At 35.1% G+C, this 57,671-nt stretch carries 52 protein-coding genes, 4 tRNA genes and 1 pseudogene; 9 read left to right on the forward strand and 48 right to left on the reverse strand.

Translation table 11 applies throughout. The features are described from left to right. Positions 1 to 121: 121 nt before the first annotated feature. Positions 122 to 1,561 carry a glycosyltransferase family 39 protein gene (locus ACQKNR_RS25530; protein WP_427321753.1) on the reverse strand — a complete coding sequence of 480 codons (1,440 nt, stop codon included), beginning with the start codon at positions 1,559 to 1,561 and terminating at the stop codon, positions 122 to 124. Between the two features lie 379 nt (positions 1,562 to 1,940). Between ACQKNR_RS25530 and ACQKNR_RS25535 the strand changes: the two genes are divergently transcribed. Both ACQKNR_RS25535 and ACQKNR_RS25540 read left to right on the forward strand, forming a co-directional pair. Further along, a complete protein-coding gene (locus tag ACQKNR_RS25535) occupies positions 1,941 to 2,324 on the forward strand; it encodes a GtrA family protein (RefSeq protein ID WP_427321755.1) in 384 nt (127 codons plus the stop codon). Positions 2,325 to 2,360: 36 nt separating this feature from the next. Beyond that, a complete protein-coding gene (locus ACQKNR_RS25540) occupies positions 2,361 to 3,332 on the forward strand; it encodes a glycosyltransferase family 2 protein (RefSeq protein ID WP_427321757.1) in 972 nt (323 codons plus the stop codon). A gap of 30 nt (positions 3,333 to 3,362) precedes the next feature. Here ACQKNR_RS25540 and ACQKNR_RS25545 read toward each other — a convergent pair whose 3' ends face one another. Further along, entirely contained in the window at positions 3,363 to 4,235 is an 873-nt protein-coding gene (locus ACQKNR_RS25545; RefSeq protein ID WP_427321759.1) for a TetR/AcrR family transcriptional regulator, read from the reverse strand. 190 nt (positions 4,236 to 4,425) lie between these two features. On the opposite strand from ACQKNR_RS25545, the gene ACQKNR_RS25550 reads away from it, so the two are divergent. Continuing rightward, positions 4,426 to 7,542, forward strand: coding sequence for an efflux RND transporter permease subunit (locus tag ACQKNR_RS25550; RefSeq protein WP_427321761.1), 3,117 nt, complete (start codon positions 4,426 to 4,428; stop codon positions 7,540 to 7,542). A 28-nt stretch (positions 7,543 to 7,570) separates the two neighbouring features. Here ACQKNR_RS25550 and msrB read toward each other — a convergent pair whose 3' ends face one another. The 7 genes and pseudogenes from msrB to lytS all read right to left on the reverse strand — a co-directional run bounded on the left by msrB (position 7,571) and on the right by lytS (position 13,870). Beyond that, entirely contained in the window at positions 7,571 to 8,023 is a 453-nt protein-coding gene (gene msrB, locus ACQKNR_RS25555; RefSeq protein WP_427321851.1) for a peptide-methionine (R)-S-oxide reductase MsrB, read from the reverse strand. Positions 8,024 to 8,068: 45 nt separating this feature from the next. Next, positions 8,069 to 8,536: pseudogene (gene msrA, locus ACQKNR_RS25560) on the reverse strand (peptide-methionine (S)-S-oxide reductase MsrA); the annotation flags it as partial. A gap of 201 nt (positions 8,537 to 8,737) precedes the next feature. Next, a complete protein-coding gene (locus ACQKNR_RS25565; RefSeq protein WP_427321763.1) occupies positions 8,738 to 9,772 on the reverse strand; it encodes an AI-2E family transporter in 1,035 nt (344 codons plus the stop codon). 317 nt (positions 9,773 to 10,089) lie between these two features. After that, positions 10,090 to 10,782 (reverse strand): antiholin-like protein LrgB, encoded by a 693-nt coding sequence (gene lrgB, locus ACQKNR_RS25570; RefSeq protein WP_000168869.1) that lies wholly within the window; start codon positions 10,780 to 10,782, stop codon positions 10,090 to 10,092. Positions 10,783 to 10,818: 36 nt separating this feature from the next. Beyond that, a complete protein-coding gene (gene lrgA / locus ACQKNR_RS25575) occupies positions 10,819 to 11,250 on the reverse strand; it encodes an antiholin-like murein hydrolase modulator LrgA (protein ID WP_427321765.1) in 432 nt (143 codons plus the stop codon). Between the two features lie 132 nt (positions 11,251 to 11,382). Beyond that, complete coding sequence (locus ACQKNR_RS25580) at positions 11,383 to 12,123, reverse strand: LytR/AlgR family response regulator transcription factor (protein WP_427321767.1); 741 nt, start codon at positions 12,121 to 12,123, stop codon at positions 11,383 to 11,385. Beyond that, the gene (gene lytS / locus ACQKNR_RS25585) at positions 12,101 to 13,870 is read right to left on the reverse strand and encodes a two-component system sensor histidine kinase LytS (RefSeq protein WP_427321769.1); all 1,770 of its coding nucleotides are present in this window, start codon (positions 13,868 to 13,870) and stop codon (positions 12,101 to 12,103) included. Before lytS ends, ACQKNR_RS25580 begins: the two co-directional genes overlap by 23 nt. 327 nt (positions 13,871 to 14,197) lie before the next feature. Here lytS and ACQKNR_RS25590 point away from each other — a divergent pair, with 327 nt between their 5' ends. Beyond that, a complete protein-coding gene (locus ACQKNR_RS25590) occupies positions 14,198 to 15,496 on the forward strand; it encodes an MFS transporter (RefSeq protein WP_427321771.1) in 1,299 nt (432 codons plus the stop codon). 38 nt (positions 15,497 to 15,534) lie between these two features. On the opposite strand, the gene ACQKNR_RS25595 is transcribed toward ACQKNR_RS25590, so the two are convergent. Then, positions 15,535 to 16,605: a nitric oxide synthase oxygenase gene (locus ACQKNR_RS25595; RefSeq protein ID WP_427321773.1), complete on the reverse strand. Its 1,071-nt coding sequence runs from the start codon at positions 16,603 to 16,605 to the stop codon at positions 15,535 to 15,537. Between the two features lie 216 nt (positions 16,606 to 16,821). Between ACQKNR_RS25595 and sodA the strand changes: the two genes are divergently transcribed. Beyond that, the gene (sodA, locus tag ACQKNR_RS25600; protein WP_427321775.1) at positions 16,822 to 17,448 is read left to right on the forward strand and encodes a superoxide dismutase [Mn]; all 627 of its coding nucleotides are present in this window, start codon (positions 16,822 to 16,824) and stop codon (positions 17,446 to 17,448) included. A gap of 88 nt (positions 17,449 to 17,536) precedes the next feature. Here sodA and ACQKNR_RS25605 read toward each other — a convergent pair whose 3' ends face one another. After that, on the reverse strand, positions 17,537 to 18,481 hold the full coding sequence (locus ACQKNR_RS25605) for an NAD-dependent epimerase/dehydratase family protein (protein ID WP_427321777.1): 945 nt from the start codon (positions 18,479 to 18,481) through the stop codon (positions 17,537 to 17,539). A 42-nt stretch (positions 18,482 to 18,523) separates the two neighbouring features. Beyond that, on the reverse strand, positions 18,524 to 19,114 hold the full coding sequence (locus ACQKNR_RS25610) for an AmiS/UreI family transporter (RefSeq protein ID WP_427321779.1): 591 nt from the start codon (positions 19,112 to 19,114) through the stop codon (positions 18,524 to 18,526). 370 nt (positions 19,115 to 19,484) lie between these two features. On the opposite strand from ACQKNR_RS25610, the gene ACQKNR_RS25615 reads away from it, so the two are divergent. Continuing rightward, positions 19,485 to 19,886: a hypothetical protein gene (locus tag ACQKNR_RS25615; protein ID WP_427321781.1), complete on the forward strand. Its 402-nt coding sequence runs from the start codon at positions 19,485 to 19,487 to the stop codon at positions 19,884 to 19,886. A 200-nt stretch (positions 19,887 to 20,086) separates the two neighbouring features. Here the strand turns inward: ACQKNR_RS25615 and galE are convergent, their stop codons facing one another. Further along, positions 20,087 to 21,103: a UDP-glucose 4-epimerase GalE gene (galE, locus tag ACQKNR_RS25620; RefSeq protein WP_427321783.1), complete on the reverse strand. Its 1,017-nt coding sequence runs from the start codon at positions 21,101 to 21,103 to the stop codon at positions 20,087 to 20,089. A gap of 231 nt (positions 21,104 to 21,334) precedes the next feature. Then, positions 21,335 to 21,982, reverse strand: a complete 648-nt coding sequence (trhA, locus tag ACQKNR_RS25625) for a PAQR family membrane homeostasis protein TrhA (RefSeq protein ID WP_427321785.1) — start codon at positions 21,980 to 21,982, stop codon at positions 21,335 to 21,337. Between the two features lie 164 nt (positions 21,983 to 22,146). Between trhA and ACQKNR_RS25630 the strand changes: the two genes are divergently transcribed. Beyond that, entirely contained in the window at positions 22,147 to 22,707 is a 561-nt protein-coding gene (locus tag ACQKNR_RS25630) for a DUF1836 domain-containing protein (protein WP_427321787.1), read from the forward strand. A gap of 40 nt (positions 22,708 to 22,747) precedes the next feature. On the opposite strand, the gene ACQKNR_RS25635 is transcribed toward ACQKNR_RS25630, so the two are convergent. Continuing rightward, positions 22,748 to 24,193 (reverse strand): DEAD/DEAH box helicase, encoded by a 1,446-nt coding sequence (locus ACQKNR_RS25635; RefSeq protein ID WP_427321789.1) that lies wholly within the window; start codon positions 24,191 to 24,193, stop codon positions 22,748 to 22,750. A gap of 237 nt (positions 24,194 to 24,430) precedes the next feature. Further along, positions 24,431 to 25,462: an acyltransferase gene (locus ACQKNR_RS25640; RefSeq protein ID WP_427321791.1), complete on the reverse strand. Its 1,032-nt coding sequence runs from the start codon at positions 25,460 to 25,462 to the stop codon at positions 24,431 to 24,433. A gap of 240 nt (positions 25,463 to 25,702) precedes the next feature. Between ACQKNR_RS25640 and guaC the strand changes: the two genes are divergently transcribed. Further along, positions 25,703 to 26,686 (forward strand): GMP reductase, encoded by a 984-nt coding sequence (gene guaC / locus ACQKNR_RS25645; RefSeq protein ID WP_000432443.1) that lies wholly within the window; start codon positions 25,703 to 25,705, stop codon positions 26,684 to 26,686. Between the two features lie 44 nt (positions 26,687 to 26,730). On the opposite strand, the gene ACQKNR_RS25650 is transcribed toward guaC, so the two are convergent. The 26 genes from ACQKNR_RS25650 to ACQKNR_RS25775 all read right to left on the reverse strand — a co-directional run bounded on the left by ACQKNR_RS25650 (position 26,731) and on the right by ACQKNR_RS25775 (position 49,954). After that, the gene (locus ACQKNR_RS25650) at positions 26,731 to 27,609 is read right to left on the reverse strand and encodes a radical SAM/SPASM domain-containing protein (protein ID WP_427321793.1); all 879 of its coding nucleotides are present in this window, start codon (positions 27,607 to 27,609) and stop codon (positions 26,731 to 26,733) included. Positions 27,610 to 27,769: 160 nt separating this feature from the next. Next, entirely contained in the window at positions 27,770 to 29,242 is a 1,473-nt protein-coding gene (locus ACQKNR_RS25655) for a WD40/YVTN/BNR-like repeat-containing protein (RefSeq protein ID WP_427321795.1), read from the reverse strand. A gap of 262 nt (positions 29,243 to 29,504) precedes the next feature. Further along, positions 29,505 to 31,523 carry a GAF domain-containing sensor histidine kinase gene (locus tag ACQKNR_RS25660; protein ID WP_427321797.1) on the reverse strand — a complete coding sequence of 673 codons (2,019 nt, stop codon included), beginning with the start codon at positions 31,521 to 31,523 and terminating at the stop codon, positions 29,505 to 29,507. A gap of 129 nt (positions 31,524 to 31,652) precedes the next feature. After that, a complete protein-coding gene (gene rlmH, locus ACQKNR_RS25665; RefSeq protein ID WP_001027003.1) occupies positions 31,653 to 32,132 on the reverse strand; it encodes a 23S rRNA (pseudouridine(1915)-N(3))-methyltransferase RlmH in 480 nt (159 codons plus the stop codon). 59 nt (positions 32,133 to 32,191) lie between these two features. Beyond that, positions 32,192 to 32,377 (reverse strand): CxxH/CxxC protein, encoded by a 186-nt coding sequence (locus ACQKNR_RS25670; RefSeq protein ID WP_001052827.1) that lies wholly within the window; start codon positions 32,375 to 32,377, stop codon positions 32,192 to 32,194. A 53-nt stretch (positions 32,378 to 32,430) separates the two neighbouring features. After that, positions 32,431 to 33,618 (reverse strand): S1C family serine protease, encoded by a 1,188-nt coding sequence (locus tag ACQKNR_RS25675; RefSeq protein ID WP_427321799.1) that lies wholly within the window; start codon positions 33,616 to 33,618, stop codon positions 32,431 to 32,433. Positions 33,619 to 33,681: 63 nt separating this feature from the next. After that, positions 33,682 to 34,476, reverse strand: coding sequence for an MBL fold metallo-hydrolase (locus tag ACQKNR_RS25680; RefSeq protein ID WP_427321801.1), 795 nt, complete (start codon positions 34,474 to 34,476; stop codon positions 33,682 to 33,684). After that, complete coding sequence (locus tag ACQKNR_RS25685; protein ID WP_427321803.1) at positions 34,460 to 35,296, reverse strand: two-component system regulatory protein YycI; 837 nt, start codon at positions 35,294 to 35,296, stop codon at positions 34,460 to 34,462. Before ACQKNR_RS25685 ends, ACQKNR_RS25680 begins: the two co-directional genes overlap by 17 nt. Then, positions 35,277 to 36,608 (reverse strand): YycH family regulatory protein, encoded by a 1,332-nt coding sequence (locus tag ACQKNR_RS25690; RefSeq protein ID WP_427321805.1) that lies wholly within the window; start codon positions 36,606 to 36,608, stop codon positions 35,277 to 35,279. Before ACQKNR_RS25690 ends, ACQKNR_RS25685 begins: the two co-directional genes overlap by 20 nt. After that, entirely contained in the window at positions 36,605 to 38,449 is a 1,845-nt protein-coding gene (gene walK, locus ACQKNR_RS25695) for a cell wall metabolism sensor histidine kinase WalK (protein WP_427321807.1), read from the reverse strand. The genes ACQKNR_RS25690 and walK overlap by 4 nt, the downstream gene beginning before the upstream one ends. A 3-nt stretch (positions 38,450 to 38,452) precedes the next feature. Continuing rightward, the gene (gene walR / locus ACQKNR_RS25700; RefSeq protein WP_242554910.1) at positions 38,453 to 39,160 is read right to left on the reverse strand and encodes a cell wall metabolism DNA-binding response regulator WalR; all 708 of its coding nucleotides are present in this window, start codon (positions 39,158 to 39,160) and stop codon (positions 38,453 to 38,455) included. Between the two features lie 282 nt (positions 39,161 to 39,442). After that, positions 39,443 to 39,515: transfer RNA gene (locus tag ACQKNR_RS25705), tRNA-Phe, on the reverse strand. 41 nt (positions 39,516 to 39,556) lie between these two features. Beyond that, positions 39,557 to 39,632: transfer RNA gene (locus ACQKNR_RS25710), tRNA-Asp, on the reverse strand. Positions 39,633 to 39,653: 21 nt separating this feature from the next. Continuing rightward, a tRNA-Glu gene (locus tag ACQKNR_RS25715) sits at positions 39,654 to 39,725 on the reverse strand. Positions 39,726 to 39,738: 13 nt separating this feature from the next. After that, a tRNA-Lys gene (locus tag ACQKNR_RS25720) sits at positions 39,739 to 39,814 on the reverse strand. Positions 39,815 to 39,955: 141 nt separating this feature from the next. Beyond that, complete coding sequence (locus ACQKNR_RS25725) at positions 39,956 to 41,245, reverse strand: adenylosuccinate synthase (protein WP_000100224.1); 1,290 nt, start codon at positions 41,243 to 41,245, stop codon at positions 39,956 to 39,958. Positions 41,246 to 41,461: 216 nt separating this feature from the next. Then, entirely contained in the window at positions 41,462 to 42,823 is a 1,362-nt protein-coding gene (dnaB, locus tag ACQKNR_RS25730; RefSeq protein WP_193413896.1) for a replicative DNA helicase, read from the reverse strand. Positions 42,824 to 42,850: 27 nt separating this feature from the next. Continuing rightward, positions 42,851 to 43,297: a 50S ribosomal protein L9 gene (gene rplI / locus ACQKNR_RS25735; protein ID WP_427321810.1), complete on the reverse strand. Its 447-nt coding sequence runs from the start codon at positions 43,295 to 43,297 to the stop codon at positions 42,851 to 42,853. Further along, positions 43,294 to 45,267: a DHH family phosphoesterase gene (locus tag ACQKNR_RS25740; protein ID WP_427321812.1), complete on the reverse strand. Its 1,974-nt coding sequence runs from the start codon at positions 45,265 to 45,267 to the stop codon at positions 43,294 to 43,296. The genes rplI and ACQKNR_RS25740 overlap by 4 nt, the downstream gene beginning before the upstream one ends. Before the next feature lie 78 nt (positions 45,268 to 45,345). Further along, positions 45,346 to 46,281: a YybS family protein gene (locus ACQKNR_RS25745; RefSeq protein ID WP_427321814.1), complete on the reverse strand. Its 936-nt coding sequence runs from the start codon at positions 46,279 to 46,281 to the stop codon at positions 45,346 to 45,348. 80 nt (positions 46,282 to 46,361) lie between these two features. After that, entirely contained in the window at positions 46,362 to 46,595 is a 234-nt protein-coding gene (gene rpsR / locus ACQKNR_RS25750) for a 30S ribosomal protein S18 (protein ID WP_000918873.1), read from the reverse strand. Positions 46,596 to 46,640: 45 nt separating this feature from the next. Beyond that, entirely contained in the window at positions 46,641 to 47,153 is a 513-nt protein-coding gene (gene ssb, locus ACQKNR_RS25755; protein ID WP_000981966.1) for a single-stranded DNA-binding protein, read from the reverse strand. 27 nt (positions 47,154 to 47,180) lie between these two features. Further along, positions 47,181 to 47,471, reverse strand: a complete 291-nt coding sequence (gene rpsF, locus ACQKNR_RS25760; RefSeq protein WP_001233781.1) for a 30S ribosomal protein S6 — start codon at positions 47,469 to 47,471, stop codon at positions 47,181 to 47,183. Positions 47,472 to 47,662: 191 nt separating this feature from the next. Further along, positions 47,663 to 48,763 carry a redox-regulated ATPase YchF gene (gene ychF, locus ACQKNR_RS25765; RefSeq protein WP_427321817.1) on the reverse strand — a complete coding sequence of 367 codons (1,101 nt, stop codon included), beginning with the start codon at positions 48,761 to 48,763 and terminating at the stop codon, positions 47,663 to 47,665. 115 nt (positions 48,764 to 48,878) lie between these two features. Continuing rightward, complete coding sequence (locus ACQKNR_RS25770; protein WP_000436053.1) at positions 48,879 to 49,076, reverse strand: DUF951 domain-containing protein; 198 nt, start codon at positions 49,074 to 49,076, stop codon at positions 48,879 to 48,881. Positions 49,077 to 49,096: 20 nt separating this feature from the next. After that, positions 49,097 to 49,954, reverse strand: coding sequence for a mechanosensitive ion channel family protein (locus tag ACQKNR_RS25775; RefSeq protein ID WP_427321819.1), 858 nt, complete (start codon positions 49,952 to 49,954; stop codon positions 49,097 to 49,099). Positions 49,955 to 50,213: 259 nt separating this feature from the next. Between ACQKNR_RS25775 and yyaC the strand changes: the two genes are divergently transcribed. Then, positions 50,214 to 50,810, forward strand: coding sequence for a spore protease YyaC (gene yyaC / locus ACQKNR_RS25780; protein WP_427321821.1), 597 nt, complete (start codon positions 50,214 to 50,216; stop codon positions 50,808 to 50,810). A gap of 20 nt (positions 50,811 to 50,830) precedes the next feature. Here the strand turns inward: yyaC and spo0J are convergent, their stop codons facing one another. The 6 genes from spo0J to mnmE form a co-directional block, all read right to left on the reverse strand. Further along, positions 50,831 to 51,682: a stage 0 sporulation protein Spo0J gene (spo0J, locus tag ACQKNR_RS25785; protein ID WP_427321823.1), complete on the reverse strand. Its 852-nt coding sequence runs from the start codon at positions 51,680 to 51,682 to the stop codon at positions 50,831 to 50,833. Beyond that, positions 51,675 to 52,436, reverse strand: a complete 762-nt coding sequence (soj, locus tag ACQKNR_RS25790) for a sporulation initiation inhibitor protein Soj (RefSeq protein ID WP_000516117.1) — start codon at positions 52,434 to 52,436, stop codon at positions 51,675 to 51,677. Before soj ends, spo0J begins: the two co-directional genes overlap by 8 nt. 189 nt (positions 52,437 to 52,625) lie before the next feature. Then, the gene (gene noc, locus ACQKNR_RS25795) at positions 52,626 to 53,498 is read right to left on the reverse strand and encodes a nucleoid occlusion protein (protein WP_427321826.1); all 873 of its coding nucleotides are present in this window, start codon (positions 53,496 to 53,498) and stop codon (positions 52,626 to 52,628) included. Between the two features lie 105 nt (positions 53,499 to 53,603). Continuing rightward, positions 53,604 to 54,323: a 16S rRNA (guanine(527)-N(7))-methyltransferase RsmG gene (rsmG, locus tag ACQKNR_RS25800; RefSeq protein WP_427321828.1), complete on the reverse strand. Its 720-nt coding sequence runs from the start codon at positions 54,321 to 54,323 to the stop codon at positions 53,604 to 53,606. A gap of 21 nt (positions 54,324 to 54,344) precedes the next feature. Then, positions 54,345 to 56,234: a tRNA uridine-5-carboxymethylaminomethyl(34) synthesis enzyme MnmG gene (gene mnmG / locus ACQKNR_RS25805; protein ID WP_427321830.1), complete on the reverse strand. Its 1,890-nt coding sequence runs from the start codon at positions 56,232 to 56,234 to the stop codon at positions 54,345 to 54,347. A 46-nt stretch (positions 56,235 to 56,280) separates the two neighbouring features. Beyond that, entirely contained in the window at positions 56,281 to 57,657 is a 1,377-nt protein-coding gene (mnmE, locus tag ACQKNR_RS25810) for a tRNA uridine-5-carboxymethylaminomethyl(34) synthesis GTPase MnmE (protein WP_427321832.1), read from the reverse strand. Between the last annotated feature and the right edge of the window lie 14 nt (positions 57,658 to 57,671).

The raw sequence follows: 57,671 nt of genomic DNA on the forward strand, positions 1-57,671 counted from the left end.
CTCTCTATTATAAATTAAAAAGGCGAGGTATTCGACGATTGAATCGTCGAATACCTCGCTAAGTGGAATCAGATGGAGTTTTTCAGTGCCCTCGTGCAACACCGAACTCATGCCTTTTTATTTATATCTTTTTTTTATTGTAAATATGATGAATACCAAAAGCAGCTAAAAAGATCATAGGTAGTGTAGCCGAATAATGATACCTCGGTGCTACTTCTACTATCATTTGTGCCATTGTTAGCCCAATCGTGTATAAGCAAATAATGAAAAGTGAAGATTTATTTTTATTTTTCATAGCTACTAACGCCCCGAACAGTGAAGTAGCTAGTAAAAAGTAATAGAAAACATTAGAAATTATAGTATATCTTACTTTATGATCCATAATTGGATCTGCATATTTAACAGCTTGATCATCATTCCCTAAAAAGATAATAAATTTATCATACATTAGTTTCCCGAAATCTATATCATCGTTTTTTATTCTCTTTTTCGCTTCTTCAAGCATTTGCTTTTGAACGTCCTGAGCACTCCATCCTGGTTGACCACTATAATGATATAGTAATTCTGAATCTCCTGGATTCCATGTCCCTGAAGATCCCTTATTAAATCCTACATGAATATTGTATCCCGGCACTGTTGCTATCTCTTCACCTAAACGTAATGTTATATAATGATTTATCGCCGAAGACATCATTAAGTATCCAATAATGATAACCCCTACATATGCCACCTTATTAATAAGTACCTTCTTATTCCCTATATGCTTTGTATCTATAATAAACATCCATATTGCTAGGGCTATAATTGGCACTGCTGCAATTGGTCTTGCCATATTTATTAATACAAGTAATGCAGCTAATAGAATTGAATACATAAGAACCTTTGCAATCGTTATATTTTCAAGTTTATCATAAACAATTATCATAATTGCCCAAGCTAATAACAGTATTGTACAATACAACGGTTCTGAAAGTGCAAACATGTTATACATCGTTTGTGATGGCAAGAGAATCCATAAAACACTTGCTGTTATCGCTGTTCTCACTCCACCAATTCTTCTAGCTATAAAATATATTAATCCCATCGATATTGTAGTTAAAATAACATTAATAATTGGCGGAACCATAAAGTTTGCTCCAAATATTTTTAGGAAGATACTTAAGAATGAAGCATAACCAAAAATATGTGGAAATAATGCAACATATCTATCATGAATAACAAAGTTGTCACCTAATGCTTTTGCCGTATTAAAAAAGGCTTCATAATCACCAATTGGATGAATCTTATATGTAAGAATCCACGCCGTTTTCACTGCTACACAAATAATTAAAAGTGCAACAAAGCACATTTTTTCATTTAGCCTTTCAAGATATAGCGATCCACTTCTAAGTATAAAGTTTCCAATTGTACATAAAAATAAAAATCCAACTAGTATCATTACATAATTATATTTTTGAGTATCTGAAAAATAATCAAAAATTAATATTGCAGCGAAAAAACTATAAATGCCGTATACAGCACGTGTTGATAAGGTTGAAAAACCTTCGGAAAAACGTTTCAAAAAAACTCACTCCTTACAGTATTTATACGAAAAAAAACATTATATTTTCTAAAAATATAATGCTATAGTGTCTATTCACATTATCCTATACTTTAAAATTATTGACACAAATTCAAAAATATATATGAAGTACACTACATGCTACTATACATTAATATTACCACTATTTCCATATTTGATTTCTGATTACTTATTGTATAAATTTCAAATTAAAACCCTTTAATTATTGAAAAATTCATTCTAAATCCTAAAATAACATTCGCTCAAAACATATAACATCTTAGTATAAACTATGCTATAATTGATAGTTGTTATGTAGGAATAACCTTTCTACATTTCCTGTTTTATTTATATATTTTATAAAGTTGAGGATACTATTATGGAGAAACTCTTAAAGTTCGGTTTAGTAGGAATCTTTAATACACTCATTACAATTATTAGCTTTTGGATATTGTTAAAGTTCGGGATGAACTATCTTGTTGCGAATACCATTGCCTATTTAATTGGTGTTGCCAATAGCTACTATTGGAATAAAAATTGGGTGTTTAAACCTAATAATAAAAGCACGTCAATGTTCTTTAAATTTCTAACTGTAAATTTAATTGTATTGGCTTTTAATACATTAAGTTTGTTTATATTGGTAGATAAACTTACCTTTAATGCATCTATTGCACAAATCTTCGCAATTGGCGTCGGAATGGTTATAAATTTTGTTCTTAATAAAATTTGGACATTCAACCAAACTGAAGAGGCTACTAATTAAACTTAAACAACTTATTAAAACTACGGAGGATACAACATGCAAAAATTAATTTCGGTTGTAGTTCCTATGTACTTCGAGGAAGAAGTAGCACAGGAATGTTATAACCGTTTAAAGTCCGTTATGCTTCAAAATGATATTAATTACGAGTTTGTCTTTGTAAACGACGGTAGCACAGACCGTACAATGGAAATCTTATCTGAGATTGCAGCAAATGATTACCGTACAAAAATTGTTAATTTTGCACGCAACTTTGGACACCAAGTAGCTGTTACAGCTGGTATTGCTGCTGCAAAAGGTGACGCTATTGTAATTATAGATGCAGACTTACAAGACCCACCAGAAGTTATTCCTGAACTTATTGCAAAATGGGAAGAAGGATATGAAGTTGTTTATGCAAAACGTAAACAACGTAAAGGTGAAACTTGGTTTAAACTCCTAACAGCTAAATATTTCTATAAATTCTTAAACTATATGTCTGATATCGATATCCCAAAAGATACTGGTGATTTCCGAATCATCGATCGCAAAGTAGCTGATGTTTTCAATCAAATGACAGAGAGAAATCGCTTCATTCGTGGTATGATGTCTTGGGTTGGTTTCCGCCAAACATATGTTGAATATGAACGTGATGAGCGCTTTGCTGGCGAAACAAAATATCCATTAAAGAAAATGATTAAATTTGCATCAGATGGCATTATTGCATTTTCTACAAAACCGTTACGCATCGTTATGTCTTTAGGCTTATTATCAGTTCTCATTTCCATCATTGTCTTTCTATATACAATTACTGTGAAAATCATCGGTAATGGTACTCAAACAGGTTGGGCATCCATTATGGTTGCTATTACATTCTTTAGCGGTATTCAGTTACTTGGTCTCGGAATCGTTGGTCAGTATATCGCTCGTATTTATGACGAAAGTAAAAACCGTCCGATTTATATCGTGAAAGAAACAATCAATATGGAACAAGAAGAAGCTGCACAGAAAAAAGAAAAAGTGAATGCATAATAAAAAAGGTAACAATGAAAACTATCATTGTTACCTTTTTATATTGTAATACCCCATAATCCGCAAGCGGAATTCTTTTAAATTTGGATATACCTCTAAATTAGACAACATCCCCTGAATGACCGGAATCCTTGGATTTGGCAATCTCATTTCTGCTTCCAAAACATCTAGCGTAACAAGCAATTCATCATCTTCTAATTGATCAGCTAATGTACGTTTAAACACAATGATTTCTTTCAAAAAATGCTCTTTCACCTGTTCCTTAATAAGCTCTGATTTACAAAGAAACTCTCCAAGCCTTTCTTCATGTAAAACAGGTTCTTCCAAAGATTCTATGAGCCCATCTACTAAATGATCTACCCTGTTTAAAATAAAAGTCGATACATAGGACAAATCAATTTCCGGTGCTTGTAAAATAATTAATTCTAAATATCTACGGCATATCCCTTCCACCATAATCACTAAATCTAATAAATATGGAATGACTTTTTCACCATAAATAGACAATAAACTATCCCGATAAAATGCGTGAGATTCTAGTTTCATCCGCATCATAAATTCTTCCACTTCTTTATTAAATGGAATCGCATTTTCCCTTGCATGCATAATAATAAATTCCTTATGTTTCTGTATATCAGTAAACTGACAATATAATTGTTTTGCAAATTTTTCACGTGGTAATAATGATTCTTTATCGATATCCATCATTTTCTTTTGAATTTTGTCATAGTAATATCGAAGTGTCGCTAATAACAACTCATCTTTCGATTTGAAATATAAGTAAAAAGCCCCTTTTGATATACCGCAGGCCGTGACGATTTCTTGTACTGATGTTGCATTTACACCCTTGGTCGCAAATAACTTCATAGCCATCTCTATAATTAAGCGCTCTTTTTCTTTCATATCTTCTCTCCTAAATTTAATCTCGCATCTTATAATAAATATATCTCGCTATTTACGGACAGTAAATTCCCCAACGATTAAAGTTTCACTTTATTATACCATCCCTTTTCATTGACGACTGACCGACCAGTCAGTTATATTATGTATTAGACTGACCAGTTGGTCAATATAATAAAAAGGGAGCACAAACATGAACAAAATCATTAATTTCTCGTTAAAAAATAAGTTCGCAGTTTGGCTACTAACCATTATTGTTACCATTGCAGGGATTTATTCTGGGCTCAATATGAAGCTGGAAACAATTCCTGATATTACAACACCGATTGTAACAGTAACTACGGTTTATCCTGGTGCTACACCAGAAGAAGTAGCTGACAAAATTTCAAAACCGATGGAAGAGCAACTGCAAAATTTAAGCGGTGTAAACGTTGTTAGTTCATCATCTTTTCAAAACGCATCTTCTATTCAGGTAGAATACGATTTTGATAAAAATATGGAAAAAGCTGAAACTGAAATTAAAGAAGCTCTAGCAAATGTGAAACTTCCTGAAGGTGTAAAAGATCCGAAAGTTTCTCGAGTAAACTTCAATGCTTTTCCAGTTATTTCATTAAGTGTGGCGAGTAAAAATGAATCTTTAGCTACCTTAACTGAAAATGTAGAGAAAAATGTTATTCCAGGATTAAAAGGACTTGATGGGGTCGCATCTGTTCAAATTTCGGGTCAACAAGTAGATGAGGTACAACTTGTCTTCAAGAAAGATAAGATGAAAGAATTAGGACTAAGTGAAGATACAGTAAAAAATATAATTAAAGGTTCGGACGTATCTTTACCACTTGGCTTATATACATTTAAAGACACGGAAAAGTCAGTTGTTGTAGATGGTAATATTACAACAATTAAAGCGTTAAAAGAATTAAAAATTCCAGCTATCCCTTCATCACCAAACGGTCAAGGTAGTCAAAACGCTGGCGCTGGTGCACAAACTCCGCAAATGAATCCAGCTGCTATGAATGGAATTCCAACCGTTACATTGGAAGAAATTGCTGATATTAAAGAAGTTGGGAAAGCAGACTCTATTTCTCGAACAAATGGGAAAGAAGCAATTGGAATTCAAATTGTGAAAGCTGCTGATGCAAACACAGTTGATGTTGTAAATGCAGTCAAAGATAAAGTAAAAGACCTTGAGAAAAAATATAAAGACTTAGAGATCATTTCAACATTCGACCAAGGTGCACCGATTGAGAAATCAGTTGAAACAATGCTTAGCAAAGCAATTTTCGGGGCTATCTTTGCGATTGTTATTATTATGTTGTTCCTACGAAATATCCGAACAACGTTAATCTCTGTCGTTTCTATACCACTTTCTTTATTAATTGCTGTTTTAGTCATAAAGCAAATGGATATTACGCTTAACATTATGACACTTGGAGCAATGACAGTCGCTATCGGACGCGTTGTCGATGACTCCATTGTTGTTATTGAAAATATTTACCGACGTATGTCGTTATCAGAAGAGAAACTACGCGGGAAAGATTTAATTCGTGAAGCTACGAAAGAAATGTTTATCCCGATCATGTCTTCTACCATTGTAACAATTGCTGTATTCTTACCACTTGGACTTGTAAAAGGTATGATTGGTGAAATGTTCTTACCATTCGCCTTAACGATTGTCTTTGCTTTATTAGCATCATTACTAGTGGCAATTACAATCGTACCAATGCTAGCTCACTCCTTATTTAAGAAAGAGAGCATGAGAGAAAAAGAAGTACATCATGAAGAAAAACCAAGTAAATTAGCAAACGGCTATAAACGTATACTTGAATGGGCTTTAAACCATAAAATCATTACATCAAGTATCGCTGTCCTTTTATTAGTTGGTAGTCTTGCACTTGTACCAGCTATCGGTGTAAGTTTCTTACCATCTGAAGAAGAAAAAATGATTATCACAACATACAATCCTGAACCAGGTCAAACGTTAGAAGACGTTGAAAAAATTGCTACGAAAGCTGAAAAGCATTTCCAAGATAACAAAAATGTCAAAACAATTCAGTTCTCATTAGGGGGAGAAAACCCAATGAGCCCTGGTAAAACAAATCAAGCGATGTTCTTCGTTCAATACGATAACGACACGAAAAACTTTGAAAAAGAAAAAGAACAAGTCGTGAAAGACCTACAGAAAATGTCTGGAAAAGGCGAATGGAAAAGCCAAGACTTCGGAACAAGTGGCGGTAGTAATGAAATTAAACTATACGTTTACGGAGATAGCTCGGAAGACATTAAGCCTGTCGTAAAAGACATTCAAAATATCATGAAGAAAAATAAAGACTTAAAAGACGTAGACTCTAGTATTGCAAAAACATATGCAGAGTACACTTTAGTCGCAGATCAGGAAAAATTAAGCAAAATGGGGCTAACGGCCGCTCAAATTGGAATGGGACTTTCTAATCAACATGATCGCCCTGTTCTCACAACAATTAAAAAAGACGGTAAAGATATCAATGTATATGTAGAAGCTGAAAAACAAAATTATGAAACAATCGATGACTTAACAAATCGTAAAATTACAACACCACTTGGTAATGAGGTAGCTGTGAAAGATGTTATGACTGTAAAAGAAGGTGAAACATCAAATACAGTAACACACCGAGATGGCCGTGTTTATGCGGAAGTTAGTGCAAAATTAAAATCTGATGATGTTTCAAAAGCATCAGCTGCCGTTCAAAAAGAAGTAGATAAAATGGATCTTCCTTCTGGTGTAGATGTTTCTATGGGCGGTGTTACAAAAGATATTCAAGAATCATTCAAGCAACTTGGCTTAGCGATGTTAGCTGCGATTGCCATTGTATACTTCGTTCTTGTCGTTACATTTGGCGGTGCCCTTGCACCATTCGCAATTTTATTCTCGCTACCATTCACAATTATTGGGGCTCTTGTTGCCTTATTAATCTCTGGCGAAACATTAAGTGTATCTGCAATGATTGGTGCGCTTATGTTAATCGGTATCGTTGTAACAAACGCAATCGTGCTTATCGACCGCGTTATTCATAAAGAAAATGAAGGTGTATCAACACGTGAAGCTTTATTAGAAGCTGGTGCAACACGACTACGTCCTATTTTAATGACTGCAATTGCAACAATTGGGGCTCTTATCCCGCTTGCATTGGGATTTGAAGGTAGCGGCTTAATTTCTAAAGGGCTTGGTGTAACCGTAATTGGTGGATTAACGAGTTCAACGTTATTAACACTTCTTATTGTTCCAATCGTTTATGAAGCATTAAGCAAATTTAAAAAGAAAAAAGCAAAATAACCAAAAAATAACCTCGCTAACTGCGAGGTTATTTTTTATCTCCAAACAAGATTAGGAAATCACCATATCCTTCTTTCTCTAACTCCCCTTTTGGGATAAATCGAAGAGCTGCTGAATTTATACAATAACGAAGGCCATTTGGCCCTGGTCCATCAGGAAATACATGTCCAAGGTGTGAATCTCCTTCTTTACTTCTCACTTCTGTACGGGTCATATTATGACTAACATCCATCTTTTCTTTCACACTTGCTGACATAACCGGTTTCGTGAAACTCGGCCATCCACATCCACTATCAAATTTATCTAAAGAAGTAAATAACGGTTCACCTGAAACGATGTCTACATAAAGACCTTCCTCTTTATGATTCCAGTATTCATTTTGAAAAGGTGGTTCAGTTCCATTTTCCTGTGTTACATAAAACTGCATCTCGTTTAGCTTTTCTTTTAAATGGGCGTTATCCTTCGGCCAATGTTGTTTAATAAAAGCATCACGCCCTGAGCCTTTACGATATAACTCATAGCGGAATGTATTTTTCTTATGATATCCTTGATGATATTCTTCAGCTGGATAGAACGTAGCAGCTGGCAATATTTTTGTCGCAATTGGCTTGAAAAAGCGCCCGCTCTTCGCAAGTTCTTCTTTTGAAGCCTCTGCCTTTTTATGTTGTTCTTCATTATGATAAAAAATCACCGTTTCATAAGACTGTCCACGGTCGTGAAATTGCCCGCCGACGTCAGTTGGATCAATTTGTCTCCAATATATATGAAGCAACTCTTCATACGGCATTTTGTTTGTATCAAATGTAATTTGTACCGCTTCATAATGTCCAGTTGTTTCTGAACAAACTTCTTTATAGGTTGGATTCTCTTTATGGCCACCCGTATAGCCAGAAACAACCTTTATAATCCCTTCCATCTCTTCAAATGGCGAAACCATACACCAGAAGCACCCTCCAGCAAATGTAGCCAATTCTATCTTTTCATTTACAGCCATTATTTCACCCCTATTCTATATTCTCCTTACAGTATGGCATAAGAAACATAATGTTATAAAAGAAAAAGCACCGAACATCGATGCTTTTTCTTTACTTCACTTTATCCCGCATTAACGGGCAGTAAAACTCTCACCTCAAAATTTAGCTAGGGCAAAGAAGTTAGGTGGGAGATGACCCCCCCCACTAATTATAGTTTCACTTTATTTTTTTCCAACTTCCTTCTCCATTTCATCACTTGTTACATCTAAAACGTCTAATAAGAAAATGAAGATTGGAATACCAATGATAAGTCCCCATACACCTAAGAAGTGCTCTGAGAAAATTAATACCATAAACGTATAGAAAATTGGTAAATTTGTTTTTTGCGACATAAACTTCGGATTCAATACGTAACTTTCAAGTGCATGAATAACTGTTACGATAATTAAAATATAAACAACGTACATAATACCGCCGATGTTGTAAGCAATCATACAAAGCGGAAATAGCGAAATGATAACCCCAGCTACTGGAATTAAACCAAGTAAGAAGATCATTAACGCTAAACCTAATAATTGTGGAAATCCTAATATCCATAATGCAATAACAGATAAAACACAGTTAACAACTGCAATTAAAAATTGTGCTTCAATTACTTTTCCAAATGAACGTGCAAATTTCTTTCCGAAGTACTCAATTTCAGTATAGAAAATTGCAAGCCTGCTTTCTTTAAACTTTGCAGTAAAAGCAAAGATACGAGCTTTTTCCAATAAGAAAAATAAACTTAAAATTAAAGAAAGTAAAACTTGAAGGCCAAATTTCCCAACATTCGTAATAGATTTATACAAAATGTCTACGCCTTGTCCTACATATTTCGAAAGTTCCATATGATTGACAGCATTAACTACATACTTAATTAATTCACTATCCGGTGGGTTTCTCAAAAATACGTTAAATTGATAAATCAATTGTGAAATTTGTATCGTTAATACTGGTAAATATTTAAATAGCGTAATTGCAATTCCACCAATTAACATTACATATAGAAATGCTATAATAATTTTTCGATTAATGGGCATAAAATGATCTAATTTGCGAGAAATAAACTTCTGGAATCGATCCATTAAATACGTAAGAATAAACGTAATTAATATTAAATTCAACATACTTTGCAACCCATATAACACGAGAGCAAGTATTACTAATACGAGTAACCTCTGAAATCCTTTGCTTTGAAACAGGTTTTTTATTTGCATAATCGACGAGTACTCTCTCCTGTCCTATAAAGTAAAACGTTAATAAGTAGATTTTTCTCTATTTTCTACCTATAATTCATCCAATTCATATGAAGATAAGCTATCATATGATTTCTCAAACCATATAGTAGCTTACTTCTTATTTTACAATACAATGACCTAATTCAAAACGTATTCTACATAGTATTAATGAAGATTTAAGGAAACTTGTATTTTACTAAATTAGGTCTTACCATTACTGTAACATAAAAAGCAAGCTATCAGTAGAAATCTGTTCTACAAATAGCTTGCTTTTCTTATTTTTTAAGTAAGTTTTACTATCCAATGAATGGCATGAACATCGGTATGACAACTACTGTTACAACGCCCACTACTGTTACAGCAATACTTGCCATCGCTGCTTCTACTTCACCCATTTCAATTCCTACTGCAACTCCTAATGCATGACCTGCTGTTCCAAGTGCTAGACCTTTTGCAATTGGATGTTTCACTCTAAATGTTTTTAAGAATAACGCTCCTAATGCGTAAACGATAACTGCGTTAAAAATAACTGCAAACGATGTAATTGCTGGAATACCGCCAATACTTTCAGAGATTGGTAATGCAATTGCTGTTGTTGCTGCCTGTGGTAACATCGAATTCATTACTGCTGTATCTAGACCAATTGCCTTTGCAACAATAAACACAACAATTACTGAACAAATAGATCCAACCACGATAGCCGATAAAATTTGCCACCAATATTTTTTTAACTTATCAACCTGTTTATATAATGGAATTGCAAACGCGATTGTGGCTGGTTCTAAGAAGAAACTAATCATTTTTCCACCAGTATTATATTCTTCAAAAGTAAAGTTACCTACTTTTAGAAAGACAATCCCTAATACCATAGCTACAAATAACGGTGTAAATAGGAAGAATCCTTTTGAATGCTTGAATAATAATGTTCCGATTCCGTATGCGATTAGTGAAACGACGATTCCGAAATATGGAGTCATTGTGCTTGCCATTTTCATTACCCCCTAACAATATATACGCTAAAATGGTTACGCAACTTTTCCGTGCTTGCGTCCTTTATTTACTACTTTCAATCCTTTTGTATCTTTTGTTTCTTTGTCATCTTTTCCTAAAATGAATTGTGCAAATAATCCTGTTACAGCGAGTAAAATAACTGTTGCGACAACAATTACAGTTAGTATCTGTACAAAATATTGTCCCATTACACCAAGAGAATTAATAACTGAAATACCTGATGGGACAAAAAGGAATCCGATAATACCTGTTAAAGCTGTTCCGAGTGATTCAACTTGCTCTAATTTAATAACTTTTAAGCATAATAGACTAAATAAAATGACTAATCCGATTACCGATGAAGGCATCGGAATTGGTAAATGTGTTGCAATAATATTAGAAATTAACATAATGGCTGAGAATATGAATGCTTGTGATAAGAAACTATATACTTTTTTCGTACTCATTTTGGCCACCTCTTTCGATTTGGTACCTTTATTGTATAAGATGTAAACGCTTTAGTAAGCGTTTACATAACAGAACGTCAAATATGCAGAATCGGTTGCAAAAATAAGAGGATGAAATACAAAAGCTGCTTCTTAAATACGAAGCAGCTTTTTAAGTTCTTTTGCATATGTACGACTAACAGGGACTTTAGACCCTTCTTTCATAATTAAATTATAAGTAGAATTGAACCACGGCTGTACTTCTGTAATATGATTAATATTTGCAATAAAACTACGATGAACACGCATAAAACTTGCTGGTGGTAACTTCTTTTCCAACATTACAAGTGTATCGTGTGTTACATATGTTTCTCTCATTGTTTTTACTGTTACTTTCCCATCTACCAGTCCTACATATATAATATCTTCAATATTTATAAGTACGATTGATTCCTCAATTGGCAATGCTAATTTATGCATCTCTGCCGTTACATCTCCACCCTTTACTTCTTGCTTCGTTTCTATTTTCGCTTGTTTTTGTTTTTTATATTTCTTCAATGTCTGTACAATGCGTTCTTCATCGAATGGTTTTAAAATGTAATCTAGCGCATCTACTTCAAATGCTTGCAATGCATATTGATCATAAGCAGTTGCAAATACAATCGCAGGGGGATTTTTCATCTTTTTTAATATATTTGCGATTTCAAATCCATTATCATCAGATAATTGAATATCTAGAAATACAATATCTGGTCTATTGTTCATTAGTTCTTCTAATGCGTCTTCCACACAATCCGCCTCACCAATTATCTCGACTTCTTTCGTTCTTTCTAATAGATACTTCAGTTCATCACGTGCTAACATCTCATCATCAACTACTAATATTTTTAACAACCCGCTCTTCCTCCCCTACTTTTTTTGGAATTATGAAGGTAACCCCCGTCCCCTTGTTTAATTCACTTTCAATGTGAAGCATCGTCTCTTTCCCAAATAAACCGATTAGGCGTTCATTAATATTATATAAAGCTGTTCCAGTCCCTTTCTTTGACGAAACTACCATTTTTCCTAATTGTTCTAGACGTTCTTTCTCAATTCCTTGTCCGTTGTCTTTCACTTCAAAATGCACCATTCCTTCTCGTTCAAACACATGCACTTCCACTTGGCATACTGGTTGCTTCTTCGGAAAGGCATGTCGTAATGCATTTTCAACCAATAGTTGAAGAACAAACGGCGGGACTAAAGTCGTCTTTAACTCTTCCTCAATGTACATCTTTACTTCATACTTATTTGGAAATCTCGCCTGTTCTAATGATAAGTATGCATGTACATGGTTTAATTCTTGTTCTAGTGGAATCAATAGCTGACGTGCTCCTTGCAAATTACAACGGAAATAAACGCTAAGCTGTAATAATAACTTCCTTGCTTTTTCTACATCTGTTCGACATAAGGCTGACACTGTATTAATTGCATTAAATAGAAAATGTGGATTAATCTGTGCTTGTAGTGCCTTTATTTCTGCATCCTGTAACAACTTACTTTGTAACTCTGCTTCACCTAATTCAAGCTGCGTAGAGAATATTTTTGCTAACCCTTCTGCTAACTCTTCTTCCACACGGCTTAATTGATTAGGATTTTTGAAATATAACTTTAATGTCCCTATCGTATTTCCATGTGACGTTAGTGGAATAACAATAGCCGCTTGCAAAGGACAACCTTCATGTTGGCAATTAATAACCTCACGTGATTTTGCTTTCATTATTTTCCCTGTATGTAAAACTTCTTTCGATAAACCAGTTATTAAGCTATGTGAAGGAATATGGTGATCAGATGCTAATCCAACGTGCGCTAATATTTTCTCTGTATCTGTTAAAGATACCGCATCTGTTCCTGTAAAATGGTGAATAATTTGTGCCACATGCTTACAGGATTCCTCTGTTAAACCTTGTCGAAAATAAGGTAGCGTTTTATCAGCAATGCGTAATACTTTATGAGTCTGCAGTGCTTTTGCATTCTCTTCCTGTCGCAAAATAGCTTGTATCATAGAAAGTAAAATAAAACTTCCAAAACTATTTACAAGGATCATCGGTATCGCAATTGTTTTCACAACGCTAACACCATTTTCTATAATTAATAAAATCATAAGCATCTCTAAAGATACGATAAAAATACTCAAAACTGCTGAAAATTTAGGAGTAATCGTACGATTATATTTTTTAAAAATGTATCCGATGTAACCCGTTATAATCCCCGCTAAAATAGAAGAGATGGCGCAGCTTAACGCTGTCGTACCACCGAGCATAAAACGGTGAACACCAGCGATAATCCCTACTCCAATCCCAACGATAGGCCCACCAAGCAACCCACTAATTCCAACCCCCATAATACGTGTATTCGCAATTGTACTTGATGAAGAAACGCCTTGTAGCCAATTTTCATTCATAATCGTATTTCCTGCAATTTCAATCCCCGTGTAATTGCTTACAATTGTAAATACTGAAAAAATACAAATAAGCTTAAACTTATCTACATATCCGTCCTGCCTATGAAGAAGGCGCCTGAACGTCTTAATATGAGAGAGTAAAAATCCTAAAATAACAATAAGTCCGACACGTTCAATCATCATAAGTACTAAATTTAGCATCTGTGATTCATTCCTTTTTAGTTCGTTAGTTTTATTATGGGAAAATAATGAAGTGGCCGTCAAGAAGAATACAATAGTTTTTGAAATATTTCACACGTAAAATTCTCTTCCTTATTTGACAATGCGATAGAAGAGTACTAAAAATAAAGTAATATAATACAGTCCTTTAACCCAACCCCGTGAGGTTGAGAAGGAAGTCGGAATATAATATACGTATATTCTTTTTTGGGGATACGTATGCTTTTCTGGCCTTCTCATCATATCAGGTGAGAAGGCCTTTTGTTATTCTTCCATAGCGACTGTAGAAGAAAATAAGGAGGAGTAATAATGAACATCACTACTGATGTACAATCAACAACAGAGGAGACGAAAGAGAAAAGATATAAAACCTTGTTTGGTTCTGCACTAGGATACGCCGCAGAAGGTTTAGATATGTTGCTCTTATCGTTCGTACTCGTCTATATTTTAAAAGAGTTCCATCTAAGCCCTGTTGAAGGTGGAAACTTAACATTAGCTACTACAATCGGGATGCTACTGGGTTCTTATTTATTTGGATTTATTGCTGATTTATTTGGCCGTATTCGTACAATGTCCTTCACAATCTTACTATTTTCACTAGCAACAGCACTCATTTATTTCGCAACAGACTACTGGCAATTATTAATTCTTCGCTTTTTAGTTGGAATGGGAGTTGGTGGTGAATTCGGAATTGGAATGGCCATCGTAACTGAAACGTGGTCAAAAGAAATGCGTGCTAAGGCAACATCGGTTGTTGCACTTGGTTGGCAATTCGGCGTTCTCGTTGCTTCACTCCTTCCAGCATTTATTGTTCCACATTTTGGCTGGAGAGCGGTTTTCTTATTTGGACTAATTCCCGCTTTATTAGCTGTTTATGTCCGCAAAAGTTTAAGTGAACCAAAAATATGGGAACAAAAACAACGCTACAAAAAGGAATTGTTACAAAAGGAAGCTGAAGATAATTTAACGACTACTGAAGCAGAACAACTAAAACATATGAAAAAGTTCCCACTTCGAAAGTTGTTTGCAAATAAAAAAATAACAATCACAACAATTGGTCTTATTATTATGTCATTTATCCAGAACTTCGGATATTACGGAATTTTTACATGGATGCCAACTATTTTAGCGAATAAATATAACTATACATTAGCAAAAGCAAGCGGTTGGATGTTCATTTCTACTATTGGTATGCTAATTGGAATTGCAATCTTCGGTATTCTAGCCGATAAAATTGGTCGTCGTAAAACTTTTGCAATCTATTATATCGGTGGTACTATATACTGTCTCATTTACTTCTTCTTGTTCACAGATTCAACATTATTACTATGGGGAAGCGCATTGCTTGGATTTTTTGCCAATGGAATGATGGGGGGATTTGGGGCAATTTTAGCGGAAAACTATCCTGCTGAAGCTCGCTCTACGGCAGAAAACTTCATTTTCGGTACAGGACGTGGATTAGCTGGATTTGGCCCTGTTATTATTGGATTACTCGCCGCAGGTGGTAACTTAATGGGGGCACTATCTCTCATCTTCATTATCTATCCAATCGGTTTAGCTACAATGCTATTATGTGTTCCAGAAACAAAAGGAAAAGTACTTGAATAAGAAAAAAGCATTGGACCACTACGGTTCAATGCTTTTCTTTATTTATGGAAGAAATTCGGTGTAAGAATATCATTTGGATAAGGTTTATGATAAATATGAGTGGTAGCTGGCGATAACGGTGGAATGAGCCATACCCAGTTCCCTGTTACAACCCGTCCACAAGCAGCTTCCTGCTTCTCAAACTGTTGAAATTGTTGTGCAGCAGTATGGTGATCTACAATACTAACTCCTTGTTTTTTAAAGGAATGTAAAACAGCCACATTTAATTCGACTAATGCTTTATCTTTCCATAACGTACCGTTTCTCGATGTATCTAAATTCATCATTTCTGCAACTGCTGGGAGTAAATTATAACGATCTTGATCCGCTAAGTTGCGAGCCCCAATCTCCGTTCCCATATACCATCCATTGAACGGGGCGGCAGTATAAGAAATGCCACCAATCTCTAAGCGCATATCTGAAATCATCGGTACCCCATACCATTTCACTCCTAAAGATGAAATTGGGTACTCTGGATGTTCAATTGGTACCTCTTTCACTTCTTTTTTAGGGATTTCTTTATATACAGGCTCTTTTCCATCAATAGAAAATACAAGTGGTAATACATCAAAATGTGTACCTTCCCCTTGCCAGCCAAGCTCCTGACATAAATCAGTAAATGCAGCAGAGTTGGAGTCACCGATCATTCCCATTTCCGTTTTATATCCTGCATATCGAATTAATTGATGATTATAAATCCGAATATTATCCTTTTCACCTTTATATTGCTTAAAAATCGTAATTGTCGGTTTAACTTTTCCTTCATTCGTTGCATATTTAATATGATGAATTAATGCATTATATACACCTGCCTCATCATTTACTTCACGTGCATCCAATATGTGCATTTTATTCCAAAATAATCTTCCGATACATCTATTACTATTACGCCATGCCATTCTTGATCCATGAACAAGTTCTTCAAATGTATGCTCATATGTTCCTGTCTTCTCTATCTCAAATTGAATTTCTTTTATACGCTCTTCTATTAATTGCTCTTTATTAAGCTCTTTATAGCAAATGGTAATAAAATTACTTGCTTCCTCTATTAATTGTTTCGTTTTACTCATAAACAATCTCCTTCTATCTCAACAAGACACTACTACTTTACAGTATAAGCAAAAAGGATAATTGTCACAAACGAAAATGAAAGTGTTACTTTTATTGTAATATTTTTCAGAAAATTAACGAACTTACTATTGACTTCTATGAAAAATAGATGTATTTTTGAGTCAGGTAAATTATTTTTACCTAGACCAACTTTTAAAGAGAAAGGAGGGAATGTTATGTCTTCATTTCAATTGCCAAAGCTTTCATATGACTATGATGAGCTAGAGCCATATATTGATAGCAATACGCTCTCCATTCATCACGGAAAGCACCATGCGACGTACGTAAACAATTTAAATGCTACTTTAGAAAACTGTACTGAATTACATAATAAATCTTTAGAAGAGTTACTATGTAATTTAGATGAGTTACCAAAAGAAATTGTTACAGCTGTCAGGAATAACGGTGGTGGTCATTATTGTCATAGTCTTTTTTGGGAAGTGATGAGCCCACGAGGTGGCGGCGAGCCTAATGGGGACGTTGCAAAAGTAATTGATTATTATTTCAATACCTTTGACAATTTAAAGGATCAACTGTCTAAGGCAGCTATTAGTCGTTTTGGAAGTGGATATGGGTGGCTTGTTCTTGATGGTGAAGAACTTATTATTATGAGTACACCAAATCAGGATACACCTTTGCAAGAAGGAAAAATTCCATTACTCGTCATTGATGTATGGGAACATGCCTATTATTTAAAGTATCAAAATCGGCGCCCAGAATTTGTTACCAACTGGTGGCATACAGTAAATTGGGACCGGGTAAACGAGAAGTATTTACAAGCAATTCAATCACAAAAACATTAGTCGTGCGTATAAGGTAAATTTGGTAATGTAAAATCAGTATTGTCGAAATCCTCCAGAATCCCCCGGATTGCCACCGGGGGATTTATGATTACTTCATTGTATTTATGTAATGACATAAAACTTTTTCCGTTTCTTGTTTCAACTCTCGGAATGGAAATCCTAATTCACGGGCCTTTCCATTATGTAACGTACAATTTGTCACCTCATTATAAGGAGCTATATTGTCTCCTTCTTCTTGAATAAGCGCTTTTATCCCTGTGTTTTCTTCTATGAAACGAATAACTTCTACGGTAGAAACTACCCCGTTACTACAAGCATTAATTGGCCCTTCTATGTTTTCCATCCCGCACCAAGCTAAAAACTCTCCTGCTTCTTTTTCATGTATAAATGACAATTCTCCATCTATATGCTCCACAACGATAGCCTCTTGTTTCGCAATATGTTCAACGTAAAAATATAATCTTTTTGTATAATCATTTTCTCCAATAACAACCGGAAAACGCACTGCAACGACTGGGAATGTTGCATGTTGAAATAACACTGCTTCTGCTAATTTCTTTCCCTCACTATAAGTGAAATCTTTCCTATCTCCGTACGTAATTGCATATTCATATGGAGTAAAGTTCTCTTCTAACAAGCCTAGTGCCGGCTCGTAGACAGCCATTGAAGATGTCATAATGTATTTTTTCACCCTACCATGTAATACTTTACATATGATTTCCGCAGCATTTGGGCTATAGCATAAATTATCGTATACAATATCATAACTTTTACCTTCTAGACGCTCTTCTAGTAACTTCTCGTCTTCCCTATCTACGATAAGCCTTTTTACTGCACTTCCAAAAGAATCCTCAGTAAATCCCCTCGTTGCAATCGTTACCTCCTGCCCATCTTGCAAAAGCGATTCTACTAAATGTTTACCAAAAAATCTTGTTCCCCCTAGCACTAACACTTTTTTCAACTTCATCATCCCCGTTTTTATAAATTGTAAAATACTACCTCTATTATTATAAACGCTAAAATAAAAAAACATGGGATCAGTTTAACGATTCCATGTTTTCCTACATACGATACACTAACGTACTCGGTATTTAAAGATACAATAACAGAAATATAAAATAGAAATTACCGATACATAAACCCATAGTTCATATACTATTCCGTCCCCCCATACTCCCATAAAATAAAAGAGTGATGGCAATGTCAACGTTACCCATGATTGTACAAAGGCAATTCTACCAAGGTATTGATTAACATTCTTTTTTTGCGTATTTAATACAAAGAATAAATACCAAAGTAATGCCCACATAAACCATGTTAACGCATTAACAACATCATGGAATTGAACAAATGAAACAACCATATAGAATAACGCAATAATCGCCACCCATATACAAAACCATCCTAGGCCGCTACTATCCATGCCCTTAATAAAAGTAACTCCTACATATAAATATGTTAATCCAAATAAAAAAGTAGCTGCATATGAGTACACTGTCCAGTTACTTTGATCAGAAATCATAATCAAATAGAATGGAATGATAATTTGTAATGCACCCACAAATAAATTAAACACACCTGCACTTTTCATCTCTGCTTTGCCTAATATAACAAGGCTATTTAAAAATAAAGCTGCACCTGAAAGTAATAATCCTACATAACCCATATATATTCGTGTGAAAATCTTTGCCTTTCACACCTTTAACCTCCCCACACTATAAAGTGATACCTATATTATTTTTTTTCCTATTTAAAACTACATACATAATTTTCATCTGAATAAGTCAGACTTCCTACCTTAAAAAAGAACAAGATTAAAACGCTTCCAATAATAAATAATCCTATCAAAACACGAAATAGGATTCCTTGATTATAAACGGACTCTAACAATGATACAAGTGTTGGAATACTTTTCAATACAATGTTTTTAATTTCTGTAAAAAATTAGTAGAATTATGTATTTTCCCCATCTCATTCTATCAATTATCTGCATAGAATATCTTACACTCATATTAATTTAGAAAGGTTTGATATTTATGCCTCTTCATTATCCAAGTCATTCTGTTTTTCACTCCACAGGTGTATTAACAAGAGAGCCTGCAACTGTTTCGGCAGTAGTAAATATTGTAAATTTAAATGCATATTACGCACACTATGTAACTATAGAGGTTTGGGATTGGTCTAACTATTCTAATCCTGTAAAATTACCTGTACTAATTGGTGAAAACACAGATGTAGCATTCCCATATCTTTTACAAGGCAACCACTTAGCAGTTTTTTATGCTAATTTAGATGACTCTATTGATTTGTATGAAATTCGTATTTCTTATCCTAGCCACTCCAATATTATTGCAAATTGTTTCGGACGAAGCCTCTCTCCATCCGCAAGTCAAGAAGGTAATACAATGTATCATAAACAACTTGTTCGAATTCATTAAGCTATCTTTCCTAAATCACTAATTTATACAAGCCATCAATAGACCAAATTCCTATTGAAATGCTATGGTCAGTAATACTCCATTTCATTTTCTTTTCCTAAACAAAAACTATTACTGACCTTGGGCGCCTTTATTATACATAAGTGCAATAAAAATAAAGTATCCTACAAAGTAATAAGAAGGATACTTTACTAACTATCTTAAATCATCTGATAGCCATTTTTATTATTTACCTGCCATCTCCAAGAATCTACGCACATCTCTTCTAATCCATATTCTGCTTCCCATCCTAATTCCCGCCTCACCTTAGATACATCAGCAAAACATATGGCTACATCACCAGGACGACGCCCTATAATTTTATAAGGTATTTTCTTACCCGAAACCTTCTCAAAAGCTTTAACTATCTCCAATACACTATACCCCTTCCCTGTACCAAGGTTATATGCATCAATCCCTGTAGTCTCAAGTACTTTCTCAAGTGCCTTTACATGTCCTTTTGCAAGGTCAACAACATGAATATAATCCCGGACACCCGTTCCGTCTATTGTCGGATAGTCATTTCCGAATATATTTAATTCCTTTAACTTTCCTACCGCCACTTGTGTTACATATGGCATTAAATTATTCGGAATCCCATTTGGATCTTCTCCAATACGCCCACTTTGATGCGCCCCAAACGGATTGAAATAGCGAAGTAATGCAATGCTCCATTCACTATCGGCTTTTGCTATATCACGCATAATTTGCTCAATCATTAATTTTGTTTGCCCATATGGATTCGTTGCACTTAACGGAAAGTCTTCCGTAATTGGTGACGTTGCTGGAATTCCATATACAGTTGCAGATGAACTAAAAATAAATTTTTTAACATTATGTTTTTGCATTACATCACATAGTATGACTGTACTCATTATATTATTATAATAATATGTAAGCGGTATTGTAATCGATTCCCCAACTGCTTTACAACCTGCAAAATGAATAACTGCCTCAATGTTATTTTCCAAAAAAATCTCATCCATTTTTTCACGATTTAAAACACTTTCTTTATAAAAATCAAATTTTTTCCCTGTTATTTCTTTTACTCGGTTTAAAGATTCGATTGAACTATTTGAAAGATTATCTACGACTATAATTTTATAATTATTATTTAATAATTCTATACACGTATGACTACCAATATATCCTGCTCCACCCGTTATAAGTATCGCCATATATATAAGTCCCCCACTTATCATCAATTATAAAATTTTATAATCACAATACACATTTATCCTATCATATTTTAAGGTGGAAAATTCTAAATATTTTCAATTTTTATTTTTATTCATATAAAAAAGCTACATAACCTTTGAGTTATGTAGCTTTTCAACGTACATATTTGTCTATATCATTTTTTATTACTCAAGAATTTTAATAAAAAGCTATTCGGATGTTCCAGTTTGTTAAATTACATAACAATATACGCTTAAAAAATGGGCAAGGCTTCCCAATAACACAAAAACATGAAAAATTTCATGATGTCCCATATATTTAAACTCTAACCATTTTGGTTTCGCACCGTAAATGAATCCACCAATTGTATAAAAGATACCCCCGAGCACTAAGAATACGATACCCCCTGTGCTTAAACTCTTAGCTAGCGGTGCAAAGAATAAAACAATTAACCATCCCATCGTAATATAAATGGCTGTTGATAACCACCTCGGACAATTAAACCAAAACATTTTAAAAACAATACCACAAATCGCAGTAGCATAAACTAAGCAAAATAATAACAAGCCATTTGCAGAATGTAATGTAATTAAACAAAATGGTGCATATGTACCTGCAATTAATATAAAAATCATAGAATGATCGAGTTTCCTAAAGAAATAAATAACACGTTCACTGGCGACAACACTATGATATACAGCTGATGCTGTATAAAGAACCAACATTCCAATACCAAACAAAATAACAGCTGTAATTGCAGCGAAAGATGGCATCTTAATCGAAACTTTCACCAGCATAGCTAATAAAGCAATAAATGATAACACAGCCCCTCCTAAGTGGGTAAATGCATTAACCGGCTCTCTTACATAAGCATTCATATAAACACCCCTCATATAATTACATGTAGTTTTAATAACTACATGTAATTATATACACATTACTCCTAGAGGTCAACATTTACAATTCATTTGTTTCGTAATACCATATTTAAAGATATACCAAACATTCAGTTCCACTAAGTTATAAAAGTGAGGGGTTCTACGTGGAAAATATAAATAAATTACTTGAATCATTACATTTAGAAAAAAATATTAAACTTGAGGATATTCCCAATGTCGACTTATATGTAGACCAAGTTGTCCAACTATTTGAGAATACTTATGCGGATACAACGAGAGCCGCTGATGAAAAAGTATTAACAAAAACAATGATTAACAATTACGCAAAAGGAAAATTATTCATCCCTATTAAAAATAAAAAATACTCAAAAGAGCATATAATTTTAATTAGCTTAATTTATCAATTAAAAGGGGCCCTTTCTATTAACGACATAAAAAGCTCCTTAGAAAATGTAAATCATTCCTTATTAAACGATGAAACATTCGAATTAGATACACTATATAAAGATTATCTTGCTCTTACTAAAATCAATGTTGAGAGCTTTACACAAGACGTAAATAATCGTGTTTCAGAAATAAGCGACGTCTCTTCCTTAGAAGATTCAAACTTAGAGAAGTTTTTATTACTAACATCCTTCGTGACGATGAGTAATATGTATAGACGCTTAGCAGAAAAGTTAGTGGACGATTTAAAAGAATCTTAAATAAAAAACTATCCACCTGTTACAGTGGATAGTTTTTTATTTACTTAATTGCCTCATGAACTTTTAATTGTTTCCCTTTAATTGTTGTAGTTTTCATGGCCTTTAAAACAATTGGTCCTTTTCCATTTAATATTTCAACGTAAGAAACATTATCCTGTATCGTAATAATTCCTATATCTTCTGCTGTAACGCCTTTAATTTTAGCAATTGTGCCGACAAAATCTACCGCTCTAATTTTCTTTTTCTTCCCGCCATTAAAGTACAGCTTCATAATCCCTTTGTTTAAGTCTGCGCTTTTATCTTTCTTTATAATTGGTTTAGCATGTATTTTCTCTTCAAATACTGCTTTTCCTTTCATAACTTCCTCTTTTGAAGGCACATGTCCCTTTGAAATTTCAAATCCGATATACTCCTCAATTTCTTCTAAAAATCTATTCTCATATTGTGTTATAAATGTAATAGCTTTTCCACTATTCCCAGCTCGGCCAGTTCTCCCCGTACGGTGTACATAACTTTCTTTTTCTAGTGGGATATCGTAATTAATAACATGTGTAATATTATCAATATCAATGCCTCTTGCAGCTACATCTGTTGCTACTAAGTAACGGAATTTTCCTTTTCTAAAATCATCCATAACTTCGAAACGATCTTCTTGTACCATACCACCATGGATTTTATCACAAGGATAGTTAACGCGTTTTAACTGTCTATATACATTATCTACGTTTTCTTGTGTACGGCAAAAAATAATACAACTATCTGGATTCTCAATCGTTGTTACGTCTTTAAGAAGTGAGAGCTTCTCCTCTTCTCCCACCTCAAAAAGGGTATGTTCAATTTTTTCTGTTGTAATCCCAGCAGCCTTAATTTCAATATGAGTCGGCGAATCCATATATGTACGAGATAACTTTTCAACATCTTCTGGAAGTGTGGCTGAAAATAGCATTGTCATTCGTTTTGTAGGTAATTCATCAATAATTGCCTCTACTTGATCGATAAAGCCCATATTTAGCATTTCATCTGCTTCATCAATCACTAAATATCTCAATCGCTCTAAAGAAAGTGTACCTTTTTCAATATGATCTAGTACACGGCCAGGAGTCCCCACTACAACATGCGTCTTTTGCTTTAACTCTAATTTTTGACGCGCAAATGGAGATTTGCCATAAACTGCAGCAGCCTTAATTCTTTTGAAGCGACCTATATTCGTAATATCTTCTTTTACTTGTACAGCAAGTTCTCTCGTTGGTGTTAAAACTAATGCTTGTGGTTTATTCTCCCCCCACTCTACCATTTCACAAAGTGGTATACCAAATGAAGCCGTTTTTCCACTTCCAGTCTGTGATTTCACGACAAGATCCTTCTTTTTCAATGCAATTGGAATAACCTCTCCTTGCACTTCTGTTGGATTTTCATATCCTAAACCAGTAAGTGCTCTCACAATTTCCTTACTTAATGCATAATCAGCAAAACTTTTTTTACTCATGTACTAACCTCATTTTATTCTATATTTAATAATTATATTTTTTATTCCCCTACATTTAATTATACCAAGATGATATATCAAACTAATATTTATAATTCACTAAGATATCAACTCAACCTAAGTATAACTCTTTTTATGTTATTTTTTAAAATAACATACTAAAGGGCAGTCTTAATAATAAGCCTGCCCACCTACATAACGAAAAATATTTATATATATGTTTTAGATAAAATATCTTTACGGAACTAATTTTTTTACAACCGGTATTCTTTGCAACACTAAAGTGATTACCATACTAAGGACAATTGTAATTGTTACATTAATAGGTATTGCCAATATTGCATGTGCATGTTCATTTACCTTTGGAAATACTCTGTACAGATAGTTATTTAATAAGAAATAGTGAAGGATATAAATACCAAGGCTCGCTTGATTTATACCGCGTAATACAAATGGTAATTTTCTTTCTGAATTTTGAAAAGAATATTTAAAAAATATAAACAAGCCCATTGCCATAAGTACAACACCTGGAGAAAAGTATCCATACCAAAACTGATCCAATTGTCCGTTTGCCTGAACAGTATAATAATATGTAACAAAGAATGTAATAATAAATCCTACAATTCCTCCAATATAAGCGATACTCCTCCACTTTTTCACAATATCATAATTGGATAAATAATAACCAAGTAGAAAATATCCTACATAATTTGTAACGTAAAATAATTCAATATTAAAGTTTATAGGATAATAATATTTTGCTAAATTGACCACAACAGATGCATATAGCCACAACATTAAAAAATACTCAATCTCCCTCTTTTGAGCATTCTTCACAAAAATTTTCAGTAAAGGTGTAATCAAATATATCCCTACAATCATGTACATAAACCATAAATGTCCACCGATACTATCTGTTAGGAAATACTTTATCCCTTGCTTTATAGAACGAGGGAAATATCCTGCATAAGCTCCGTATAAGTAAAATAAAGCACTCCACGCTACAAAAGGTATAATTACCTTACTTGCACGTTTCTGTAAAAATTCTACAACAGAAATATCCTTGGATCCCTTTAATAATAAAGCTCCACTAATCATCACAAAGATTGGAACACTAGCACGTGAAATTGATTCAAAAAGGTTACCAGCCATCCAACGCGATACGTTATTTGCATCCAACGTGGAAACATAACTAGCAGAAACGTGAATTGTAACGACGGCAATTGTCGCTAATACACGTAACCAATCCATATATACCAAACGCCTCATCAAAATCTCTCCTAAATTAATATATTTAACCATTTTTTCTATACATAATTTTACATTAAACTTTAATCCGTTAACAGATATTTTTATTATATAAATTCTTAGCAAAAATAGCTGAAATTTATTTTTTCAAGTATAAACATCAAAACCTTTGACTTATTAATAAAAATAATGTAAATTATCAATTGGACGAACATTTTAAAGTAAAACGAATAAAATATTCGTATTTTAGGGGTGTAAATGATGGAAAACGTATTTGACTATGAAGATATTCAATTAATTCCTGCAAAATGTATTGTAAATAGCCGATCTGAATGTGATACAACTGTCACTTTAGGAAAACATAAATTTAAATTACCTGTCGTACCTGCAAATATGCAAACGATTATTGATGAAAGAATTGCAACTTATTTAGCTGAAAATAATTACTTCTATATCATGCATCGTTTCCAACCAGAGAAACGAATCTCATTTATTAGAGATATGCAATCACGTGGATTAATCGCTTCTATCAGCGTTGGTGTAAAAGAAGACGAGTATGAATTTGTACAACAATTAGCTGCTGAGCAACTTACACCTGAATACATCACGATTGATATCGCGCACGGTCATTCTAATGCAGTAATCAACATGATTCAGCACATTAAAAAACATTTACCAGAAAGCTTTGTTATCGCTGGAAACGTTGGAACTCCAGAAGCGGTGAGAGAATTAGAAAACGCTGGCGCTGACGCAACAAAAGTTGGTATTGGACCTGGTAAAGTTTGTATTACTAAAATTAAAACAGGCTTTGGAACTGGCGGTTGGCAACTAGCTGCACTTCGCTGGTGTGCAAAAGCTGCAAGTAAGCCTATCATTGCTGACGGCGGTATCCGTACGCACGGTGATGTAGCTAAATCTATTCGATTTGGGGCGACTATGGTGATGATCGGTTCTCTATTCGCTGGTCATGAAGAGTCTCCAGGGGAAACAATCGAAAAAGATGGGAAACTTTACAAAGAATATTTCGGTTCAGCTTCTGAATTCCAAAAAGGTGAGAAGAAAAACGTTGAAGGTAAGAAAATGTTCGTAGAGCATAAAGGTTCTTTAGAAGATACATTAATCGAAATGGAACAGGATCTTCAATCGTCTATCTCTTACGCTGGTGGAACAAAATTAGATGCTATTCGTACTGTAGATTATGTTGTCGTGAAAAACTCTATTTTCAACGGTGACAAAGTATATTAATTTTTAAACAGAAGAAGGACAAGCATTTTTATGCTTGTCCTTCTTTATTTTCCAAACCTTTTGCGGTATCCGCATTTTCTGCATAACTCTTCAACCGCAACTCTTTTCGAAAATCCATCCACAATATTTTGCGCTCTTTCACCTTCAATAATGTTAGAAAATGAGTCATTATTAATATTTCCGAGATTAATAATGCCTTCACCATCTAAACAACAAGGTATAACCGTTCCGTTTGCTAAAATACCAGCTTGATTACGGAGGCCATGACAGAAGCCTTTTCCATCATCCTCTTCTTCATGTAATGCTGGCCACTGGAATTCATAATCTTGATTAATAAAGACACGTTCCGCAATTTTTATGCCTTTTCCTGGTGTAAGCTTCTCTTCAATTTGATAAGGTAGGTCAAATTCATTTTCAATTATGGATAATAACTCTCTATTTTTCTGGATTTCAACATTTGTTTTATTATCCTGAGTTAAATTCCATAACCTTAGTGAAACGATTAAGTCCGATTGACTCGTCGCCTCTCTAATGAAAGAAAGTATACTTCTTACATATCCTTCTTTATCTTCTGAACCTGGGTGCCCATCAAAACTATGAAGTGAAAAATTTATTTGTCTTAACGCAGGTTTATTTAACAGTCTATGCCTTCTCTTATTAATTAACGTTCCGTTCGTTGTAATATTCACTTTAAACCCTTTTTCATGGCTTAGATCCAGCAATTGATCTATCTTTGGATGAAGCAAAGGCTCACCCTTCACGTGCAAATAAATGTAGTCTGTGTGAGGTTTAATTTGGTCTAATCTTTTAGAAAAATCCTCCACAGAAATGAACTGCTTCTGCCTTTCCGTCGGCGGACAAAAGCTGCACGCAAGATTACATACGCTCGTAATCTCCAAGTAAAACTTCTTAAACTTTTTCACCTTTAATTCCTCACTTCTCTGACTACTTATAATTTTTTCCTCTTCATATTACAGCACACTTTTTTAGAAATAGAAACATACTTATTTTAGAAAATCTAAATGCCACCTTTTAATGCCCAAAAGACCATCGGTGATTTTTATCCAATGGTCTTTCTCACTATTAATTACCTTTAACCTCTTTTACATACTCCCATGTTTCACCTTGATTTTTGGATTGATAAAGTATACTACTATTACCATTGTAGTCTCCATCTGCTCCTTGCCCTACTAGCATATTAAAAACTCCATCCTTCTCATAAGGCATATTAGGAAAATCAAAAGGATTTATTGATTTTCCACTTTCTAGCTTCACTTCATGATTTGTATAGCTCACCTTTTTAAAAGTTATACCCCCATCATCTGTACGGTATAGTCCCCCTTCAGTACCAGAGGGTCTGGTTGCCCTTAAAAATCCGAGCTTCTCATTAAAAAAGATGATTCCTGATGCACTACCAACCGCTTCATTGAACGGGTCTTCATTTATAACTCCCCATGTTTCCCCACCATCAATGGTCTTGCTTAGTGAATAAAAGGTACTCCCTAATGCTTTATCTGTAACATTTAGTTTATAACCCACTTCTTTTGAAAAATAAAATTGCTCATTATTATTAGTTACATCCTTCTTTTTCTTTTTAGAGCTACTTTCCTTACTCCAATTTGGGTCACCTAGTAAATTATATCTAGCAGGTACTATCTCTTTCTCTTTTCCAGGGATAAATATAGATACCGTATATCCAATTATTTCGGATTTTGCTTCTTCTAACTTCTCTAATTTCCCATCTTTATTAATATTAATAATGCCTTCTCTATTGTAACCCCAATTTCTTTTCCCATAATAAACCAGTCCATACTGATTTTCATTCCACTTACTAACAGTTTGTTTAACTGGAATAGCTTGAACCGTTTTAATTAAAGGTTTTACTAATTTATCTTCATTATAATCAGCGTTAACATGCCCATTTAGTCTTACAAAAATATCTTTTGATTTATTTTTATTATAAGATATTAAGTAGCTTTCCTCTTTTCCAGCAGCATTTTTTCCATAAAGAAAGGTATCAAATGATGTAATTGTTCCATCTGAGTTAAATTTCAAAGTAAAATCATCCGACATATATAACTTCTTTGGCAAAGTATATTTCTTATTTATATCTTCAAAAATACCCTCTACACCATACTTATATATATTATCACGTTCAAGTTCAACTGATCTTTCGTTTTTTACACTTTCTATAAACCACGCTAGTTTACCACCATAATTCGTTGCACTTTTATAAATTTTTATCCCATAAAAAAATGTTATAAAGATAATGGTGATAACGGAAATATATTTCCATCCCTTTACATTTAATAATTTGGACGATTCACGTTCCCTATTTTCTATAACTTTAATTGTAGTAAATATAATGATAAGTATTAAAAATGCTATACATAATAACAAAATATAAATATTATTATTCATTCTCCCGTACATACATAACAAAGCTAACTCATAACAAAAAATCCAGTATCCGATTATTACTAATGGATTTTTTAGTAATGATATCAATATTTTTTTCATATCTCCCTTAAATATGTGAAGCCCCCCTAAGTACATCTAATACTTCTTTTCTCCTCTATTGAGTATACTTGATTTTACCAAACACTTGCATATCCCTATATTTATTGTACATTTTCATTACGTAGCGGTTACATCTAAAATCATAAAGTACGGATAAAAAAGCACTCTATCCTGTAAAGATAAGTGCTTTTTTCTTGATCATATTTTTTATTCAATATGTTAATACACAAAGCAGTATTAACTTTCGATTGTTATCCACTATTTGTGATACGGTTCACCGTAACTAATCTAAATGAGGTTATTTTTCATTATTTTCATAATTAAATTTAACAAAAAAGGTAGTACCTTCCGATCCTGTTTGAATTTCTATTTTTGCATTATGACGGGCTGCAATGGCATAACATATACCTAACCCCAATCCAGTTCCATTATCTTTAGTCGTGTAAAATGGAGTACCCAGTTTCTCTAATACTTCAGGCCTGATACCTTTTCCTTGATCCCGCACTGCAAGCACCACACAATGTTGACCTTCCTTGTAGGTGCTAATAGTTAGAACTTTCCCTGTGCTCATCGCTTCTAAGCCATTACGGTATAGGTTTATTAATAATTGCCGTATCTCATTACGATTTAAAAGTAATTCCGGAATGTCATTTGTATCGACTTGAATATATTTATTTTGATTATACGTATCAATCTTTATTAAAGGAATAATATCGTGGATAATTGAATTTAAATCTAACATCTGCAAATCCGATTTCCTTGTATTACCCATTGAGAGAAATTCAGTAATAATAGAATTGGCACGGTCAAGTTCTTCAATCATTAAATTCAAGTACTTATTATGTTTCTCATAGGTGTTCTCTTCTTTTAATAACTGCAAAAATCCTCGTACTGCTGTCATTGGATTTCTAATCTCATGGCTGATACCTGCTGCCATTTGCCCTATTAAATCTATGTTGGATAACCTTTTCAATTCCTGTTCATATTGCTTTTTTTCTGTTATGTTTTTAAAAATACAACAAATACCATCATCATACGGGTATGCAATAACTTCGTGCCAATATTCATCAGAGGTAGAAAAAAATTCGAAATGAACTGTAGTTCGCTCTGACATTGCACGATGAAATTCCTTATACATAACTGTGTCGACGCTACTCGGGAAAACCTCCCATGTATTCTTGCCTAATACATCTTTTGCTGTTTTTCTTTGTGGAAAATATTGATGCTTATTTACGTACGTAAATTCCCATTTATTATTCAAAGTAAAGAATCCATCCGTAATACTTTCAATCACACTTATAACTTTTTCATTAGCAGCAGCTAGTTCTCTCGTTCGCTCTTCCACCATGCTTTCAAGTTGATCCATATATAACAAGTTTGAAAACGTAGGAGCTGTGGCATCAACGATAGATTTTGCCAGTTGAATTTGGGAATTATCGTAATTGTGAGCTTTTCCCTCTTTGCCAACGACGATTATCCCTAATACTTCTCCCATTGAAACCAATGGAATCACCAGTAGACCCTTACTATCTATATTTTTTGTTTGAGTAACCTCTTGGATCTTGGCTTCATAGCTTCTCTCCATCCAATCCGCTTCTGTCCAATCACAGTCCTTGCTTAACTTCGTTGTTTTAATCGTTGTTTTGTCTAGCGGGTCTAAAAGGTGGGCAGCCATGTTTTTACTCTCTAAAATCTGTCCTAAGTAAAAAAAACATTTATCAAAACTCTCCTGTATCGAGGAACACATTGATAAATCACGGGTAACATTTAGTAACAGCTGCTTCTCAGCAATAAGGTTTTCCTTTTGTGTTAAATTATTTGCGTTTTGAATTGCGACCGCAGCCATATTTACATAAGCTTCAACACTTTGAATTTCTGAATCTGTTAAGTTCATTGGAGTTCCATAATCAAATAAAAAAACCAGACCAAATAACTCTTGCCCAAATGAGATAGGCAGGACTAATAAGGACTTAATTTTGAACGCATCAACTGGTCTCGGATCCGGCCGATGATCCTTTGAGGTATCAGGGATATAGATGGTTTTTTGGGTTTCAATAACTTCTTTTGCCAGTAAGTCTATTTCAGGATCAATTACCTGAGTATCGAGCGTTACGCCATTTATGGTCTCTGGTTTTCCTGCAAACCCTCTAAATGTTCCATCTTCCTGGGGTAAATAAATTCCAACAGCGTCGCATTGAACAATCTCCTCTGATATCGCCATTGTTACACGCTGCAAGACTTCACGTAGTTCTAATTTTGTATTTATTATTTTTGTTATATTCGCGAGCCTAGAATATCTCGCCTGATCACTTAACATTCACATAGCCTCCAATTATAGGCATAATAAAATAAACATGATAATATCAGTGAAAATCAAGACCGACCTGCCATTTTCAATTTTCTCCTGTATTCTTTTCTTACCCTTGTTTTACATAGAATACCTCACTTACTTATGATACGGTTCACCGCGATTAATCCGAAACGCTCTATACACTTGCTCAAGCAATACTAATCGCATTAATTGATGTGGTAATGTCATCTTTGAGAACGAAAGGGACTCATTCGAGCGCTTCATTACTTCCGAACTTAGTCCAAGTGATCCACCAATTACAAATGCAACTTTACTCTTTCCATATGTAGCAAGACGATCTAGACTTACCGCAAATTCTTCTGATGATTTTTGTTTTCCTTCTATAGCTAACGCGATGACATGCGTATCATCAGAAATTTTATCCAGTATACGTATGCCTTCTTTTTCTTTTACAATTAACATTTCTGCTTCACTTAAATTTTCTGGTGCCTTTTCATCTGGCAATTCAATTACTTCTACTTTTGCGTATGCAGATAATCGTTTTAAGTATTCTGCTATACCTTGTTTTAAATATTTTTCTTTTAATTTTCCAATTGAAATAATCGAGATATTCACACGTATTCCCCACCTTACAAACATGTTATCCACATAACTTATCCACATATCCACAAATGTTACCCACATATTGTGTGGGAATCTGTGTTCGATACAACATATGTCGCCTCGTTTTGACAAAATTCACATGTTTTTTTCTCTTTTTCAGAGTTATCCACATTGTTGATAACTGGTGCAACCTCACACTCATCCACAATAATATCTAACGCTAATTCAACATGTTCTAAACAACACGGTAAATTCATATTCTTCACCTCACTTTTCTACAATAGAAAACAGGAGGTAGGCCCTCCTGTTTTTAATACTTTTGAATGCCTAATTTCACCGTCGTTGTTGCTCGTTTTGTACCACGATAAAACGTAAGAGTCATTTTATCATTAACTTTCTTATCATATAAAGCCGTACGGAATCCAATAATATCGTGAATCGGTTTTCCATCCACCGCCACAATAACATCATGTTCTCGTAAACCAGCATCTGCACCTGGCGAAGGACTTTTCACATCTAAAATGCAAACTCCGTCTGTTACATTACCTGGTAAATGTAATGTTTTGGACCAATAATAATTTGGAATCTCATTTAATGATCTAAGTTCAGCTCCAACATAAGGTCTTCTCACTTTTCCGTACTTCTCAAGTTCATTCATAACCGGAACGGCTCTAGTCACCGGAATAGCTAGTCCGATTCCTTCTACTTCTTTTGCAGCAATTTTCATTGAGTTAATACCAATTAATTGTCCTGCTGCATTTACAAGCGCACCACCACTATTACCCGGATTAATCGCTGCATCTGTTTGCAATACTTCTACTTGCCAATCATAATGTCCATCTTGATCCAGATCTACAGGGACAATACGTTCATTGGCCGAAATAATACCTTGTGTGACAGTCCCAGAAAATTGCAATCCAAGTGGGTTTCCAATCGCAATGACTGGTTCCCCTCTACGGACGGTATTAGAATCGCCAATTTCAATCACTTTCTTCACATGCTTCGCATCTATTTCTATTACTGCTAAGTCAGTGACTACATCAGTTCCTAATACTTTACCTGGAACTTTCTTACCATCACTTAAGCTCACCTCAATACGATTCGCCCCAGCAACAACGTGGTTATTTGTTACAATATAAGCATGTCCATCTGTTCTCTTATAAATTACACCCGAGCCTGTACCAGCTTCCGAATCAGCCTCTGAAAAGTCGTCTCGCTGAATATTAATAACCCCAACAACAGCATCTGAAGCGCGATCAACAGCGTCTACAAAGCTAATCTGTTTAACAGGAACACTTCCACTTTGACCTTCAGCCATATTTTTTTCACTTGCTTCAGCTTGAGGAAGCGTACCTGCATGATTTGAAAATAGAGGGGCTCCAAATGCAAATAATGAAGCCCCTACAATTGTTCCTGTTATGCTGGAAATAATAATACCTTTATGCTTCTTTTTTCCTGCACGTTTCATACGATTTTTTTCTTCATCAATAAAGGACATATTTGTTCACCCATCTTCCTGAAAACAACTATATTCACCTTTATTGTTTACTAAAATGAAGAATTATACGTATTGAATTTTCGTAGGTACTTTTGGGTCTGTATCGTGAATTTCAAAGGATTCTCCTACTCCAAATCCTTTTTCTTCCAATACTTGTGATACTGACATACGTGCTAATTCTTTCATATTATTATCTAAACTTAAATGCGCTAAATAAATATGCTTTGTCTCATCTGTAATTACATCCGCCATCGCTAATGCAGCATCCTCATTACAAACGTGGCCAACGTCGCTTAAAATACGTCGTTTAATGCTCCATGGGTAACGCCCCATACGAAGCATTTCCACATCATGATTACTTTCAAATACAAAAGCATTTGCTCCCTTAATAACACCTTTCATACGGTCACTTACGTATCCTGTATCTGTAATAAGGGCTAACTTTCTATTATTGTTGTGAAAAGCATAAAACATCGGCTCGGCCGCATCATGAGAAACTCCAAATGACTCGACCTCAATGTCACCAAATGTTTTCACATCTCCAACTGAGAAAATGAACTTTTGCTCAGTTGGGATATTGCCTATTAAATGTTCCATTGCATTCCATGTCTTCTCGTTTGCATAAACAGGCAGTTCATATTTTCGTGCTAATACACCTAATCCTTTAATATGGTCACTATGCTCATGTGTTACAAGAATACCTGATACGTCATTTATATTCAGTTCAGCTTGTTTAAATAAAGCCTCTGTAGCTTTACCACTTAAACCAGCATCAACGAGCAGTTTTTTTTCATCCGTTCCTACATATAGCATATTCCCTGTACTTCCACTCGCAAGTACACTAAAGTGCAGACTCATTCTTTCTCACTCCATTATATTCTTCCGGCATCTGGCTTTCTCCTAATTCCATAACTTGTCCTTCGATTGCATTCACAAAAAAGTCCTTTTTCTGTTCTGTCTTTAAGTTCCACGTCGGAGCAAGCACTTGTATATTAGAAGAAGATTCAGCAAGAGTTGCATATCCAATCTGCGCCTCTTTCACGTGCGTATTTTCTGCAATTTTATTTTTTAAATATATATTTTCTAAAGCTGTTTGAGCAGTGATAATTTCTTGTTCTTTCGTTTTTTCACTTTCGCCCATTTCCTTCAGATCTGTTAACATTGTTTGTGTATACGAAACAAGCTCATTCTTTTCATTTAAATCTACAACAATCATTGCATGATTGTTGTAGAAAATCGGTTTATCTTTATACTTTTGAAAGAAATAAATTTTAGAGTCTTTCATTGCTCCAAATTCGTATTTTTGCCCATCAAGGACGTAGTTTTTTAAGAAATCATTATATTTATCCTTAGATAATGATTTTGCATTTAAAAATGGCTCTTTCAACTTACCTTCTATCTTATCTTCTTGTTGCAGATGCGCTGTTTGATTTTTTAAAGATTGCACATCTTCTTCTTTAAAGTTTTTATTTTTCGCCATAATAAATGACTCTTTTTTCGACTCTTTAGGAAAACTCCCCATAGTAATTTTAGACTCTTTTAATTGTTGATCAATTTTTGTTTCTGTCACAAGTTCCAACTGATTGCTATCTTGCTTTTGAATGAACTGGAAGATAAGAAAGAGGTCTAAAACAAAAAAGGTCACAATAAATATTGTTTTAATTCGATCCCAATCCATTTAGTCCCCCCTCACTCCATTCATATATTTTTTGCTTACCCTCTTCATCACATTTTACATACCATATTGGCTGTAAAATAACGATTTTCCCTCCGTTCGAGGAAGATTCCAATGACATTTTATAACCAATGCCAACATCCTGAATTGAATTTTTGTTAATTTCCGGGTTATTCTCTAATGATGTCATCACTGTATGGCCTGATGCAAGAGAAGTGGGCGTACTAGGTAAAGGGATAGTGAAATTAAAAAGAGGTCTTTCATACTGCATGACTTCACCTGCACCCCATGCTTGTTTTAATTCAGCCATTCCCTCTGCATTAAATACAGGTACACCGCCCTCATATAAACGGAATGAAGTTTTACCCTTATTAATATAATCAAGACGATAAGAATTTAGGTTACCACTGTGCCCACTTACAAAGTCAAAGCTTTTTTTCAAAAGCATCGCATTATCTGTAACTTTATCACTATATACTGCGGAATTTTTATATTTCAACATTAAATTCGACTTATCAATTTCCATAGATCGAATACCATCTGTAAATGTTTCCTTTGATTTCTCAGTAATAGGACTTAAATAACGCGGATCACTGAATAAAGCATTTTTAAATGGCTCCACTTCTAATCCAAATGCAAGATACTCCACCTGACTTAACTCTGTAATCCCATCTGGTAAAAACAGCTTTTTCGTATCATTTATTTGATATTCAAAATATGGTTTTGTTAATGTAATAAATTGATTTTGGGCATTTATAATATCTTTTACATCCGCACCGCTCAATGTCGCTTGGTATATTTTACGAGAATTATCATAGGAAACAAAATTAATTTTGATTTCTTGATCCTTACTTCGGGAAGGATCAATTATAATACGATTAAAACTTCTGTTATAATCTAGATTTTTATCTTTTATATTGAACATATCTTTAATTGTATCAAGTGGTATATTTGCAGGAAAAACAAATTCAATTTTTTCTTCTCCGTGTACATAAGAAAGAAAATCCCCTTTAGGAACTGTGCCTGTTATTTCCCTAAAATCATGTAATTCTCCATTTTCAAGAATTTTATAAAGTGAGTTCACATTGTTCGTGTTCTCACTTACGTAATGATTTTTTTCTTTATGAACAATAACAGAGGATGGGCGAACAACCCCTGAAATCTTTATCGGATTTATCTCTTCATTACCTTGAACAAATTTTGTATTTTGCACAGAAGTGGAATCAGGAACATATGTCCATAAATTAAAAGTTAAAAATAGACTAATAACAACTAAATTAATTAGAACTATCGTTTTAAAGTTTTCCATACTCATTCCCAATCGTCCTCTTCATCTGGTGCCATTGGCAGTGTGAAATAAATCGTTGTTCCTTTTCCTTCCTCACTCTTCGCCCAAATAGAACCACCATGTGCCTCAATCATTTCTTTTGCAATAGCTAACCCAAGACCTGTACCACCCATCTGTCTTGAACGAGCTTTATCCACACGATAAAAGCGTTCGAAGATTTTATCTACGTTTTCTTTCGGAATACCCATACCTTGGTCACTTACACTAATCTCTAATAAATCCCCGCGATCACGTAAGCGATATGTTACTGTTCCACCTTCTGGCGAATACTTTAATGCATTAGAAATAATGTTATATAAAACTTGTGTAATTTTGTCCGCATCCATATCAATAAATCGAGATTTCTTAGAGAAGGATCGTTTGAAACTTACATTTTGTTCTTTAGACATTTCAAAACGATCAATAATGTTATTAAAGAAATCAGTAAAATCGACCCATTCTTTCATTAAACGATGTTCTGTACTATCAAGTTTAGATAGTTGCAACAACGCATTTACAAGTCTAATCATTCTTTCTGTTTCTTCTTGTGTCACCGTTAAAAATTGCGGTGCAATATTCGGATCTTGCCATGCACCATCCGTAAGTGCTTCTAAGTAACTGCGCATCGTTGTTAACGGCGTTCTTAATTCATGGGATACGTTCGCCACAAACTCACGTCGTTCTCGTTCTATACGCTCCTGCTCCGTTACATCATATAATACTGCAATTAAACCATTTGCCTTCCCTGTTTCTTTTTGAATTACAGAGAAACTAGCACGTAAAATATATGGTTCATTTCTCGTACTAAAATCTAATAAAACGGAATCAGGCTCTTCATATAAATGATCCAGTGTAAATTCTTCTTGTATCCCCAATACTTCTAAAACAGATTGATCAAGCGCCGTTTCACGCGACACATTTAGCATTTTTTCCGCAGGATCGTTTAATAAGATAATATCCCCTTTTCGGTCAGTAGCAATTACTCCATCTGTCATATGTGATAAAACAGATGATAATTTACGTCTTTCACTTTCTGTTGAAGAACGAGCTTGTTGTAATTTTTTTGATAAATTATTGAAAGATAATGCTAATTGCCCAATTTCATCATGGCTATGGACTTTTACTTTCCTCGAATAATTTCCTTTTGCCATTTCAATTGCTTGTCTCCGCATATCTGAAATTGGCCTTGTAATTGTTTGAGCCAATAAAATTCCAAGTACAGCTGTTACTAACAAGGCAATTACTGTCCCAGTAGCAAAAATTTGATTTATATCCTTCATTTGTTTATACACATCTTCCATAGATGCAACAATGCGAATGACACCCAGTACCTCTCCAGCTTTATCACTTTGAATAGGAGTAATCATCACTTGAACTCGATGGCCGGTGTTTCCATCTTTCTCAGTTTTTGATTCTGGTTTATTTTGCACAATTACTCGTTGGACAGCTATATCTGTTGACGTTCTTCCTACCTTATTTTGCTTAGATGTGTCTGATATTGCCATTAATTTTCTATTAGAATCAAAGACACTTACTTCTTGAATATCTTTCTTACTACGATCTGATACAAACTTTTGAATTGAATTTTTTATGGCATCATCTAATGATTCCGGATCCGTTTTTGCACGACTTTTTGTAAATTCTTGCTTTAAATTATACGATAGTAAATTCGTTTGTTGCGTCAAAGAATCTTTAAAGCCTTGTACAAGGCTTTTTTCTAATTCCCTTACGAAATATACACCGATAACTTGCATCGCTATTAATATTAATAGCATATATATGAGCACAAATTTTAAATGAATAGATTGAAAAAAACCGACTTTCTTCATATACTATTCCTGCTCTGGGTCACGCAAGTAATACCCAACCCCACGTCTAGTTACAATTAAAGTAGGGTGACTTGGATTATCTTCAATTTTTTCACGCAAACGTCGTACTGTTACGTCCACTGTACGCACATCTCCAAAATAGTCATAACCCCAAACAGTTTGTAATAAATGTTCACGCGTCATAACTTGTCCTAAATGTTTTGCTAAATAATGTAGTAATTCAAATTCACGATGTGTAAGCTCGATATTTTCCTCACGCTTCGTTACACTATAGGCATTTGGATTAATCACAATTGGTCCAATAACCATTTCCGTATTTTCTTCTTTTTCTGCAGTACCACCTTGTTGATGACGGCGTAAATTCGCCTTCACACGAGCAAGTAATTCCCTCGTACTAAACGGCTTCGTTACATAATCATCTGCTCCAAGCTCAAGCCCTAATACTTTATCAATTTCAGAGTCCTTTGCTGTAAGCATAATAATCGGCATTTCCGAGCTTTTACGTATTTCACGACAAACCTCTAATCCATCTTTACCCGGTAACATAATATCTAATAAAACCATATCCGGTTGTTCTTCATTTGCTTTCTCAATTGCTTCATCACCATCGTGCGCCATTACAATTTCAAAACCTTCTTTTTCTAAGTTAAATTTCAAAATATCTGCAATCGGCTTTTCGTCATCAACTACTAAAATTTTCTTTCCCATCATCGTCTATTTCCTCCTTATAAAAATATGGTCAATAATCCCTAAACATATTGATGTTTACATAGTATGCCCCTATATGACCGCATCCTTTGTTTAAGTACTTTCTCCTCTATTCTCACAGACTCATGTATGATCCACTTTTACACGGAATCCTATACGAACTATAGAAAAACCTCTAGCTTCAACTGCTAGAGGCTCCTCATTCTATTTTAAAATAACTACTCAATTTTGTAAAATTACACAAATAAAAAGGATATTAAGTGGGCCCACTTAATATCCTGAGAGTGGCTCGGGACGGAATCGAACCGCCGACACGAGGATTTTCAGTCCTCTGCTCTACCGACTGAGCTACCGAGCCAAAACTATATATAAAACCACTAATGGTGGTATAAACAAAAGTGGCGGTCCCGACCGGGGTCGAACCGGCGATCTCCTGCGTGACAGGCAGGCATGTTAACCACTACACCACGGGACCAAAAATAAGCATAAAAAAACATGACCCGTACGGGATTCGAACCCGTGTTACCGCCGTGAAAGGGCGGTGTCTTAACCACTTGACCAACGGGCCACGAAATATAAAATGGTGAGCCATGAAGGACTCGAACCTTCGACCCTCTGATTAAAAGTCAGATGCTCTACCAACTGAGCTAATGGCTCATACTCACCAACGTCATATTTTCGTGACGACAAGATGTATCATAACATATTACCTTTCAGTTTTGCAATACCTTTTTTTATTTTTTTATAAAAGATAAGAAAAAACTCATGCGAACATGAGTTTTTTCGGAAAAATATCAATTAAGCTTCGTATACGTTACGAACGATATTTGTTTGGTTACGATCTGGTCCAACTGAGAACATAGATAATTGAATTCCTGTTAACTCAGAAACACGTTCTACGTATTTTCGTGCATTTTCAGGAAGCTCGTCTAATGATCTTACACCAGTAATATCTTCTGTCCAACCTGGAAGCTCTTCATATACAGGCTCACATTTCGCTAAAATGTTTAAGTTTGCTGGAACTTCATCGATAACTTCGCCATTGTATTTGTAAGCAACACAAATTTTAAGAGTTGGAATACCTGTTAGAACGTCGATAGAGTTTAATGATAGATCCGTTAAACCACTAACACGACGTGCATGTCTTACAACAACGCTATCGAACCAACCTACGCGGCGTGGACGACCAGTTGTTGTTCCATACTCACGACCAACTTCACGAATTTGATGACCAATTTCATCATGAAGCTCAGTAGGGAATGGACCATCACCAACACGGCTTGTATATGCTTTACATACACCTACAACGCGAGTAACTTTCGCAGGACCAACTCCAGTTCCAACTGTTACACCACCAGCAATTGGATTAGAAGATGTAACGAATGGGTACGTACCGTGGTCAATATCAAGCATAACACCTTGCGCACCTTCAAATAATACACGATGATTGTTATCTAATGCGTCATTTAATACAACAGACGTATCACAAACATATTGCGCAATTTGTTGACCGTACTCGAAGTACTCTTCGAAAATCTCTTCTACACTGAAGCCTTCTGTATCGTACATCTTTTCAAACAAACGATTTTTTTGTGCTAAATTGCGCTCAAGCTTTTCTTTAAATGCTTCACGATCTAAAAGATCAGCCATACGGATACCAATACGAGCAGCTTTATCCATATATGCAGGACCGATACCTTTTTTCGTTGTACCGATTTTGTTATCACCTTTACTTGCTTCTTCTAACTCATCTTGTTTTAAGTGATAAGGTAAAATAACGTGTGCACGGTTACTTACACGTAAATTATCAGTACTTACACCACGATCGTGTAAGTATTTTAACTCTTCAAGTAATGCTTTTGGATCTACTACTAATCCGTTTCCGATTACACAAATTTTCTCTTTATAGAAAATACCAGATGGAATTAAGTGTAACTTATATTTAACTCCGCCGAAAACAATTGTATGTCCTGCGTTATTTCCACCTTGATATCTTGCAACTACTTCCGCATGCTCAGAAAGAAAATCAGTGATTTTACCTTTTCCTTCATCGCCCCATTGTGTTCCTACAACTACTACTGAAGACATTATTAAAGCACCTCCGCAATTTTCAAACGATCTATTCAAACAATATAATTGTACCAAAACCGAAAGAGAAGTCAACCAAAAAGCGAACATTTTTTTACCAAAAATCATTTTCGTTCGTAAGAATTATATATTTAATGTATGAAAGCCTTATCTTTCTTATAAAAAAAAAAGAAACACATCTTATTATAAGAAATGTGTTTCTTTTTTATACTGCCTTTATGCCGGCGGTGCATGTCCATCCTCAAAACGACGTTCTAAGTTGACGAATTTATTAAATTCCTTAACAAACGCAAGCTCTACCGAACCTACCGGACCATTACGTTGTTTCGCAATGATAATTTCAATCGTATTTTTATTTTCCGTTTCTCGGTCATAGTAATCTTCACGATATAGGAAGGCTACAATATCAGCATCCTGCTCGATACTTCCTGATTCACGAATATCAGACATCATCGGGCGTTTATCTTGACGAGATTCTACACCACGGGATAACTGCGACAAGGCAATAACAGGTACTTGCAATTCACGTGCAATCCCTTTTAGTGTACGGGAAATCTCAGATACTTCCTGCTGACGGTTTTCTCCTGATTTCCCACTTCCTTGAATAAGCTGCAAGTAGTCAATCAAAATCATCCCAAGACCTTGTTCTTGTTTTAATCTACGGCATTTTGCTCGAATCTCATTCACCTTAATCCCTGGTGTATCATCAATATATATACCAGCATTAGAAAGGCTACCCATTGCCATCGTTAATTTCGCCCAATCATCAGAAGTTAATGAACCGGTACGCAGTCTTTGTGCATCGATATTCCCTTCCGCACAAAGCATACGCATAACAAGCTGGTCAGCACCCATCTCTAAACTAAAAATCGCTACATTTTCATCCGTTTTCGTCGCTACGTTTTGTGCAATATTTAATGAAAATGCCGTTTTCCCTACTGATGGACGTGCTGCCACGATGATTAAATCATTTCGTTGGAAACCCGCGGTCATCTTGTCCAATTCAGTAAACCCAGTTGGTATTCCAGTAACCTCACCCTTTTGATTATGCAATAGTTCAATCTTATCGTAAGCATCAACAAGTACATCTTTAATATTTTGAAAGGCCTTCGCATTTGTTTGGTGAGATACTTCTAATATTTTTTTCTCAGCCTCATTTAAAAGACCGTCCACATCATCTTCTCGCTCGTATCCATCCGATACAATATGAGTTGCCGTACGAATTAAACGACGTAAAAGCGCCTTTTCAGCGATGATGCGCGCGTAATATTCTACGTTAGCAGAAGTTGGGACAACTTCTGCTAGCTCCGCTAAGTACGAAACCCCGCCAACCTCTTCTAGTAATCCTTGATCAGCCATTGCTGATGTCATCATTACCAAGTCGATTGGTTCTCCCTTATCAGACAGCCCAAGCATAACTTCAAAAATCTTTTGATGTTTCGTTCGATAGAATGAGTCAGGTACCAATAGTTCTGATGCTGACGTTAACGCATCTTGATCAATTAATATAGCCCCTAAAACCGCCTGCTCAGCCTCTATATTATGCGGAGGGGTACGATCAGCAAGTACATCACTCATACGCAATCCTCCTTACTTAACTTATTTTTATTGTTCAGTAACATGAACTTTTACTGTTGCCGTAACTTGTGGATGCAATTTTACTGTTACATTTGTATAACCTAACGCACGAATCGCATCATCCATTTCAAATTTACGTTTATCAAGTTTAATCTTGTGTGATTTTTGCATTGCATCTACGATTTGTTTACTTGTGATAGACCCAAATAAACGACCGCCTTCACCAGATTTTGCTTTTAATTCTACAGTTAATTTCTCCAAAGTCTCTTTCAATTCTTTTGCACTTTCAAGCTCTGCTGCTGCATCTTTTTCTTCCTTACGTTTTTGAGCTTCTAAAGTTTTCATACTGCTATTTGTCGCTTCAGCAGCTAATCCTTGTTTTAATAAGAAATTATTTGCATAACCGTCTGGTACGTTTTTTATTTCTCCTTTTTTCCCTTTACCTTTTACGTCTTTTAGAAAAATTACTTTCATGATTGTGTGCCTCCCTGTAAATAGTCATCAATAACAAATCGAAGCTTCTCCTCAGCTTCATCTACTGTAACATTTTTCATTTGTGTGGCTGCATTCGTCAAATGCCCGCCACCTCCTAAATTCTCCATAATTAGCTGCACATTCACTTCACCTAAGGACCTGCTGCTAATTCCAATAAAATTCTCTCCACGTTTCGCAATAACAAATGATGCAATAATACCTGTCATTGTTAATAATGTGTCTGCTGATTGCGCAATAAGCACTTGATCGTAGTAATCATCACTATCAACTTTTGCAATCGCAATTCCATTTTTATAAATGTACGCATTTTTAATGGCTTTTGCAACTCGTAAATACTGATTCATATCTTCTTTTAAAAGCTCTTGTACAAGTACTGTGTCTGCACCATGTGAGCGTAAATAAGAAGCTGCATCAAACGTACGAGCCCCTGTCCGAAATGTAAAACTTTTCGTATCAACAATAATACCTGCTAACAATGCCGTTGCTTCTAACATTGTCATCTTTAAATTTTTCGGTTGATACTCAAGTAATTCTGTCACAAGTTCTGCCGTCGAAGAAGCGTATGGCTCCATGTAAACAAGCAATGGATCCTCAATAAAATCTTCTCCTCGACGATGATGGTCAATAACAACTACATTTTCAATTTTGTGTAACAGCTTTTCTTCCATCACCATTGAAGGTTTATGTGTATCTACAACAACAAGTAATGAATCGTCATTTGCAAATTCCATCGCTTGCCCTGGCGTAATAAAGTGAGACCATAACTCTTCATTTTGTTTCACTTTATCCATCAGACGCTTAATTCCCTTATCGGAATCATTTTCATCTAACACAATATATCCTTTGCGCTCGTTTAATTGAGCTACCTTTAAAATGCCAATCGCAGCACCAATTGCGTCCATATCAGGAGCTCTATGCCCCATTATAATGACATTACTACTTTCTAACACTAAATCCTTTAATGCATGCGAAATAACTCTGGCACGTACACGGGTACGCTTTTCAACTGGATTTGTCTTACCACCATAAAACTTAACCTTACCTGTCGCTTGTTTAATAGCTACTTGATCTCCACCACGGCCAAGCGCAAGGTCTAAACCAGATTGAGCCATTGCCCCAAGCTCTGATAAAGGTAAATCACCTGATCCGACACCTACACTTAATGTAAGTGGTATATTCCTTTTGGATGTTTCTTCACGCACCTGATCTAAAATGCTAAATTTCCCTTTCTCCATCTGCGCCAAAATACTTTCATTTAGTACAACGAAGAATCTTTCTGAAGATGCACGTTTTAAATATGCACCATACTTAAGGGCCCATTCATTTAGTCGTGATGTCACAAGACTTGTTATATTCGTACGTAATTGATCATCTAATCCTTGTGTAACTTCATCATAATTATCTAAATAAATAACAGCTAGAACCGTACGCTGATCCTCATACATCTTTTCGATTTCCGTTTGTTCCGTTACATCAAAGAAATAAATTAGCTTTTCTTCTTTCCTCACAAACACACGAAACTTTCGATTATTTAAAGAGACTATATCATCGGAAGTTTCTCCCTTAATGAAAAGAAGTAACGTTTCTGATACATCGTAAAGGTGCCATCCAGCTAATGCATGTTGCCCCAGACATGAAGATAAATAAGGATTTGCCCAATCAATCCCATAATCCTTATTGTATAACAAAATACCAATCGGCATTTGGTTAAATGCTTCATTACTCACTTTCTTTACCCTTGTAATCATATCTGTCGTATGCTTTTCGAAATTCCTTTGAAAAGTAAGTTCAAATCGTATAACGACAAAAAGTACAATACAAAAAATAACAAAGGCAGCTATTCCTAGAATTAAATGAAAATAACAGAGGATCGAAATCAGCACAAACACAAAAAATGCCAATACATAAACGGGATATAAAAACCACTGTTTCTTATAAAATTCAGGCATGTATACAACTCCTATAAAGTAAAACTAACTCACCTTCCAGTTAGTTAAACAGATTAAAATAGTATAAGGAATATTATTTTATTCCCCTATTTTAGAACGCAATGAAATCCCTAAATCAATTATACCTAAGATTGTCACAAGAGGAAACAGCATCGGAATAAACATGCAGACAATAAAACTAATAATAGGAACTCCTTTAGTAAAACCTTTTCTATGTGCTAAAAAAGTGATAAATGTCAGACCTTGCAGTACGAGTAGCAAAGCAAATATGACATATAGGTTAGAAAATACCATATGTAAATATGAGGTTGGTTCTACTTTTATAAAAGTTGCTAACAAAATAAATATAACGTAATACCAAACAATGCTCTTTGGCAATTGTATATCTTTAAATTTAGGCCAAGGTGTAATATCGTGCTTTAACTTTTTTAAAACACTACCTGATATCATAACTGTAATCCAAGAAAAACATACAGAAACCATTACAAGTAGACTTGGGAATAATGTTTGTAACACATTATTAAATTGCTCAAATAACTCTTTTTGTTCCTTACTAATCCGCATGCCTGCAGCACTTACTATTTTTTCACTTTGCGCGATACTTTCACTAAACATATTTTGTATTTGCTTCATTAAATCTATGTTAAAAAACTTTATACTCGCAACATATATGAGCACAATACCAATTAAATATGCAAGTGTTCCCGCCATCAAAATTTCCACTGGTTTTTTTCGTTTTTTATACATATATCCTAAAACAATCCCTATCAGCCCAAACATAATTGTCTTCACTAGGTTCATGGGCGGACTCACAATAACAGTAATAAAAAGCGCTGCTGTAAAAATTACAAAAGCATTAGGTAAGCTATATTTTTTCGTTAGCAATATAAATGGCAATGGTAATGCGAACGTTACAACCGTACCTAAAACCGGAACGTATAAAGACACGAGCAATAATATTGCATATATGGCTAATAACGCTGCGCCTTCAGTAATAAACCTTGTTTGTTTCATGATTTAACCTCTCTTTCAAAAAAGAAGAGCATAGCAAAATGCACAGTAGAGTCGGACTCTACTGTGCATTTCATACGCTATTATTCACCAACATATGGTAAAAGTGCCATTTGACGAGCACGTTTAATTGCAACTGTAAGTTTGCGTTGGTATTTTGCGCTTGTTCCTGTTACACGACGAGGTAAAATTTTACCACGCTCAGAAACGAAACGTTTTAATAAATCAACATCTTTATAGTCGATGCGAGTGATGCCGTTAGCTGTGAAGAAACACACCTTACGACGTTTCGCACGTCCACCTTTGCGTCCTGCCATGTCTATTTCCCTCCATTCTTTGTTAAAACTAACAGATTTACTGTATTAGAACGGTAAATCGTCGTCGGAAATGTCGATCGGTTGACCTACATTTGAAAATGGATCGTCATTCTTCGTAAATCCAGAGTTACCTTGGTTACCTGAATTACTAGATTGACCAAATGGGTTAGAGCCTTGGTTACCGAAACCAGCTCCTGATGGTTGCTGATTGAATGAACCGCGTTGCTCCCCACCGCCATTACGCGGCTCTAAAAATTGTACGCTCTCCGCAAGAACTTCTGTTACATATACACGTTTACCATCTTGTCCCTCGTAATTACGAGTTTGAAGACGACCATCTACGCCTGCTAAGCTACCTTTTTTCAAATAATTTGCTACGTTTTCTGCTTGTTTACGCCATATTACACAATTAATAAAGTCAGCTTCACGCTCACCTTGTTGATTCGCAAATGCGCGATTCACAGCTAACGTAAAAGTAGCTACTGCAACACCATTGGGCGTGTAACGTAAGTCAGGGTCCTTAGTTAAACGACCAACGAGGATAACACGATTCATCAATCGAACCACTCTCCCTATATATCATAATTATTTTTCTTCTTCTTTAACAACGATATGACGAAGGATGTCTTCGTTGATCTTAGCTAAACGGTCGAATTCGTTAATCGCTTCTGCGTTAGAGTTCACGTTTAAGATCATGTAGAAACCTTCACGTAAGTCGTTGATTTCGTAAGCTAAACGACGCTTACCCCACTCTTTCGTGTTAATGATTTCTGCACCATTGTTTGTTAAAACACCTGCAAAACGTTCAACTAAAGCTTTTTGAGCTTCTTCTTCAACGCCAGGACGAATGATGTACATAATTTCGTACTTTCTCATTACACTTTCACCTCCTTTTGGTCTAAACGGCCCATAATGGGCAAGGAGCAATTAATTTATAGTAATTACTCACGAGTTTAGATTATATCATAGTAAGTTATATGAATCAACTCACCAATACATAAAAAACTTGGCAAACATATAATATATTTGCCAAGTCCATATCTTTATTTTTCCTAGGAAATATTAAATTAAACGTTAAAGCGGAAGTGCATAACATCTCCATCTTTTACGATATACTCTTTTCCTTCTAAACGTACCTTACCAGCTTCTTTTGCAGCTGTCATAGAGCCATTTGTCATTAAATCATCGTAAGAAACAGTTTCCGCACGAATAAATCCACGCTCAAAGTCTGTATGAATAACACCAGCACATTGTGGTGCTTTCATGCCTTGTTTAAACGTCCATGCACGTACTTCTTGTACACCAGCTGTGAAGTAAGTAGCAAGTCCTAACAAGTCATATGCAGCACGAATTAATTGATCTAAACCAGATTCTTCAATACCCAGTTCCTCAAGGAATACTTTTTTCTCTTCCTCATCTAACTCAGCAATCTCTGATTCAATTTTCGCACATACAACGATTACTTGAGAATTTTCATTTGCTGCAAATTCTTTTACCATTTGTACATATTTGTTTTCAGAAGGATCGATAATATCGTCTTCACTTACGTTTGCTACGTATAACATTTCTTTCGTTGTAAGTAAATGAAGGCCTTTAACAATCTTCATTTGCTCTTCTGTAAATTCAACAGTACGAGCCGGTTTTCCCTCTTCAAAAGCTTCTTTTAAACGAACTAAAATTTCGTGCTCATATACAGCTTCTTTATCTTTTTGTCTTGCTAATTTCGCAACACGGTCGATACGTTTATCAACAGATTCTAAATCCGCTAAGATTAGCTCTAAATTGATTGTTTCAATATCATCAATTGGATCTACTTTTCCTGAAACGTGCGTAATATTTTCATCTTCGAAACAACGAACAACTTGGCAAATTGCATCTACTTGACGAATGTGAGATAAGAATTTATTTCCTAAACCTTCACCTTTACTCGCACCTTTTACGATACCTGCGATATCAGTAAACTCGAATACAGTCGGAACAGTTTTTTTCGGTTCTACTAATTCCGTTAATTTATTTAAACGCTCATCTGGTACTTCTACAATCCCCACGTTTGGGTCAATTGTACAGAATGGATAGTTCGCAGATTCTGCTCCTGCTTGTGTAATTGCATTAAATAAAGTGGATTTCCCTACGTTAGGTAATCCAACAATCCCAGCCGTTAATCCCATATTTTTCACTCCTATGTCTCAATCTTTCATCATTATAGATAGTAACGAAAAAAATGACAAGTTTCCTCCAGACGAAAAAAAGTAACAGCTACCCACCGCAACTGTTACTTTTTCTCTATTCTTCATGCTTCACAAGTATTTTTTTCACCTTACGATCAAACTCTCTTCGAGGAATCATTACCGAATGGCCACATCCCTCGCACTTAATGCGGATATCCATTCCCATACGAATAATCTTCCAGCGATTCTCCCCACATGGGTGGGCTTTCTTCATTTCCACAACATCGTACAAGTTATATTGCTTTTGCTCCACTCTCCAAACCCCTCTCCATACTAAATTGCTTTTTCACTAACCAATTCTTCACGATTATATAAAACCATACGTGGATATGGAATTTCAATTCCATGTAAATCTAGACGGTTTTTAATCTCTTTACGAAGAGCTCTTGCAATACCTGCATGTTGCATGGGCTCTACTTCAGCAATAACACGTAATATAACTTCTGACGCAGCTAATGTTTGTACACCTAACAATTGAGGCGTTGTTACCATTTTTTCGTACTTTGCAGGTAATTCTATTAATAGCTCTTCAATTACTTGCTCTGCTTTTGCTATGTCAGCCTCATACGAAATAGATACATCAACAAATGCTACACTGTTACTCACCGAGAAGTTAGTAACTTGAACGATACTTCCATTTGGTAAAATGTGAATTTCACCTGTCCAACTCTTTACTTTCGTTGTACGAAGCCCAATTTCTAAAACGACTCCCTCAAACTGACCAATTCTTACATAGTCACCTACTGAAAACTGATCTTCTAGCAAGATAAATAATCCTGTAATGACATCTTTTACTAAACTTTGAGCACCAAATCCGACCGCTAAACCAATTACCCCGGCACCGGCTAATAATCCTGATGCATTAATTTCAAATACACCTAAAATTGCGATTAACATGATAAACATAACAACATATGCCACAATATTTTCAAGCAATTTCGCTACCGTAACTGTACGACGTTCTGAAATTTGAATCGGTGAACGACTTCCCATGCGAAACGCATTTCGTACAATTGCCCTTGCAACTCGCACAACGATTGCACCAAGTATTAAAATAACGACTATTTGTAGTGATTTCACACCTATCTTCGTCCAATCAATGGACTCAAACCACTTCAATGCTAAATCCATGTTCCTCTACCTCTCTAGCTAAACTTTCTTTTTAATTATCCTTCTTATTGTATCAGAAGTCCCTCTGATTTCTGAAAAAAATTTATGACTTTAATTACATATCTTTACTTTCATTCAGGTATAAAATGGACCAAAAATATATATACTAGTACTATTATTTCCGTTTTCATTCACATTTTGCAAAAAGTATGCACTTATAATTTTTCGTTTTACTTACCATAAATATATTTTGAAAATTTATTAAAAGGATGGGTGCTTCATGAATATTGGAAGTTTTCGCTTACCTTTTTTTGAAAAAGAAACTCAAAATGTTATGCACCAAGAATTAGAAGCCTCCGAGACAATCAGCAATTTCCTACTTTCCCATATCCCTATTAAAACTAATATGCCACTTATTCTCATTTGTATCGGAACAGATCGTTCCACTGGTGACGCACTCGGTCCATTAGTTGGTACTAAACTAGAACAAGTAGAGATCAAAAACTTCCAAGTATTCGGCACGCTAGATGACCCAATACACGCACTCAATTTAGAAGAAAAAATTCAGAATATACAGAAAGATAATCCTACTTCATTTATAATTGCTGTTGATGCATGTTTAGGAAAATCTCAAAGTATCGGTTCTATAACTACCGGAAAGGGACCTAGTAAGCCTGGAGCTGCGATGAATAAGAATTTACCTGCGGTTGGTGATTTGCATATACACGGCATCGTAAATTTAAATGGTTTTATGGAGTTTTTTGTTCTTCAAAATACAAGATTAAGTTTAGTTATGAAAATGGCTGATGTAATCGCACAAAGCATAAAAGAAACTGATCAAAAATTATCTGCATTAAAAAAGGCAAACCATCTATAAATAATAAGATGGTTTGCTTTTTAATTTTTCTGCGATAATAATTCTAAAATGCGATTTAAATCTTCTTTATTAAAAAATTCAATTTCAATTTTACCTTTTTCTTTTTTCGTTTCTTTAATTTTCACATCTGTGCCAAATTTTTCTCTTAAGAACGTTTCGCGTTCTACGAAAAATATATTTCGCTCTTTTTTCACTTGTTTTGTTTCACGTGAAACGCGTTGATTAATCTCTTGAACAATTTTCTCTAATTGACGAACATTTAATCCTTCTTTTTCAATTTTTTTCAATAAGGACTTCAATTGTTCTTCATCTTTTATTGTAAGTAAAGTTCTCCCATGGGCCATTGACAGTTGACCATTTGCAATCATATCTTGCACAAACGAAGGGAGGCTTAATAACCGAGTATAATTTGCAATGTAAGGTCTGCTTTTACCAAGACGTTTCGCTAATTGTTCTTGCGTTACATTTAACTCGTTCATTAGCATCTGGTATGCCATTGCCTCTTCCATAGGATTTAAATCTTCTCGTTGTAAGTTTTCTAGCAAAGCAAATTCCATCATTTGCTGCTCATTTAATTGCCTTACAACGGCAGGCACTTTTTCCAGTCCGGCTTCTTTTGCGGCACGATATCTTCTTTCACCTGCAACAATTTCATATCCTTTAATACTCTTTCTAGCAATTAACGGTTGTAATATGCCGTGTTCTTTAATAGAGGCCGCTAGTTCCTGAATTGCCTCTTTATTAAAGTATTTACGTGGTTGGTATGGATTCGGTCTTAATTCCGTTATGATAATCTCCTGAATTGTCTCCTCTTCTTTCACATCTAAATCAGGAAAAAACACATTGATTCCTCTTCCTAATCCTTTAGCCACCTGCAATCACTTCCTCTGCTAAATCTATATATACTTCTGCCCCTCTTGATTTAGCGTCATACTGCATAATTGGTTTCCCATGACTTGGTGCCTCACTTAAGCGAACATTACGAGGAATAATCGAACGGTATACTTTATCCCTAAAGTATTTTTTCACTTCATCTATAACTTGAATCCCTAAATTTGTACGGGCATCCAACATCGTTAACAATACACCTTGAATTGCTAAATTTTTATTTAAATGTTTTTGCACAAGTCGAACTGTATTTAATAGCTGACTTAATCCTTCTAGTGCGTAATATTCACACTGAACAGGAATAATAACAGAATCTGCTGCTGTTAATGCATTAATCGTTAATAACCCTAAAGACGGGGGACAGTCGATAATAATATAATCATATTCATCACGAACTGGCTGTAATGCTCTTTGCAAACGTACTTCCCGGGAAATAGTCGGTACCAATTCAATTTCAGCACCGGCCAATTGAATTGTAGCGGGTAGAACATCTAAGTTTTCAGTTGCGGTTTTTCGTATAACCCCTTGAACATCTGCATCTTCCACAAGAACGTTGTAAATACATTGATCTAATTCGGATTTTTCAATTCCCACACCAGTCGTTGCATTTCCTTGAGCATCAATATCTACGAGAAGGACCTTTTTACCTACTTGTGCTAATCCGGCCCCTAAATTAACAGATGTTGTTGTTTTTCCAACACCGCCCTTTTGATTAGCAATAGCAATGATTTTTCCCATGATGTCACCTACTTTCAACCTTTCTATCTTATTCTAGTAACAATTACGTTTATTGTAACATGAAATAAAAGTTTTTCTTTTACGTCCTTATTAAACTTCAAAATTTATTTCTAAACTCCTTCTTCATTTAACAAGAAAATATAGTAAAAGAGACCCATCCAATAGGATAAGGTCTCTAATATGCCATTATTATTTTTTCTTCGGAATTTTAATTGTAATTTGATAGTACTCATCAAATTCTTCTTCCTCAGAATTAACATTTAAACCACTGTCAGCAACCATTTGTAATGACTGCCTAATTGTATTCATGGCAATTCTCGTATCTCGACTTACTGCTTTTTGCTTTGCCTTACGCTTCGGTTTTGCTTCCTCTAGCAATTTTGCAATTCGTTCTTCTGTTTGCTTTACATTCAGTTGTTTCTCCACAATTTCTTGTAAAACCTTCAGTTGTAATTCCTCATTTTTTAAAGGAATGAGAGCGCGAGCATGGCGTTCTGTAATACTTTTTTCTAATAATGCACTTTTTATTTCTTCAGGCAACTTTAACAATCGCAACTTATTTGCGATTGTGGATTGCCCCTTTCCAAGTCGTTGTGCCAATGCTTCTTGTGTTAAATTATGTAACTCAATCAGCTTTTGATATGCCACAGCTTCCTCGATTGCTGTTAATTCCTCACGTTGCAAATTTTCAATTAAGGCTACAGAAGCTGTCTCTGTATCATTTAAGTTCTTTATAATTGCAGGAACCTTTTCCCACCCTAACTTCGTTGCTGCACGAAAACGTCTTTCTCCAGCAATAATCTCATACTTATCATCCTCATATTGCCTCACAACAATTGGCTGAATAAGTCCATGTGTACGAATCGTTAATGCTAACTCGTCAATACGTGCATCGTCAAAAACTGTTCGTGGTTGATAACGGTTAGGAGTAATGTTTACTATCGGAATTTCTTGTATTTCTTCATATACCTTTTTATCTATTTCTTCATGGCTTTCGTCTTGTAATTCGAATTCGCTCTCTTTATCTCCAAAGCCAAATAAACGAGAAAACGTATTTTTCATACATATTCCACCACCTTTTAGGCCTATTGACTATTCTCCATAAAATGTTTCCTATGAAACATCTACGTTTTCATTTATATAGTTTAATCTTACGTCTAATAAGATTTATTTTTCAATAGGTAATTTATTGGGTGTTCCCGGTTTGCGTGGATATTTCTTTGGTGTCTTGCGTTTTTTCTCGATTAATAAAATATTACGTTCGCTTTCTTCAAACGGTAATTGGAACGTAGACATTTCTTTTAAGTCCCCGCCAAGCACCTCTAAAGCATACTTGCCATTTTCGATTTCTTCGTTTGCTGCTGCACCTTTCATCGCAATAAATGTTCCTCCAACTTTTACAAGTGGTAAACATAGCTCACTTAATACAGAAAGACGAGCAACCGCTCGTGCCATTACAATATCGTATGATTCACGAACACCTTCTTTTTTCCCAAATGTTTCAGCACGATCGTGACAAAACGCAACATCACTTAATTCCAGCTTTTGTGCCAAATGATTTAAGAAATTAATACGTTTTTGCAATGAATCTACAATTGTTACTTTTAAGTGCGGGAAACAGATTTTTAAAGGAATACTCGGGAATCCAGCTCCTGCGCCAACATCACAAATTGAGAATGGTTTTGAAAAATCATAATAAAAAGCAGCTGTAATAGAATCAAAAAAGTGTTTTAAATATACTTCTTCTTTTTCTGTAATGGCTGTTAAATTCATTTTTTCATTCCACTCTACTAATGTTTCAAAGTAGATTTTGAACTGCTCTAACTGTCTAGAAGAGAGGGTGATGCCCTTCTCTTCTAGCATAGATTGAAATTGTTCTATGTTCATCTAGCAATATCTCCTTACTATTTATTGGTTCGATACTCGCGCAATTTTTCCTTGTTCAATATACACAAGTAAAATGGAAACATCAGCTGGATTTACGCCAGAAATACGTGAAGCTTGCCCCATCGAAAGTGGACGAACATCTTTCAATTTCTGTCTAGCTTCTGATGCAATTCCAGAAATCGCATCATAATCAATATCCACAGGGATCTTTTTGTTTTCCATTTTCTTCATACGCTCTACTTGCTGTAAAGATTTTTCAATATATCCTTCGTACTTAATCTGAATTTCAACTTGTTCTGTAATCTCATCACTTAATTCTACTTCACTTGGTACTAAAAGATGGATATGCTCATATGACATCTCTGGACGACGTAATAAATCACTTGCGCGTATTCCATCTTTCAACTCGCTTCCACCAATACTGCGAATTAATTCTTGAACTTCAGGACGCGGCTTAATAATAATGCTTCCTAAACGTTCCTTTTCCTGTTCAATTTGTAGCTTTTTATTTGTAAATCGCTCATAACGATCTTCTTTAATTAAGCCGATTTCACGCCCAACTTCAGTTAAGCGAAGATCTGCATTATCATGACGTAATAATAGACGATATTCTGCACGAGACGTCAATAAACGATACGGTTCATTTGTACCTTTCGTTACAAGATCATCAATTAAAACACCAATATACGCATCCGCACGACCTAAAATTACTTCTTCTTTACCTAAAGATCGACATGCTGCATTAATTCCAGCCATAAGCCCTTGCCCTGCCGCTTCTTCGTAACCAGAAGTTCCGTTAATTTGTCCTGCTGTATATAAATTTTTAATTTTTTTCGTTTCCAGTGTTGGCCATAATTGCGTTGGCACAATTGCATCGTACTCAATTGCATAACCTGTACGCATCATTTCAACATTTTCTAGACCCGGGATTGTTCTAAGCATGTCACGCTGTACATCTTCTGGTAAGCTTGTGGATAAACCTTGTACATATACTTCTTGCGTATTGCGTCCCTCTGGCTCTAAGAAAATTTGATGACGTGGTTTATCATTAAATCTTACTACTTTATCTTCAATAGAAGGACAGTATCTAGGCCCTGTTCCTTTAATCATACCAGAATACATAGCTGAACGATGTAAATTTTCATCTATTAAACGATGTGTTTCCGTACTTGTATATGTCAACCAGCATGGAATTTGATCCATAATAAATTTAGTCGTTTCAAAAGAGAACGCACGTGGTTTATCATCACCTGGTTGGATTTCGGTTTTACTGTAGTCAATTGTATTGCTGTTTACACGCGGAGGTGTACCTGTTTTAAATCTAACAAGATCAAAACCAAGTTCCTCTAAATGTTCAGATAATGTAATAGATGGTTGCTGATTATTTGGACCGCTCGAATATTTTAAGTCGCCCATGATAATCTCGCCACGTAAAAATGTTCCAGTCGTAATTACAACTGTTTTTGCCGTATATTCAGCACCTGCTTGCGTAATTACCCCTTTACATATACCATCTTCAACGATTAAACGCTCTACCATTCCTTGGAACAGCGTTAAGTTTGGTGTTTCTTCAATCGTTTTCTTTAATTCATGCTGGTAAGAGAATTTATCTGCTTGCGCTCGAAGCGCACGTACAGCTGGTCCTTTACCTGTATTTAACATGCGCATTTGAATATGCGTTTTATCAATGTTGCGTCCCATTTCGCCGCCTAATGCATCAATTTCACGAACAACAATCCCTTTTGCTGGTCCACCAACAGAAGGGTTACATGGCATGAACGCTACCATATCTAAGTTAATTGTTAACATTAATGTTTTGGAGCCCATTCGTGCTGCCGCAAGACCAGCTTCACATCCTGCATGACCTGCACCGATTACTATGACGTCGTATGAACCGGCATTGTATCCCATTGTTTATTCCTCCTAATAATCTCTATCTTTCTAAAACATCTTTATATTATTTTCCTAAACAAAATTGAGAGAACAACTGGTCAATTAAGCTTTCATGCACGGTATCGCCAGTAATTTCACCAAGTATTTCCCACGTTCTTGTTAAATCAATTTGTACCATATCAATTGGAACACCATTTTCTATCGCCTCAATTGCATCACCAATTGTTTTTCCTGCTTGCGTTAATAATCCAATATGTCTTGCGTTAGAAACATATGTCATATCTGCAGAATCAATTGTTCCTTCGAAGAATAAATCTGCAATTGCCTTTTCAAGTTCATCTATTCCTTGCTCTTCAATTAAGGATGTTGTAATAACACGATTCCCCGCAGCTAATTCTGCAATACGTCCCATATCAATTTCTTGCGGTAAATCCGTCTTATTCACAATAACAATGAAATCTTTTCCTTGTACGGCATGGAACAAACCTTCATCTTCATTTGTTAAAGCCTCGCTATAGTTGACAACAACTAACACTAAATCTGCTTGGCTCATCATTTCTTTTGAACGCTCTACACCAATTCGTTCAACAACATCTTCTGTCTCACGAATGCCGGCTGTATCTATAAGTTTAAGTGGCACACCACGCACATTAACGTACTCTTCAATAACATCACGAGTTGTTCCTGCAATATCAGTTACGATTGCTTTTTTCTCCTGAACAAGACTATTTAATAGCGATGATTTACCAACGTTAGGTCTACCGATAATTGCTGTAGCAATTCCTTCACGTAAAATTTTTCCTTGCTTTGATGTTTCTAATATTTTTTCAATTTCCGAACGAACACGTGTCGCTTTCTCAATTAAAATATTATGCGTCATCTCTTCTACATCGTCGTATTCTGGATAATCTATATTCACCTCAACATGAGCTAATGTTTCTAATATTTCTTGACGTAGGCGACCAATTAATTTAGATAATCGTCCTTCCATTTGGTTAATAGCTACATTCATTGCACGATCTGTTTTTGCACGAATTAAATCCATAACAGCTTCTGCCTGTGATAAATCGATACGTCCATTTAAAAAAGCACGTTTTGTAAATTCACCAGGCTCCGCTAACCGCACTCCTTGTGCTAGAATAAGCTGCAATACTTTATTTACCGAAACAAGCCCACCGTGACAGTTAATTTCAACTATATTTTCACGCGTAAAAGTCCTTGGTGCACGCATAATAGACACCATAACTTCTTCAATAACCTGATTTGCATCTAAATCAACAATATGACCATAATGAATAGTGTGAGAAGGAACCTCTGTTAAATTCTTCCCTTTAAAAATACGATTCACTTTTTCAACCGCATCATCCCCACTTACTCGAACAATGGCAATTGCACCCTCTCCAAGAGCTGTGGAAATCGCGGCAATTGTATCAAATTCCATGTCCTTTCACCTCA

The sequence above is a fragment of the Bacillus sp. NPDC094077 genome, from assembly GCF_050279465.1.
In the GTDB taxonomy this organism is placed as follows: domain Bacteria; phylum Bacillota; class Bacilli; order Bacillales; family Bacillaceae_G; genus Bacillus_A.

Coding starts and splice junctions, on each gene's coding strand:
- ACQKNR_RS25680 (WP_427321801.1), bottom strand. CDS start 34,476: ATGAGTCTGCACTTTAGTGTACTTGCGAGTGGAAGTACAGGGAATATG.
- lrgA (WP_427321765.1), bottom strand. CDS start 11,250: ATGAGTACGAAAAAAGTATATAGTTTCTTATCACAAGCATTCATATTC.
- ychF (WP_427321817.1), bottom strand. CDS start 48,763: ATGGGATTAACGGCTGGGATTGTTGGATTACCTAACGTAGGGAAATCC.
- ACQKNR_RS25565 (WP_427321763.1), bottom strand. CDS start 9,772: ATGCAAATAAAAAACCTGTTTCAAAGCAAAGGATTTCAGAGGTTACTC.
- mnmG (WP_427321830.1), bottom strand. CDS start 56,234: ATGGGATACAATGCCGGTTCATACGACGTCATAGTAATCGGTGCAGGT.
- ACQKNR_RS25605 (WP_427321777.1), bottom strand. CDS start 18,481: ATGTTTTTTTATTTTAGCGTTTATAATAATAGAGGTAGTATTTTACAA.
- soj (WP_000516117.1), bottom strand. CDS start 52,436: ATGGGAAAAATCATTGCTATTGCTAATCAAAAGGGCGGTGTTGGAAAA.
- ACQKNR_RS25660 (WP_427321797.1), bottom strand. CDS start 31,523: ATGTTAAGTGATCAGGCGAGATATTCTAGGCTCGCGAATATAACAAAA.
- ACQKNR_RS25610 (WP_427321779.1), bottom strand. CDS start 19,114: ATGGGTTATGTAGGATTATTACTTTCAGGTGCAGCTTTATTTTTAAAT.
- ACQKNR_RS25635 (WP_427321789.1), bottom strand. CDS start 24,193: ATGAGTAAAAAAAGTTTTGCTGATTATGCATTAAGTAAGGAAATTGTG.
- walR (WP_242554910.1), bottom strand. CDS start 39,160: ATGATGGGAAAGAAAATTTTAGTAGTTGATGACGAAAAGCCGATTGCA.
- ACQKNR_RS25745 (WP_427321814.1), bottom strand. CDS start 46,281: ATGAAACAAACAAGGTTTATTACTGAAGGCGCAGCGTTATTAGCCATA.
- ACQKNR_RS25590 (WP_427321771.1), top strand. CDS start 14,198: ATGAACATCACTACTGATGTACAATCAACAACAGAGGAGACGAAAGAG.
- ACQKNR_RS25655 (WP_427321795.1), bottom strand. CDS start 29,242: ATGTACTTAGGGGGGCTTCACATATTTAAGGGAGATATGAAAAAAATA.
- ACQKNR_RS25535 (WP_427321755.1), top strand. CDS start 1,941: ATGGAGAAACTCTTAAAGTTCGGTTTAGTAGGAATCTTTAATACACTC.
- ACQKNR_RS25545 (WP_427321759.1), bottom strand. CDS start 4,235: ATGAAAGAAAAAGAGCGCTTAATTATAGAGATGGCTATGAAGTTATTT.
- ACQKNR_RS25675 (WP_427321799.1), bottom strand. CDS start 33,618: ATGTCCTTTATTGATGAAGAAAAAAATCGTATGAAACGTGCAGGAAAA.
- lrgB (WP_000168869.1), bottom strand. CDS start 10,782: ATGGCAAGCACAATGACTCCATATTTCGGAATCGTCGTTTCACTAATC.
- dnaB (WP_193413896.1), bottom strand. CDS start 42,823: ATGAGTGATGTACTTGCTGATCGTACCCCTCCGCATAATATAGAGGCT.
- galE (WP_427321783.1), bottom strand. CDS start 21,103: ATGGCGATACTTATAACGGGTGGAGCAGGATATATTGGTAGTCATACG.
- ACQKNR_RS25615 (WP_427321781.1), top strand. CDS start 19,485: ATGCCTCTTCATTATCCAAGTCATTCTGTTTTTCACTCCACAGGTGTA.
- ACQKNR_RS25775 (WP_427321819.1), bottom strand. CDS start 49,954: ATGGATTTAGCATTGAAGTGGTTTGAGTCCATTGATTGGACGAAGATA.
- guaC (WP_000432443.1), top strand. CDS start 25,703: ATGGAAAACGTATTTGACTATGAAGATATTCAATTAATTCCTGCAAAA.
- walK (WP_427321807.1), bottom strand. CDS start 38,449: ATGAAGAAAGTCGGTTTTTTTCAATCTATTCATTTAAAATTTGTGCTC.
- ACQKNR_RS25540 (WP_427321757.1), top strand. CDS start 2,361: ATGCAAAAATTAATTTCGGTTGTAGTTCCTATGTACTTCGAGGAAGAA.
- rpsF (WP_001233781.1), bottom strand. CDS start 47,471: ATGAGAAAGTACGAAATTATGTACATCATTCGTCCTGGCGTTGAAGAA.
- ACQKNR_RS25595 (WP_427321773.1), bottom strand. CDS start 16,605: ATGAGTAAAACGAAACAATTAATAGAGGAAGCAAGTAATTTTATTACC.
- ACQKNR_RS25550 (WP_427321761.1), top strand. CDS start 4,426: ATGAACAAAATCATTAATTTCTCGTTAAAAAATAAGTTCGCAGTTTGG.
- noc (WP_427321826.1), bottom strand. CDS start 53,498: ATGAAAAATACGTTTTCTCGTTTATTTGGCTTTGGAGATAAAGAGAGC.
- rsmG (WP_427321828.1), bottom strand. CDS start 54,323: ATGAACATAGAACAATTTCAATCTATGCTAGAAGAGAAGGGCATCACC.
- rpsR (WP_000918873.1), bottom strand. CDS start 46,595: ATGGCAGGACGCAAAGGTGGACGTGCGAAACGTCGTAAGGTGTGTTTC.
- sodA (WP_427321775.1), top strand. CDS start 16,822: ATGTCTTCATTTCAATTGCCAAAGCTTTCATATGACTATGATGAGCTA.
- trhA (WP_427321785.1), bottom strand. CDS start 21,982: ATGAATGCTTATGTAAGAGAGCCGGTTAATGCATTTACCCACTTAGGA.
- ACQKNR_RS25725 (WP_000100224.1), bottom strand. CDS start 41,245: ATGTCTTCAGTAGTAGTTGTAGGAACACAATGGGGCGATGAAGGAAAA.
- yyaC (WP_427321821.1), top strand. CDS start 50,214: ATGAATATTGGAAGTTTTCGCTTACCTTTTTTTGAAAAAGAAACTCAA.
- ACQKNR_RS25740 (WP_427321812.1), bottom strand. CDS start 45,267: ATGCCTGAATTTTATAAGAAACAGTGGTTTTTATATCCCGTTTATGTA.
- rplI (WP_427321810.1), bottom strand. CDS start 43,297: ATGAAAGTAATTTTTCTAAAAGACGTAAAAGGTAAAGGGAAAAAAGGA.
- ACQKNR_RS25640 (WP_427321791.1), bottom strand. CDS start 25,462: ATGAGGCGTTTGGTATATATGGATTGGTTACGTGTATTAGCGACAATT.
- ACQKNR_RS25690 (WP_427321805.1), bottom strand. CDS start 36,608: ATGAGTATGGAAAACTTTAAAACGATAGTTCTAATTAATTTAGTTGTT.
- lytS (WP_427321769.1), bottom strand. CDS start 13,870: ATGCTAAATTTAGTACTTATGATGATTGAACGTGTCGGACTTATTGTT.
- ACQKNR_RS25685 (WP_427321803.1), bottom strand. CDS start 35,296: ATGGATTGGGATCGAATTAAAACAATATTTATTGTGACCTTTTTTGTT.
- mnmE (WP_427321832.1), bottom strand. CDS start 57,657: ATGGAATTTGATACAATTGCCGCGATTTCCACAGCTCTTGGAGAGGGT.
- ACQKNR_RS25670 (WP_001052827.1), bottom strand. CDS start 32,377: ATGAATTTACCGTGTTGTTTAGAACATGTTGAATTAGCGTTAGATATT.